The sequence below is a fragment of the Pseudomonas taiwanensis genome (assembly GCF_013393345.1).
Taxonomy (GTDB): Bacteria; Pseudomonadota; Gammaproteobacteria; order Pseudomonadales; family Pseudomonadaceae; genus Metapseudomonas; species Metapseudomonas resinovorans_C.
Map to the genome: position 1 here is coordinate 1 of NZ_QJRF01000052.1, position 41169 is coordinate 41169.

General features: G+C 63.8%; 43 protein-coding genes. 25 read left to right on the forward strand and 18 right to left on the reverse strand.

Annotated elements, in window-relative coordinates; genetic code table 11:
• The 12 genes from DM872_RS11435 to madM form a co-directional block, all read left to right on the forward strand.
• Positions 1-367 (forward strand): energy transducer TonB (locus DM872_RS11435; RefSeq protein ID WP_179059559.1); only part of this gene is annotated, 367 nt, incomplete at its 5' end.
• A 15-nt stretch (positions 368-382) separates the two neighbouring features.
• A complete protein-coding gene (locus DM872_RS11440) occupies positions 383-1090 on the forward strand; it encodes a MotA/TolQ/ExbB proton channel family protein (protein ID WP_179059515.1) in 708 nt (235 codons plus the stop codon).
• Between the two features lies 1 nt (position 1091).
• Positions 1092-1493: an ExbD/TolR family protein gene (locus DM872_RS11445; protein WP_077521618.1), complete on the forward strand. Its 402-nt coding sequence runs from the start codon at positions 1092-1094 to the stop codon at positions 1491-1493.
• 315 nt (positions 1494-1808) lie between these two features.
• Complete coding sequence (gene mdcA, locus DM872_RS11450; protein ID WP_179059606.1) at positions 1809-3470, forward strand: malonate decarboxylase subunit alpha; 1662 nt, start codon at positions 1809-1811, stop codon at positions 3468-3470.
• Entirely contained in the window at positions 3470-4321 is an 852-nt protein-coding gene (locus DM872_RS11455) for a triphosphoribosyl-dephospho-CoA synthase (protein WP_179059607.1), read from the forward strand. Before mdcA ends, DM872_RS11455 begins: the two co-directional genes overlap by 1 nt.
• Before the next feature lie 2 nt (positions 4322-4323).
• A complete protein-coding gene (locus DM872_RS11460) occupies positions 4324-4623 on the forward strand; it encodes a malonate decarboxylase subunit delta (RefSeq protein ID WP_179059608.1) in 300 nt (99 codons plus the stop codon).
• The gene (locus DM872_RS11465) at positions 4616-5470 is read left to right on the forward strand and encodes a biotin-independent malonate decarboxylase subunit beta (RefSeq protein ID WP_179059609.1); all 855 of its coding nucleotides are present in this window, start codon (positions 4616-4618) and stop codon (positions 5468-5470) included. Before DM872_RS11460 ends, DM872_RS11465 begins: the two co-directional genes overlap by 8 nt.
• The gene (gene mdcE, locus DM872_RS11470) at positions 5467-6249 is read left to right on the forward strand and encodes a biotin-independent malonate decarboxylase subunit gamma (protein ID WP_179059610.1); all 783 of its coding nucleotides are present in this window, start codon (positions 5467-5469) and stop codon (positions 6247-6249) included. Before DM872_RS11465 ends, mdcE begins: the two co-directional genes overlap by 4 nt.
• Positions 6250-6360: 111 nt before the next feature.
• Positions 6361-6978: a malonate decarboxylase holo-ACP synthase gene (locus DM872_RS11475; RefSeq protein ID WP_179059611.1), complete on the forward strand. Its 618-nt coding sequence runs from the start codon at positions 6361-6363 to the stop codon at positions 6976-6978.
• Positions 6975-7895 (forward strand): malonate decarboxylase subunit epsilon, encoded by a 921-nt coding sequence (gene mdcH / locus DM872_RS11480; RefSeq protein WP_179059612.1) that lies wholly within the window; start codon positions 6975-6977, stop codon positions 7893-7895. The genes DM872_RS11475 and mdcH overlap by 4 nt, the downstream gene beginning before the upstream one ends.
• A gap of 60 nt (positions 7896-7955) precedes the next feature.
• Positions 7956-8372, forward strand: coding sequence for a malonate transporter subunit MadL (gene madL, locus DM872_RS11485; protein ID WP_179059613.1), 417 nt, complete (start codon positions 7956-7958; stop codon positions 8370-8372).
• Position 8373: 1 nt separating this feature from the next.
• The gene (gene madM, locus DM872_RS11490) at positions 8374-9138 is read left to right on the forward strand and encodes a malonate transporter subunit MadM (protein ID WP_179059614.1); all 765 of its coding nucleotides are present in this window, start codon (positions 8374-8376) and stop codon (positions 9136-9138) included.
• Between the two features lie 390 nt (positions 9139-9528).
• Here madM and traD read toward each other — a convergent pair whose 3' ends face one another.
• The 7 genes from traD to DM872_RS11525 form a co-directional block, all read right to left on the reverse strand.
• Positions 9529-11439, reverse strand: a complete 1911-nt coding sequence (gene traD / locus DM872_RS11495; protein ID WP_179059615.1) for a type IV conjugative transfer system coupling protein TraD — start codon at positions 11437-11439, stop codon at positions 9529-9531.
• 409 nt (positions 11440-11848) lie between these two features.
• The gene (locus DM872_RS11500) at positions 11849-12622 is read right to left on the reverse strand and encodes a hypothetical protein (RefSeq protein ID WP_179059616.1); all 774 of its coding nucleotides are present in this window, start codon (positions 12620-12622) and stop codon (positions 11849-11851) included.
• 40 nt (positions 12623-12662) lie between these two features.
• Entirely contained in the window at positions 12663-13118 is a 456-nt protein-coding gene (locus DM872_RS11505) for a hypothetical protein (RefSeq protein WP_179059617.1), read from the reverse strand.
• Positions 13115-13420 (reverse strand): hypothetical protein, encoded by a 306-nt coding sequence (locus DM872_RS11510; protein WP_179059618.1) that lies wholly within the window; start codon positions 13418-13420, stop codon positions 13115-13117. The genes DM872_RS11505 and DM872_RS11510 overlap by 4 nt, the downstream gene beginning before the upstream one ends.
• A 1-nt stretch (position 13421) precedes the next feature.
• Positions 13422-14183 (reverse strand): hypothetical protein, encoded by a 762-nt coding sequence (locus DM872_RS11515; protein WP_179059619.1) that lies wholly within the window; start codon positions 14181-14183, stop codon positions 13422-13424.
• Between the two features lie 161 nt (positions 14184-14344).
• Complete coding sequence (locus DM872_RS11520; protein ID WP_179059620.1) at positions 14345-14662, reverse strand: hypothetical protein; 318 nt, start codon at positions 14660-14662, stop codon at positions 14345-14347.
• A gap of 481 nt (positions 14663-15143) precedes the next feature.
• Complete coding sequence (locus tag DM872_RS11525) at positions 15144-16061, reverse strand: LysR family transcriptional regulator (RefSeq protein WP_179059621.1); 918 nt, start codon at positions 16059-16061, stop codon at positions 15144-15146.
• Between the two features lie 226 nt (positions 16062-16287).
• On the opposite strand from DM872_RS11525, the gene DM872_RS11530 reads away from it, so the two are divergent.
• Positions 16288-16869: an RBBP9/YdeN family alpha/beta hydrolase gene (locus DM872_RS11530; protein WP_179059622.1), complete on the forward strand. Its 582-nt coding sequence runs from the start codon at positions 16288-16290 to the stop codon at positions 16867-16869.
• Between the two features lie 159 nt (positions 16870-17028).
• On the forward strand, positions 17029-17949 hold the full coding sequence (locus DM872_RS11535; protein ID WP_179059623.1) for a sigma 54-interacting transcriptional regulator: 921 nt from the start codon (positions 17029-17031) through the stop codon (positions 17947-17949).
• A 122-nt stretch (positions 17950-18071) separates the two neighbouring features.
• Here the strand turns inward: DM872_RS11535 and DM872_RS11540 are convergent, their stop codons facing one another.
• The 6 genes from DM872_RS11540 to DM872_RS11565 form a co-directional block, all read right to left on the reverse strand.
• On the reverse strand, positions 18072-18446 hold the full coding sequence (locus DM872_RS11540; RefSeq protein ID WP_179059624.1) for a nuclear transport factor 2 family protein: 375 nt from the start codon (positions 18444-18446) through the stop codon (positions 18072-18074).
• Positions 18447-18583: 137 nt separating this feature from the next.
• Entirely contained in the window at positions 18584-19774 is a 1191-nt protein-coding gene (locus DM872_RS11545) for an MFS transporter (RefSeq protein WP_179059625.1), read from the reverse strand.
• 224 nt (positions 19775-19998) lie between these two features.
• The gene (tcyN, locus tag DM872_RS11550; protein WP_179059626.1) at positions 19999-20745 is read right to left on the reverse strand and encodes an L-cystine ABC transporter ATP-binding protein TcyN; all 747 of its coding nucleotides are present in this window, start codon (positions 20743-20745) and stop codon (positions 19999-20001) included.
• Positions 20745-21413, reverse strand: a complete 669-nt coding sequence (tcyL, locus tag DM872_RS11555; protein WP_179059627.1) for a cystine ABC transporter permease — start codon at positions 21411-21413, stop codon at positions 20745-20747. Before tcyL ends, tcyN begins: the two co-directional genes overlap by 1 nt.
• Entirely contained in the window at positions 21410-22207 is a 798-nt protein-coding gene (tcyJ, locus tag DM872_RS11560) for a cystine ABC transporter substrate-binding protein (RefSeq protein WP_179059628.1), read from the reverse strand. The genes tcyL and tcyJ overlap by 4 nt, the downstream gene beginning before the upstream one ends.
• A 111-nt stretch (positions 22208-22318) precedes the next feature.
• On the reverse strand, positions 22319-23320 hold the full coding sequence (locus DM872_RS11565; RefSeq protein WP_179059629.1) for a D-cysteine desulfhydrase: 1002 nt from the start codon (positions 23318-23320) through the stop codon (positions 22319-22321).
• Positions 23321-23606: 286 nt separating this feature from the next.
• Here DM872_RS11565 and DM872_RS11570 point away from each other — a divergent pair, with 286 nt between their 5' ends.
• The 10 genes from DM872_RS11570 (at position 23607) to DM872_RS11615 (ending at position 33530) form a co-directional block, all read left to right on the forward strand.
• Entirely contained in the window at positions 23607-24389 is a 783-nt protein-coding gene (locus DM872_RS11570) for a MetQ/NlpA family ABC transporter substrate-binding protein (protein ID WP_179059630.1), read from the forward strand.
• Between the two features lie 239 nt (positions 24390-24628).
• Positions 24629-25819: a trans-sulfuration enzyme family protein gene (locus DM872_RS11575; protein ID WP_179059631.1), complete on the forward strand. Its 1191-nt coding sequence runs from the start codon at positions 24629-24631 to the stop codon at positions 25817-25819.
• Between the two features lie 233 nt (positions 25820-26052).
• Entirely contained in the window at positions 26053-26802 is a 750-nt protein-coding gene (locus DM872_RS11580) for a GntR family transcriptional regulator (protein WP_179059632.1), read from the forward strand.
• On the forward strand, positions 26799-28526 hold the full coding sequence (locus DM872_RS11585; RefSeq protein WP_179059633.1) for a fumarate reductase/succinate dehydrogenase flavoprotein subunit: 1728 nt from the start codon (positions 26799-26801) through the stop codon (positions 28524-28526). The genes DM872_RS11580 and DM872_RS11585 overlap by 4 nt, the downstream gene beginning before the upstream one ends.
• Positions 28527-28686: 160 nt before the next feature.
• Positions 28687-28932, forward strand: a complete 246-nt coding sequence (locus DM872_RS11590) for a 4Fe-4S dicluster domain-containing protein (protein ID WP_028629110.1) — start codon at positions 28687-28689, stop codon at positions 28930-28932.
• Positions 28933-29133: 201 nt separating this feature from the next.
• Positions 29134-30543, forward strand: a complete 1410-nt coding sequence (locus DM872_RS11595; protein ID WP_179059634.1) for an ABC transporter substrate-binding protein — start codon at positions 29134-29136, stop codon at positions 30541-30543.
• A gap of 107 nt (positions 30544-30650) precedes the next feature.
• Entirely contained in the window at positions 30651-31430 is a 780-nt protein-coding gene (locus DM872_RS11600) for an ABC transporter permease (protein WP_179059635.1), read from the forward strand.
• Positions 31430-32284: an ABC transporter ATP-binding protein gene (locus DM872_RS11605; RefSeq protein WP_179059636.1), complete on the forward strand. Its 855-nt coding sequence runs from the start codon at positions 31430-31432 to the stop codon at positions 32282-32284. Before DM872_RS11600 ends, DM872_RS11605 begins: the two co-directional genes overlap by 1 nt.
• Complete coding sequence (locus DM872_RS11610; RefSeq protein WP_179059637.1) at positions 32281-33246, forward strand: HEAT repeat domain-containing protein; 966 nt, start codon at positions 32281-32283, stop codon at positions 33244-33246. Before DM872_RS11605 ends, DM872_RS11610 begins: the two co-directional genes overlap by 4 nt.
• The gene (locus DM872_RS11615; RefSeq protein ID WP_179059638.1) at positions 33246-33530 is read left to right on the forward strand and encodes a DUF971 domain-containing protein; all 285 of its coding nucleotides are present in this window, start codon (positions 33246-33248) and stop codon (positions 33528-33530) included. The genes DM872_RS11610 and DM872_RS11615 overlap by 1 nt, the downstream gene beginning before the upstream one ends.
• A 171-nt stretch (positions 33531-33701) precedes the next feature.
• Here DM872_RS11615 and DM872_RS11620 read toward each other — a convergent pair whose 3' ends face one another.
• The 5 genes from DM872_RS11620 to tauA form a co-directional block, all read right to left on the reverse strand.
• A complete protein-coding gene (locus DM872_RS11620; protein ID WP_179059639.1) occupies positions 33702-35756 on the reverse strand; it encodes an OPT family oligopeptide transporter in 2055 nt (684 codons plus the stop codon).
• 71 nt (positions 35757-35827) lie between these two features.
• On the reverse strand, positions 35828-36661 hold the full coding sequence (gene tauD / locus DM872_RS11625) for a taurine dioxygenase (RefSeq protein WP_179059640.1): 834 nt from the start codon (positions 36659-36661) through the stop codon (positions 35828-35830).
• A gap of 119 nt (positions 36662-36780) precedes the next feature.
• A complete protein-coding gene (gene tauC / locus DM872_RS11630; protein ID WP_179059641.1) occupies positions 36781-37614 on the reverse strand; it encodes a taurine ABC transporter permease TauC in 834 nt (277 codons plus the stop codon).
• A complete protein-coding gene (tauB, locus tag DM872_RS11635; RefSeq protein WP_179059642.1) occupies positions 37611-38393 on the reverse strand; it encodes a taurine ABC transporter ATP-binding subunit in 783 nt (260 codons plus the stop codon). The genes tauC and tauB overlap by 4 nt, the downstream gene beginning before the upstream one ends.
• 148 nt (positions 38394-38541) lie before the next feature.
• Positions 38542-39522 carry a taurine ABC transporter substrate-binding protein gene (tauA, locus tag DM872_RS11640; RefSeq protein ID WP_218649242.1) on the reverse strand — a complete coding sequence of 327 codons (981 nt, stop codon included), beginning with the start codon at positions 39520-39522 and terminating at the stop codon, positions 38542-38544.
• Positions 39523-39919: 397 nt separating this feature from the next.
• Here tauA and DM872_RS11645 point away from each other — a divergent pair.
• Positions 39920-41169: OprD family porin (locus DM872_RS11645; protein ID WP_179059643.1), on the forward strand; the 1250-nt coding region annotated here is incomplete at its 3' end.

A 41169-nucleotide genomic window follows, 5' to 3' on the forward strand; every position in this document is an offset into this window, starting at 1 on the left:
GGCTCCCAAGCCGGTGGAACCGCCGCCCGCGCCGCCCAAGGCCGAAGCCCCGCCCGCGCCGCCGGTACCACCTGCGCCGGCGCCGGTGACGCCGCCCTCGGCTAATGCCGGCTACCTGAAGAACCCGGCGCCCGAGTACCCCGCCTTCGCCCAGCGGCGCGGCTGGGAGGGCACCGTGCTGCTGCGCGTGCATGTGCTGGCCAGCGGCTTGCCGAGCGAGGTCCAGGTGCAAACGAGCAGCGGCCGCGAGCTGCTCGACGAGGCTGCGGTGCGCGCGGTCAAGCGCTGGACCTTCGTGCCGGCGAAACAGGGCGAGGTCGCCCGCGACGGCTGGGTCAGCGTGCCCATCGATTTCAAATTGAACTGATCAGAGGAAGACTCCATGGACCTGTTAACCAATCCCTTCGCCTCCATCGAGCACCTGGTGATCTGGCTGCTCATCGGCTTCTCCGTCGTCACCTGGGGCCTGGCCCTGGTCAAGGGCATCCAGTTCGCCCGCCTGAAGCGCCGCGACCGCCAGTTCCAGAAGCGCTTCTGGAGCGCCACCAGCCTGGACAGCGCCGCCGAGCAACTGCAGCAACATGCCGGGGCCGCCGCCCACGTGGCCCACGCCGGCTTCGCCGCGATCCAGGTGCAGGGCGGCCAGCCCGGCGACCTGAGCCAGGCGATCAACCACCAGGACCGCCTGGAGCGCGCCCTGCGCCAGCAGATCCAGCGCGAACGGCGTTCCCTGGAATCGGGCCTGGCGGTGCTCGCCTCGATTGGTTCCACCTCGCCCTTCATCGGCCTGTTCGGCACCGTCTGGGGGATCATGGAAGCCTTGAAGGGTATCAGTGCGGCCGGCTCGGCCAGCCTGGAAACCGTCGCCGGCCCCATCGGCGCAGCGCTGGTCGCCACCGGCGTGGGCATCGCCGTCGCGGTGCCGGCGGTGCTGGTTTACAACTACTTCCTGCGCAGCCTGAAGCTCACTGCCGCCGACCTCGACGACTTCGCCCACGACTTCTACCTGCTGGCGCAGAAGAGCGCCTTCAAGCTGCTCGTCAATCCGGCCCCGGCGCGTGCCGCCGGGGCCGTGAAGGAGGCCTCCTGACATGGCCTTCTCCACCCAGGACAACGACGAAGTCCTTTCCGAGATCAACGTCACCCCGCTGGTGGACGTGATGCTGGTGCTGCTGGTGGTGTTCATCGTCACCGCGCCGCTCTTGACCAACGCCATCCCGATCAACCTGCCAAAGACCGAGGCCGTGGCCCCGCCGGAGCAGAAGGACCCGCTGGTGGTGAGCATCGACGGCGCCGGCAAGCTGTTCATCAACAAGGACGAAATCCAGCCCGACCTGCTGCAGACCAGCCTGGAAGCCGCCAAGGCGAAGGACCCGGAACTGCGCGTGCAACTGCAGGCCGACGACCAGGTGGACTACGGCGCCGTGGCCCGCGCCATGGCCTCTATCGAGCGGGCGGGGATCACCAAGCTCGCGGTGATTACCGCGCGCTGACAGGGTTGGCTTTTTGTAGGTTGGTCTGAGCTACGCGAAGCCCAACGAGCGAACCTGATGCCCTGCAACGTTGGGCCTCGCTGCGCTCGGACCAACCTACGGTGCTCACCTCGCGCTAATCGTTGCGCTGACAGGCTTTGGTCGCCTCTCTTCAGGCAGGGGAGAGGCGGCCTTTTTATTCGGTGCGCCACTGCTCTGCGCATTGCGGGCTGCATCGTTAACCTGATCGTAACGATCGGTCCTCGGGCTTGATTGATGCCCCACCGGTCACGCTCCTAATGTGCGTTCCACGACAGCGGAACTCGTGGAGCCACCATGACAACAAGACCCTCTCCCCCGCCGCAGTGGTCGCGTCGGCGCGCCGAAAAGCAGCGCCGTCTCGACCAGGTACGCAACCTCGCCGATGGCGTCGTGCTGCCCAGCGAACGGATCGTCGAAGCCCTTGAAGCCCTGATCGCCCCCGGCGACCGTGTGGTGCTCGAAGGCAACAACCAGAAGCAGGCGGACTTCCTCTCCCGCTCCCTGGCCAAGGCCGATCCCGGCCGCCTGCACGACCTGCACATGATCATGCCCAGCGTCAGCCGCGCCGAGCACCTCGATCTCTATGAACGCGGCATCGCCCGCAAGCTCGACTTCTCCTTCGCCGGCCCGCAAAGCCTGCGCATCGGCCAGTTGCTGGAAGACGGCCTGCTGGAAGTGGGCGCCATCCACACCTACATCGAGCTCTACTCGCGCCTGCTGGTGGACCTAATCCCCAACGTTGCCCTGGTGGCCGGCTTCATGGCCGACCGCGACGGCAACATCTACACCGGCCCCAGCACCGAAGACACGCCGGCGCTGGTGGAACCCACCGCGTTCAGCGACGGCATCGTCATCGTCCAGGTCAACGAGCTGGTGGACGATGTGCACGACCTGCCACGCGTGGACATCCCCGCGTCCTGGGTCGACTTCGTGGTGGTCGCCGACAAGCCGTTCTACATCGAGCCGCTGTTCACCCGCGACCCGCGCCACATCAAGCCGGTGCACGTGCTGATGGCGATGATGGCGATCCGTGGCATCTACGAGAAACACAAGGTCCAGTCGCTCAACCACGGCATCGGTTTCAACACGGCGGCCATCGAACTGATCCTGCCCACCTACGGCGAATCCCTCGGCCTCAAGGGCAAGATCTGCCGCAACTGGACGCTCAATCCGCACCCCACGCTGATCCCCGCCATCGAGACGGGTTGGGTGGAAAGCGTGCACTGCTTCGGCACCGAGCTGGGCATGGAGGACTACATCGCCCAGCGTCCGGACGTGTTCTTCACCGGCCGCGACGGCTCGCTGCGCTCCAACCGGATGATGTGCCAGCTCGCCGGGCAATACGCGGTGGACCTGTTCATCGGCGCCACCCTGCAGGTCGACGGTGACGGCCATTCCTCCACCGTTACCCGTGGCCGCCTGGCAGGTTTCGGCGGTGCGCCGAACATGGGTCACGACCCGCGCGGTCGTCGCCACGCAACGCCCGCGTGGCTCGATATGACCGAGCCGGTGACCATGCTCGAACGTGGCAAGAAGCTGGTGGTGCAGATGGTCGAGACCTACCAGGAAGGTGGCAAACCCACCTTCGTCGAGACCCTCGATGCAGTCGACGTGGCGAAGAAGGCCGGCATGCCGCTGGCGCCGGTGATGATCTACGGCGACGACGTCACCCACCTGCTCACCGAGGAAGGCATCGCCTACCTCTACAAGGCGCGCAGCCTCGAAGAGCGCCGCGCGATGATCGCCGCGGTCGCCGGCGTTACCGCCATCGGCCTGCGCCACGACCCGAAAGAGACCCTGCGCATGCGTCGCGAAGGGCTGATCGCATTGCCGGAAGATCTCGGCATCCGCCGTACACAAGCCACGCGGGAACTGCTGGCGGCGAAAAGCATCGCCGAACTGGTGGAGTGGTCCGGCGGCCTTTACAACCCCCCGGCCAAGTTCAGGAGTTGGTGATGAGCGCACTGATTGCACGCAATGCCGACCTGCCCCTGGCCGACTGGCTGGCGGACCTGGCGGTGGACGCCCTGATCGACGAGGCCGACCTCTCGCCCAAGCCCGCGTTGGTGGACCGTCGCGGCAGCGGCGCCCACCGCGATTTGCACCTGGGCCTGATGCACGCCTCGGCGCTGTCCCTCTGGCCTTGCTTCAAGCAGATGGCCGAAGCGGCGCTTGCGCATGGCGAAGTCGGCCAACCGCTGCGCGAAGCCCTCGGCCGTATCGGCCGTGAGGGTGAGGCGGCGATGCTCGTCACCACGGGTGGGGTGAATACCCATCGTGGCGCCATCTGGGCCCTCGGCCTGCTGGTGGCAGCGATGGCCTTGAAACCCGAGAGCCGCGATGCCCATGCCATTGCCCTGCGCGCCGCGCGCATCGCCCTGATCGACGACCGCGCGGCGCCCCACAGCGACAGCCACGGCGCCCAGGTCGCCCGTCGCTACGGTGCCCGTGGCGCGCGGGAAGAAGCCCAGCTCGGCTTCCCCGCCGTGATCGAACAGGGCCTGCCGCAGCTGGCGCGTAGCCGGGCAGCGGGTGCCGGTGAACAGAACGCCCGCCTCGATGCGCTGCTGGCGATCATGACTACTCTGGCCGACACCTGCGTGCTCTGGCGCGCCGGCCTCGAAGGCCTCGATGCCATGCAGCAGGGTGCCCGTGCGGTGCTCGATGCGGGTGGCAGTGCCAGCCTCGCTGGCCGCCGCCAACTGCGCGCACTGGATGCCCGCCTGCTGCAACTCAACGCCTCGCCGGGCGGTGCCGCCGACCTGTTGGCCGCCTGCCTGTTCCTCGATAAAGCCGGGAGCCTGTGACCATGGAAACCCTGACCTTCCAATTCCCCGCCGGGCAGCCGGCCCGTGGCCGCGCCCTGGTCGGTTGCGTCGGCTCCGGCGACCTCGAAGTGCTGCTGGAACCCGGTAGCGCCGGCACCCTGTCGATCCAGGTGGTGACCTCGGTGAACGGCAGCGGGCCGCGCTGGCAGCAACTGTTCCAGCGCCTGTTCGACGGCCAGTCGCTGCCGGCCCTGAACATCGACATCCACGACTTCGGTGCCACCCCCGGCGTGGTGCGCCTGCGCCTGGAGCAGGGCCTGGAGGAACTTGCATATGACTGATACCGCACGCCTGCTCGAAGCCCGCAGCTTCGTCGAACTCGGTGCCCGCCAGCGCGCCCGCGCGCTGCTGGATGCCGGTAGCTTCCGCGAGCTCATCGGTCCCTTCGACCGGGTCATTTCTCCCTGGCTGCCGCAGCAGGGCATCGTGCCCCAGGCCGACGACGGCGTCGTGGTCGCCAAGGGCACCATCAACGGCCAGCCCGCAGTGATCGCCGCCATCGAAGGCGCCTTCCAGGGCGGCAGCATGGGCGAGGTTGGCGGCGCCAAGATCGCCGGGGCGCTGGAGTTGGCGGCCGAAGATAACCGCCAGGGCATTCCTACCTGTGCCGTGCTGCTGCTGGAAACGGGTGGCGTACGTTTGCAGGAGGCCAACCTGGGTCTGGCCGCGATTGCGGAAATCCAGGCGGCCATCGTCGAGCTGCGCCAATACCAGCCGGTGATCGGCATGGTCGCCGGTCCGGTCGGCTGCTTCGGCGGCATGTCCATCGCAGCCGGGCTGTGCAGCCACCTGATCGTCACCCGCGAAGCACGCCTGGGCCTCAACGGCCCGCAGGTGATCGAGCAGGAAGCCGGCATCGAAGAATACGACTCCCGCGACCGACCCTTCATCTGGAGCCTCACCGGTGGCGAGCAGCGCATGGCCAGCGGACTGGTGGACGCCTACGTCGCCGATGACATCGAGGCGATCCGCGAAACCCTGCAAACGTTGCTCGCGCAACCGGAACAGGGCCTGCCGCGCAGTCGACGGCACGCCTGGTTCATCGAACGTCTGGCGCAACTCGGGGATGACTGCGAACAACTGGACGCCGCCGCCGTGCGTGCCCTCTACCAAGGAGACCGGACATGAGCCGTGGACTGAACTGGCTGCAAGGCCTTGCCAGCGGCGACACCCTGCAAGGATTCCCGGCCTCGGTGAAGGTGGTCGACGGTGAGCTGGGTAATCGCGCCGCGCGCTTCATCACCGTAGTGCCCGATTCGCAGAACCCATTCCCCCGCGCCCGCAATGGAGAGGTCGGCCTCCTTGAAGGCTGGGGCCTGGCCAAGGCGGTGGATGAGGCCATCGAAGCTGATCGCGACGGTGCCAAGCGCGTCCTCGTGGCGTTAGTGGATGTCCCCAGCCAGGCCTACGGCCGCCGCGAGGAAGCGCTGGGTATTCACCAGGCGCTGGCGGGAGCGGTGGACGCCTACGCCCGCGCCCGTCTCGCCGGCCACCCGGTGATCGGCCTGCTGGTAGGCAAGGCCATGTCCGGCGCCTTCCTCGCCCACGGCTATCAGGCCCAACGCCTGATCGCTCTGGATGACGGTGGTGTGATGGTCCACGCCATGGGCAAGGCCGCCGCCGCGCGCATCACCCTGCGCAGCGTGGAAGAGCTGGAAGTGCTGGCCGCCAAGGTGCCGCCGATGGCCTACGACCTGGAGAACTACGCCTCTCTGGGATTGCTGTGGAAGCGGGTTGCCGTGGGCGATGCGCAGCAGCCGAACGAAGACGATATAGGTCGCGTGCGTGAGTGCCTGCTGCGGGCGGTGGAAGACATTGGTTCGAGTACCGATCTTGCCGGTCGGCTGGGCGCGGAGAATCGCGCGGCGTCGTTGAAGGTGCGGGAGATGCTGCGGGCGCAGTGGTAGCAAATCGTTGGGCTTCGCATCGCTCAGCCACAACCTACGGGGTCTGCGTAGGTTGGGCAGAGCTACGCGAAGCCCAACATCCCGCCGCATAGAAACACCAAGGAGCCACGAATGAACAAGACTCCAAAACCCCACGACCTGCTCTGGGGCATGACCATCGACCAGCTGCCCGCCGACGCCCCTGTCTGGGCGCAGCAGGCTCTGGCCGCTGGCCATCCCGTGGTGGTGCGCCGTGCGCTTTGCGAACCCGGCCTTGTTGCCGTCGGCATTCGTGGCGCCACTCGCGACCAGCGCTTGGCCGCCTTCATGCCGATCCATTCCATCCAGCGTGCGCTCAGCCCCGAGCAATTGCGGTCTCGTGCCAGCGCCGATTTTCCTGCGCTTCGGGCGCTGGAAACCGTTGCGCCGATACTGGCCGCCACCGGCCTGCCCTGGGGCCCGACCGGCAGTGTTGGCTTTCAACTGGCCACCGGCGTCCCCGTGCTGCATCGGGCCAGCGACCTCGACCTGATCCTGCGCACTCCGAGTAATTTCAATCGTCAGCAAGCGCGCCTGCTGCTGGCGACATTGGACGACGCCCCCTGCCGCATCGACCTGCAATTGGAAACACCGAATGGCGCGGTGGCCTTGCGTGAGTGGGCCAGCGAGGCGCGTCGGGTGCTGTTGAAATGCGCCGAAAGGGCCCGTCTTGTGGATAACCCCTGGCTGCCCATGGAGTGCGCCGCGTGAGCAGCCTGTTCGCCTTCCCCGGCCAGGGCGCGCAACAGGTGGGCATGCTCCATCAGTTGCCACCGGAGGTCGCCGCCAGCCTGGTCGAGGCCAGCGATGTGCTGGGAGAGGACGTGCTGGCGCTGGATTCGGAAGAAGCCCTGCAATCCACCCGCGCGGTGCAACTCTGCCTGCTGGTGGCCGGTGTTTCCTGCGCACGCTTGCTGCTCCAGCGCAGCCCGGCACCGGACTACGTGGCGGGTCTTTCCATCGGCGCTTACACCGCAGCGGTGATCGCCGGTTCGCTGGACTTTGCCGATGCCCTGCGCCTGGTGGCGCTGCGTGGCGAGCTGATGCAGCGCGCCTATCCACAGGGCTTCGGCATGACCGCCATTCTCGGTCTCGATCAGGCGACCGTGGAGCGGCTGCTGGCCGAGTCTGAAGGGCCGGTCCATCTCGCCAACATCAACGCCGAGAACCAGTTGGTGATTGCCGGCAGCGAGACGGCCATGGCTGCGGTCGCCGAACGCGCCCGCGGGCTTGGCGCCGGTGCGGCGAAGCGCCTGGCGATGAGCGTGCCATCCCACTGCGCACTGCTGAATGAACCCGCCCGCGAACTGGCCGCCGCCTTTGCCGGTGTGGAATTGCACCGCCCGGCCATTCGCTACCTCAGCGGCACGACAGCGCGGCCGGTGTTCGACCCTGAGCGCCTGCGCGACGACCTCGCCTTCAACATGTGCCGCGTCATCGACTGGCACGGCACGCTGCGCACCGCCTATGAACGCGGGGTGCGCCTGCACATCGAACTACCGCCCGGTGCCGTGCTCAGCGGCCTGGCGCGGCGGGTGTTCGACCAAGGTACGGTGATCGCCTTCCAGGGCGCCCGTCTGGATACGCTGGACGCCCTGCTGCGTGAGGAGGTAAGCCGGACCCGATAACGCCGTGCGCTTCGAAGGACAAGAACAATCAACTTCGACCCCAATACGAGGGCAGCAATAATGATCGTCTACGGTGTGGCCTTGCTGGCCGTCTGCACACTTGCCGGTGTCGTCATCGGCGATTTCCTCGGCGTCCTGCTGGGCGTCAAATCCAATGTCGGCGGCGTCGGCATCGCCATGATCCTGCTGATCTGCGCGCGTCTCTACATGCATCGCCACGGCGGCATGACCAAGGAGTGCGAGTTCGGCGTGGGCTTCTGGGGCGCGATGTACATCCCCGTGGTGGTGGCCATGGCCGCGCAACAGAACGTCGTCACCGCGCTGCACGGCGGCCCGGTGGCGCTGATCGCAGCGGTAGGTTCGGTGCTGCTCTGCGGCGCGACCATCGCCCTGATCAGCCGCACCAACAAGGGTGAACCCTTGGCAAAGGAGTCTCTTGATCCCGGTGTGAATGCCGCCCCGGCAGGAGGTCGCTGACATGTGGGACATCATCGAAAAAGCCCTGGAACACAACGGCCTGATCACCGCCTTTGCCGTGGTCGGCGGGATCATGTGGGTGTCGGTCCTGCTGTCGAAGTACCTCACGTTCGGCCGTGTCCACGGCTCGGCGATCGCCATCGTCATTGGCCTGGTACTGGCCTGGGTGGGCGGCACCATTACCGGCGGGCAGAAGGGTCTGGCCGACCTCGCCCTGTTCTCCGGCATCGGCCTGATGGGTGGCGCCATGCTGCGTGACTTCGCTATCGTCGCCACGGCCTTCGAGGTACAGGCCACCGAAGCGCGCAAGGCCGGGATGATCGGTGCCGTATCGCTGCTGCTGGGTACGGTGCTGCCTTTCATCGTCGGAGCATCGGTGGCGTGGATGTTCGGCTACCGCGATGCGGTGAGCATGACCACCATCGGCGCCGGCGCGGTGACCTACATCGTCGGTCCGGTGACCGGTGCGGCCATCGGCGCCAGCTCGGAAGTGATGGCGCTATCCATCGCGACCGGCCTGATCAAGGCGATCATCGTGATGGTCTTCACCCCGGTCTCGGCGCGCTTGCTCGGCCTGGACAACCCGCGCTCGGCGATGGTCTTCGGCGGTCTCGCCGGCACCGTTTCCGGAGTGACCGCAGGGCTTGCCGCGACCGACCGGCGCCTGGTGCCCTACGGTGCGCTGACTGCGACATTCCACACCGGCCTGGGTTGCCTGATGGGGCCGTCGATCCTCTACTTCTGCGTGCGCGGCCTGGTGGGCTGAATCCCGCCTGCCGTACTTCTCGCCCCGGCCATGTGCCGGGGCGTTTTATTGCGTGGGAGATCAGCCGGCTCCGATAACCACCCTGTACTTCGATGGACAATAAGGCTATGTACCGCAAGAGCCTGGGCGCACCCGGTCGGCGACGGGGCAGTACTAATAGAACGTCAATTCTATTTCGTTCCTGTACACCGCGAAGGTCGTCACCATGCAGGCCTGGCCGTTTAGCCTAGTGGTGCCGTTTGAGAGTTTTCCGGTCACGTCCCCGAGTGCTTCCCTCAGCCATTTGCGATGAGCCCCGATGGCGGCGCCAGCAGCCAGGCCCGACAAAAGACCCAGCATCTCACCATTGCATGCCTTATTGCTTTCGATTGCTTGTTGCACCACATAGCATTAGCGTTCTCCCAGCTCAGGACCGGAGTCATGTGTGGGCGCGGCGTTGATGTTCATTTCTTCGTAGAGGAAGCGGTCCAGCTCTTCGAGGATCTCGCCGCTCGTGGTGTCGACCAGGTGCTCGCCAACATGGGCAACGTTGGTGCTGGACGCGGGGGGCATTTCGATTTCGGTGCCCTCGCCCTCGCCCTCTTCCGCAGCTGCAGCGGTCGCCGCATTCGCTTTCTTAGGTTTTGCCTCTGGGCCTGCAGGGCGAGCTGCGCTAGAGGTGGACGAAGGAGTAGCGGTATCTGGTGCGGCGGATGCCTCGGGTGCCTGTTCGGCCAGGCCAACCGAAGCCAGTACATTCAGGACCTCGGGGGCGGCCTCGCGGGCGGTCAATGTTTCTTCGACGAGGGGATCTAGCGCTTCCACAATGGAGCGCCCAACGAAAGGTTCCGCGACGCTCCTGTACTTCTTGTGCTTCATTTCAAGGCGGGTGATCGGGTATCCGCCCGGCATGGTGATGTAGCAATTGAGGTCGGGCAGGTTCTGGATGTCGGAATAGCTAACGATTCGTTCGTTTTCCTGCTTCTTGTTGAAGGTCACGCCATCGCGCACCGACTCCAAGCCGTAGCTGTACTGGTCGGAGAATCGCATCAGGCGAGTTTCGCCCAGTTCCTTGGAGACGAACTCCGCCATCTCGGCAGACGGTGGGCGGAAGAAAAAGCGAGTGTTAAGCAGGTCGACCATCGCGGCGGCCGACTTCGGCCCCCATATCTCCTGCAGCTGCGCATTGCTCTGGAATCCCAGCAGGAAGCAGCCGCCGAGTTTCCGAGCCTCCGCCAGGATCTCTGGCAGGCCGGGCAGCTTGTGCAGACTGGGTAGCTCATCGAACAGGAACCAGATGCGCCGGTACCGGTTCTCTGGCATGGACAGCAGCATGGCAGCAGCTACGTACAGCCACATCGAGATGACCGGCTTGAGCGAGGCGTGCAGCGCGCCGTTGCTGGTGACGAACAACCAGCCGTTATTGCTGGGGGATACGTTGTGCATCCACTCGCGGATGGAAAGTGGCGGCCTATCCTCGGTGTCGAGCCCTTGCAGGTAGCGCATCGACTTGACGTAGTTGGTCAGTACCGAGCGTATCGAGATAGCGGTTTTCTCGATTTTCTCCTCGACCAGGGCCGCCGCCTCGGTCCCTTTAAGGAATTGGCGCAGGGCCGGCAGATCGATCGCCAAGAGGGTGCGCAATAGCTTGTTGACGCTACGTTCGGGGTCCTTTCGCATCTGATAGGCAACCGCGGCGAAGATGGTTCGTGCGGACCCCTGCCAGAATGGGTCGTCATTCGCTCCCATCGGAATCAGTGTGTTGGCGACGTTATCGAAGTCAGCCAACGTCCTGCACTCATCCCACAGATCCCAGTTTGCGCAGCGTACGTCGACTGGGTTCAGCACGCGGTCGCGCGATGGGTCATAGAACTTCTCGATGAAGGTCTGGCCCTTGTCGTAAATGATCACGCGCTCCCCTCGCGCGCGGATCTGCACCAGAAACTGGTTGAGGGCTGTGGTTTTTCCAGTACCCACGGTGCCGTGAAATGCTGCGTTCTGGACCTCGAAGTTTTTCTTCATCGGTAGGCCACTGATGACGATATCCGAGGCATCGTCCTTGGCCTTCATCATCTTGGTCACTTGCTTCGGAGTGACCAGGGTTCGGCCGCCCAGGAACTCATCTTGGCTCTGTTCCCGCCCACGGTTGCCGAGCCACCAGAAGGCATAGGCGCCTAGGGCAACGACAAGCGCCCCACCGATCACGAGACCGATAACTGTCTCCTGCCGCAGACTCAGCCCGGCAGCAATGAAATATGGATCGTTCAGAAGCCGCTGGGCGGGTGAACTTAGTCGTGGTGGCGGCGCCTTGGACGTCTTCATAGGTGAATTCGTATATCGCCTTGCCGGGTCGCAATGCCTCAAACGAGTGTCGCGATTCGACCCACCAATACAGAGCACCGTGCTTGATCGCCTGCCATTCGCAGCGAACTACAACCCATCCGAACGTGAAAACTCCCCACACAATGAGTAGGTAGTAAGCCAGCATGTTGTTCATCTGAACAAACATGCGAACCATATAGGCCGTAACCTGCCCGCCTTGCGTGAAGTTCTTCGATGTTATTGATTTACGTTTGTAGTCCATATTGATGATTCCAATGTTCAGGCAAAGCAACGCCAAACGGACGAATTTGTCTGATAGCGAATTGGTGCGTGGATTATGGAGCTGTTAAAGTTTGTTATATTTCTGCGGTGGAACGGTGCTGCTGATTTTTAGTGATATTATTGAGAGTTACCAGAACTCAAGAATTTCAGGGTATTCAGGGCAGGATGAGTATTTTTTGTAGTAGGCAATATGCCTATCGGCAATGACTTTTTTGAAAAAATCCTGTTGATAATGAAGGAGGCTAGTATTTGATGTGGTGTAATTTATTGTTTTAGTTTCATGCCCGCTGAGTCTGTTAATTATGCTGGGCGCCTCCCAAGAGTATTCTTTGAGTATAAAGCTTATGAATGCATTTGAAATGTATTCTTTGGGGTATGCGACTTCTGGGCAATGATAAAGCTTGATTAATTCATTGGCTTGTTTATTTTCTTGTTTCAGTCTGTCTCGGATTTCTTCGGCTTCTTTTGCAGATTTTTTTATCTCAATAAGCGATTGATCTAGAGGGGAAATGAAGCCTTCCTTTTTAGAATATTCGAGCCATTTAGGGTCTAGCATGTTATTTGATGGCTCTACTATATGTCCAGGTTTTGCATAAAATGCTGGAAGGTTGTTGACGGAACACCAGTAATTTATTTTAACTCCATTGATTTTTTTACAATGACTCCAAATTAAATCTGTAGATTGGGAATATTTATCTTTTGAGCACAGTTCCTGAGCGGACCCCCGAAATGTGCTGTATGAGAGGGCTACTCCGTCAGTCGACGCGCTCCCAGGGTTTATCGTATGGCATTCGGATCTATAGAAATTGTCTGCAATGCTGGCAATCGAGTTTTTTGGTGGAGGAGTTGAGCAGGCGATAAGCAGGCTTGCACAAAGTAGTATTAAGATATTGCTTTTCATGTCGAAACCTTTAGGGGATTTGCCCCTTCTGCTTTTAATTTTAAGAACGGTTTGGCTCCAGGCGCACTGCGTCCCCGTAAGCAATGACATAACATGCTCCGAATCCCGATCCATTTTGCTGGTAGCTCCCAGTAATAAATCGAAAATTCACTAGCTCCGGGTTGAACTTTTTAAGCCAGCGTGATGCTAGCCCTTCGCTAGCCATGAACAGCAGGAAGTTCCCGGGGAGCATGAGGGCGGCTATGGGGAGAAATACAGAAAGCCATTTTTCGTCACGAATAGAAGGGAATTTTGCTAGAGAGTTTACTAAGAAATAAAACCCCACGATGAGTATCGTGATAAGTAATGAAAATCCACTAGCCTGGTTAACTCTTCTCTTTGCATCGAAAATCTGCTTTTCCTTGGCGCTGAGGCGTGCTTTTCGGAAAAAATAAAAATAGATTGCTAATATTATGCATAGATAAAACAGGGTAATTATACCGGTTGGATTTATCATTTATGCTCCCCTTTGTCATTTTTATTATTCTCGGCACTGAGTAACTGGGCTTTGTCTTTTATATCGTTGATATTATTAAATATTACGTGGTTATCGTCGATGTTCTCTTGGGTTTCTCTAACTTCAGTCCGTGTGCCAGCCGTATTCTTATCGTGTGTTGCCTTTTGTGCGGTGTAGTTGCTCTGCAACTGAGCGCGTTGCCGTTCCATCTCTTCCTGTCTGCTGTCGTGATCAAAGAGGATGCCGGTCATTGTGGAGCCATCTCTCTTGATTTCCTCCGCATCGGCTAAGCCCTGGGCCATCTCACGTCCGCGCTCGAAGTGCTCGGTTGGACTTGCGGCCTCGGGCTGGCCGGACAGCTCCGGCAGGTCCGCCCACCTTGGCGGTATTCGCCTGGTTGAAGGCCGCCAGCTCCTTCTCGATTCGTAGCCCGATGAACTTCTCAGCCAACTGCTCGCGCTCTTGGCGGGCACCGGCGCTTTCGGTATCCGTCAGAAGCTCGGTAGCTCGCTCTGGCGCTTTGTCCTGCACATAGCGGACGAATTCCTGATTCACGTTGCTGTGCTGGTTGACGTTCATCGATGCGCTGGAGCGGGCCAGCTCTTCCAGGCCATGCGTGCGGGATTCATTCGCGCGGAACTCATCGAACTTGTTATGTGCCTCGGCGAGCGAGGTGCTGGCCTGCAGCAGGCTGGCGTTTTCGGAGCTGCCTAGATTGTTGGTATGGCTAAGCCGGGTGGATTTAACGATTTCTTGGTTTTCGCGGAAATCCCGGACGGCACTGGTGGCCTCTTCGAGGTTCTTGCGCTCTTCGGCGGTGAGACTTTGGGTCTTCTCGTCGGTCGAGCGATACCCAGCATCGCCGCCGGCAGAAGCTGACACGTAACCCTTTGCCTTAAACAACAGTCCCAAGGGCACTTCTCTGGTAGAGACTTGCCCGCCGATCCTCGCACTGGCACTTGCCCCCCAGTGAGAGCTTTGCAGCTCCCTGAACGCATCCTGGGTTGAAAGGCCGGTTGCCTTGGCGAAGCGCTCAGCCGCACTCACCATTTTGGCTTGGGCCATCAAGTGGCTGCTGGACTCGGAATTCTCACCGGCAATTGAGCGGATCCGCAGTCATCTCATTGAACATATGTGTGCGGCTTGAAAAAATATCGGCATATCGCCCCCATAGCGACTTCATGATTAGATAAAGAGCATCCTGCTCGGCAGTTTCGAGATACATTTCATTTTTCCGGAGGTAACTTGTTCAGATATAGGTTGTCCAGTATCAGATCTTGAAGTTGTTTTTCACTGATGCCGTAAGCCGAAATGAAGTTGAGTTCGTGGGGATAGTCGTCAGCTGTCAGATAGGCAATTGTTCGTCGCCTTTTGTCGTCTATTGCTAGGTATGCATGGCCCCCGGTTATTTTTATGATTTTCGTGCGGCGCCCTCTTACAAAGTTTTCCCAGACATTGTGGATATCGTCGATGGCCGTATTGCTCAATCCGAGATCGGGCGTCGGTTCCTCAAGCCTTAGTACGAGTCGTGGGAACTTGCGCATATCTATCTCGTAACCGAGTTGGGATTGGTGAAAGACAGATATGGAGATTGTCCGCTGCGAATCCCTGTTCTTCCTATCAATGGCCAGTGCTAGACCACGGTTTTCGGAACCTATTATCGATACACCCCGTAGTGCGTCGGTAGGTAGCATTATTGAATAGGGGCCTATCAATAGGTCGGCATATTCAGCTTTATTAGACCCCGTCGAGCTTATTTTGCATCCACTTATTAAAAGGAAAAGCGCCAGGATAACTGTTTGGCGTATTGGTTTCATGTATTTATTCGAATGGCTGGTGCGAAGTTAAGTTTAACTATTCGGTGCAAGGGTAAGTTGAAAGAACGTTCAGACTAATTGCCAGGGAAAGTTCGAGGGGTTCTGCGGGATCAACCGAAAAGAGCTCGCGGAAAATTCCCACGATTGCCGCTCGGGAGCCAGGGCTAGGGTAACGAGGTGGGCGCGCCTGTAGCCCGCAGCATCCCGCTCAGCCTTCGTTGCGCAGGCTGTACATCCGGCACTCGGCGACCAGTGCCAGCAGGTTCGGATCACGCTCGCGGGCCTTCAGGAATACGACGCCTATGTGCTGTTGCACGCGATAGCGTTCGCGCAGGCGGATCAGCTTCACGCGGTTCTCGTAGACCGCCGCGATGCGCCCCGGCAGCAGCGCGTAGCCGACGCCCGAGCTGACCATGCTGAGCAGGGTGAAGATGTCGTTCACCTGCATCGCTACCTTGGGCTCGAAGCCGGCCTGCTGGAACACCCGCGCGCCGTCGCGGTGGGTGGCGAAGCCCTGGGTCAGGGTGATGAAGGTGGAGTCGGCGAGGTCAGCAAGGTCGACTTCTTCCTGGTCGGCGAAGGGCGAATCGGTGGGAACGGCGAGGAAGATGTCGTCGGAGAACAGCGGCAGACGTTCGCAATCCGGATCGCTCACGCTCTCATCCAGGGACACGAGGATGGCGTCCAACTCCAGGTTCTTCAGGCGATAGAGCAGGTCGACGTTGGAGCCCAGGGTCAGGTCGATGTTCAGCTCGCTGCGCCGCAGTTTCAGGCCCATCACCAGTTGCGGCACCGTCTTCACCGTCAGTGAATAGAGCGCGCCCAGCTTGAAGCGCTCGGCGGAAAAACCGGCCGCCTCGCGGGTCAGGCGCACCATGTCGACGGCGTCCTGGATCAGCTTCTGCGCTTTCTCTTCCAGCACAAAGGCACTTTCCAGCGGCGTCAGGTTGCGGCCTTCATGCTTGAACAACGGGCAGCGCAGGGCGCTTTCCAGGGAATGGATGGCGCGGTGCACGCTGACGTTGCTGGTGTTCAATTCGGCCGCTGCGCGGGACAGGTTCCCGCTGCGCATGAAGGCGAGGAAGGTCTCCAGCTTCTTCAGGGTCAGTTCTTCGTCGATCTGCATGGGCGCTCGGATGCCTTCCGTAGGATGGGTGGAGCTTGCGATACCCATCAACCCGCCGATGGGTATCGCTCCGCTCCACCCATCCTACAGGGCAGCCTTCTCGGCGCGGAGGCGACCTTTAGTGAATAAGCTAATAATGCATAAGCAAATAAATTCTTATTCCTTAGCAGATATATGAAGAGCACCTAGACTGCCCAACATCGAAATTCAGCAAGGAGGGCTCGCCATGCGCAGCCAGGCCATTCGCTACCTGATCCTGCCGGGATGGCAGGGCTCCCCCGACGAGCATTGGCAAAGCCATTGGCAACGCAGCCTGCCCAATGCCAGCCGGGTCGAGCAGGCCGACTGGAGCAACCCGGACCGCGCGTCCTGGGTGGAGGCGCTGGAGCGCGCCATCGATGCCGAACGCACTCCGGTGATTCTCATCGCCCACAGCCTGGGCTGCGTGACCGTCGCCCACTGGGCGGCACAGTCCGACCCGGATGTGCTGCGCCGCGTGCGTGGCGCGCTGCTGGTCGCCCCGGCGGACGTGCAGCGCCCCGGTTGCCCGGAGCCGCTCAAGGGCTTCGCGCCCATTCCGAAGGATCTGCTGCCGTTCCCGACGCTGTTGGTGGGGTCGGACAACGACCACGCCGCCAGTCCCCAGCGGGCGTTGGAAATGGCCCGCACCTGGGGCGCCGAAGCGGCGATCCTCACCGGTGCCGGGCATATCAACGTGAAGTCCGGTCACAGCACCTGGGAGCAGGGCTTCGCCCACCTGTATCGCTTGCAGGCACGGGTCGAACAGCTTGCTCGCCGCCGCGCCTGAGAACCTGTCCAGGATCGGCTGCGCGTTGGAATAACTGTGTTGAAAACGGCTTCTGGCTTGCTCATTACAGCTCCGCCGCGCCTGATCTGATTCACCACCTATTCAGCAATACGCCAGGGTCCGCTGCTTTGCAGCCAGGGCCCGGCGGGAGATTTCGTCATGAGCAAGGAAACCCCCGGCCAGCCACTGCTGACCTTCGCCGACGCCGACCGCAGCCCCCTGAGTATCCGGGCCCGTGCCCTGGTATTCGTCGATGCGCGCTCGCGCCAGTTGCGCGAAGAGGTCGACCAGCTGGCGCCCAGTGCGCTGCCGGTGCTGATCCAGGGCGAAACCGGTACCGGCAAGGAGTTGTTGGCCCGGCAGATCCACCGTTCCAGCGACCGCCCCGGCCTGTTCGTGGCGGTGAGTTGCAGCGCGATCAGCAAGGCTTATGCCGAGGCCGAACTGTTCGGCCACGCCCCTGGCGCCTACAGCGGTTCGGCCAGCAGCCGCGCCGGCTGGTTCGGTTCGGCCAACGGCGGGACGCTCTACCTTGATGAGATCGGCGACCTGCCGTTGCCCTTGCAGGCCAAGTTGCTGTCCGCCCTGGAGAGCCGCGAGGTGATCCGCGTCGGCGCCCATCAGCCGACCCCGGTGGACGTGCGCCTGGTGGCGGCCACCAGCATCGACCTGGCCAAGGCGGTGAACGCCGGCAAGTTCAACGCACGGCTGTATCAGTATCTCGATGAAGGCCGAGTGGAGCTGCCGCCGCTGCGCGAACGTCCGGACGACATTCTGCCGCTGGCCGAGTACTTCCTCGGCATCTACGCCCAGCGGCTGGATTTGCCGCTGCCGCTGATCAGCGCATCCGCCCAGGCTGCGCTTGAGGCCTACCCCTGGCCGGGCAATACACGAGAACTGGAGAACAGTGTGCACTTCGCGCTGCTGGTCAGCGCGGGCGACGAGATTTTGCCCGAGCACCTCAACCTGCCGCCGTTGCCGGGCTATGCGCAGCTCGCGGTGCAACTGCGCCGGCTGGCGGCAAACGATGCCGAGCGCGATCACCTGCGGCAGCTGCTGACCGAAGTGCTGGCAGGTTAGTGAGGTTTCACGGTAGCCACCGCTGGTGGATGTGAAAAGCGACATCCACCCTACACATGGATCGAGCCCTGCGTAGGGTGGACCACGCTTCACCGGTCCATCATGCGGAATCTCGGAGGGCGCTATTCGTGCAGGTAGTAGAGCTTGTTGATGATGGTCCAGCGGCCGCCGATCTTCAGCAGTGACAGGTAGTCCGTGAAGCGCATGTCGGCGTAGTCATCGACCACCTTGGCCGAGGCGCTGTCGCCGGTGATGTCCAGCGACTGGACTTCCCAGACGGGCGTTTCGCCTTCTGCCAGCACCGGCCCGGCATCGCCCAGGGCACCTGCGAAATCATCCACCGAGAGCCATTCGAGGTCGCCATGATAGTGGCCGATGATGCGGCAGTCCGGGTGAAAGGCGCTGCGCAGGCGGTCCAGATCCGCGAAGACCATGCCCTCGACGTAGTTACGCAGGACCTGGTGAATGCTGTCCCGATCGGTTTGCTGGGTGGTCATTTCACGCGCTCCTCCGCTGCCGCCAAGTCAGGCAAATCGAAAGGTTAGCCGTCCCGCTGCGGGGCGAGCGATCCGTTCGGCATAAGGGCTAGTCGCGCCCGGAAGCACAGGGCTCCACCCATCCTCAGAAGCATCTGTCAGTGGAGCTGCCCGGTGGCTTTCAGGTGATCCTTCACCGAGCGCAGACGCGGCAGGGGCAGGCAGACGAGGATGGTCAGCGCCAGTACACCCACGCCCATCAACGGCAGGTTGGACAGTCCCATGTTGGTGCTCAGCCACAGTCCGCCGACGAAGGCGCCGCTGGCATTGCCCAGGTTGAAGGCAGCGTGGCTGAGGGTGGCAGCGAGGCTCGCCGATTCGCCGGCCTGTTCCACCAGCAGCAATTGCAGCGGCGAGGAAATGGCGAAGCTGGCCACGCCCCAGAGGAACAGACAGCCCAGTGCCAGGACCGGAATCTGTGCGAAGGCGTAGAGGCCCAGCAGGCACAGAGTGCTCACGGTGAAGGCCAGCGGCAGCGCGTAGCGGAAACCCCTGTCGGCCAAACGGCCACCCAGCAGGTTACCCACGGTGAGACCGATGCCGAACAGCAGCAGGGCGAAGTTGGCGTGTTCCGGTTTGAATCCGGATACGTCGCGCAGCAACGGGCTGATATAGGTGAACACACCGAACAGCGCCACCGACGACAGGCTGCAGACGAACAGCGCGTGCAGTACCGGGCGCCGCAGGATGCCGTCCCAGGCACCGGCGGCATTGGCTTGCGGCTTCGGCGTGGCGGGCAGCCAGAGCGCTTGCGCCAGCAGGGTGAGGAAGCCGAGCGCTGCTACCACCATGAACGTCACCCGCCAGCTGGTGGCCTGGCCCAACCAGGCGCCAGCCGGAACGCCGAGGACGTTGGCGATGGTCAGGCCGCTGAGCACCAGGGCCATGGCCGAAGCGCGGCGGTGCGGAGGGGCCAGTTCAGCGGCCAGCAGGGTGGCGCAGCCGAAGAAGCCGGCATGGCTGAAGGCGGTGAACATGCGCATAGCCATCAGCCATTCGTAGTTCGGTGCCAGGGCGCAGCCGAGGTTGCCCAGGGCATAGGCGCCCATTAGCCAGAGCAGTGCCTGGCGGCGCGGCAGGCGACCGAGCAGTGGACCCAGCAGCGGCGCGCCGATCACCACGCCCATGGCGTAGGCGCTGACCAGCAGGCCGGCGTCGGACAGGCTGACCTGGAGGTCTTTGGCCACTTCGGGCAGCAGGCCCATGATGATGAATTCGCTGCTGCCGACGACGAAGCCGCCCAGGGCGAGGGCCAGCAGTGGCAGAGAGAGGAGGGTGCTCGGGTTCATGCGGGTTCCGGTGGCGGGGCTTTTTTGCGAGGGGCGCGGATTCTACGCGCATTTCCTTGCAGGGGGCTTACCGAGTGGCAGCCGGAGGGAATAGACACTGTGGGGGCGAATTCATTCGCTATGCAGACCGCGGGTCTGCCCCTGGGATGTCCAGGGGGCAGCTGCGCTGCCCATTGCGAATGAATTCGCCCCCACAAGGAACGGCAAGGACCGCCGCAGGGCGATCAGCCGTTGATGAACTTGCTCAGGAATTGCTTGGTGCGCTCTTCCTTCGGCGTGCTGAACAGCGCCTTGGCGTCTCCCTGTTCGACGATCACACCCTTGTCGATGAAGATCGCGCGGTTGGCCACGTCACGGGCGAAGGTCATTTCGTGGGTGACGATCACCATGGTGCGATTCTCTTCGGCCAGGCCGCGAATGGTGGCGAGCACTTCACCCACCAGCTCCGGGTCGAGCGCCGAGGTGGGCTCGTCGAAGAGGATCACGTCGGGCTCCATGGCCAGGGCGCGGGCGATGGCCACGCGTTGTTGCTGGCCGCCGGAGAGGCGCTTGGGATAGGCGTCTTCCTTGCCCGCCAGGCCGACCTTGGCCAGCAGCTTGCGGGCCTTTTCGACGGCGCGCTCGCGGGGTTCCTTCTTCACCACCACCGGGCCTTCGATGACGTTCTCCAGCGCGGTGCGATGGGGGAAGAGGTTGAAGTTCTGGAACACGAAGCCGACGTGCTGGCGCAGCTTGCGGATCAGCCCTTGCTGCTGCTTCAGCGGCTTGCTCGCGTCGATCTCGATCTGGCCCACTTTGATGAGCCCGCCGCTGGGCACTTCCAGCAGGTTGAGGCAGCGCAGCAGGGTGGTCTTGCCCGAGCCGCTGGGGCCGATGATGGCCACCACTTCGCCCGGCTCGATGGTCAGGTCGATGCCCTTGAGCACCTCCTGGCCTTTGAAGGATTTGGTCAGGTTACGGACGGTGATCATCAGCTGTCCTGCTCATGCTGGTTGACCCGCGCCTCGAGGCGGCCCTGGAAGTGCGACAGCACGGTGGCCAGCACCCAGTAGATCAGCGCGGCGGCCAGGTACATGGTGAAGATTTCGAAAGTGCGTGCGGTGATCAGCTGCGCCTGGCGGAACAGTTCCGGCACCTGGATGGTGGCGGCCAGGGCGGTGTCCTTGACCAGCGAGATGAAGCTGTTGCCCAGCGGCGGCAGGGCGGTGCGCGCAGCCTGCGGGAGGATGGCGCGGACCAGCGTCTGGGTACGGCTCATGCCGATGCTGGCGGCCGCTTCCCATTGCCCCTTGTCGATGGAGGCGATGGCGGCGCGGAGGATTTCCGAGGTGTAGGCGGCCATGTTCAGCGAGAAGCCGATCAGCGCAGCCGGCAGCGGTTCGAGCTGGATACCCAGCTGCGGCAAGCCGTAATAGATCATGAACAACTGCACCAGCAGCGGCGTGCCACGGAAGAAGGACACGTAGATCCGCGACAGCCATTGCAGGGCGGTGAAACCGTAGAGGCGCATCAGGGCGAGGACGAACCCCAGCAGCAGTCCGAAGAACATGCCGCCGAGGCTCAGTACTACCGTAAAAACCGCGCCCTTCAACAGGAAGGGCGCGGAATCCAGCGCAAGTTGAAGGCTTGCGTCGATCATTGGGTCACGTCAGCCTTGAACCATTTCTCGGAGAGTTTTTTCAGGGTGCCGTCGGCTTTCAGCTTGGCCAGTGCCTTGTCGATGGCGGCCAGCAGTTCCGGGTTGCCCTTGCGCAGGGCGATGCCGGCTTCCTGGCGGGAGAACGGTTCGCCGGTCACAGCGAGCTTGCCGCCGGTTTTCTCGACCATTTCGAAGGCGGCCAGGCGGTCCACAAGGATGGCGTCGATGCGGCCGACGTTGAGGTCCTGGAACTTGGTGGGGTCGTCGTCGTAGGTACGGATGTCGGCCTGCGGGACGTTTTCCTTCAGCCACTGCTCGTAGTTGGTGCCCAGGCCCACGCCGACTTTCTTGCCGGCCAGGTCGGCTGCGGTCTTGATGCCGCCCTCGGTGCCCTTGCGCACCAGCGCCTGGATGCCTGAGACGGTGTAGGGGGTGGAGAAGTCGTACTTCTTCTTGCGCTCGTCGGAGATGGTCACCTGGTTGATCACCACATCCAGACGCTTGGATTCCAGCGCCGCCAGGATGCCGTCCCACTTGGTCGGCTGGAACTCGGCCTTCACGCCCAGCTCCTTGGCCAGTGCCTCGGCCAGTTCCACTTCGAAGCCAGTCAGCTTGCCGCTCTCGTCCTGGTAGTTGAAGGGCGGGTAGGTGCCTTCCAGGCCGACCTTGATGGCGCCTTTCTGCTGGATGTCCTGGAGCAGGTCGGCGGCGGAGCTGGTGCCGACGAAACCGGCGCCGAGCACCAGGCTCAGGCTGCCGAGGATGAACTGGCGACGCAGGGTTGCAAATGTCATATGAGCCTCACGGGGCAGGGTGGCTAAAGGTGTCGCAACTCTAGGGATTTGGTTATATGCAATAAAATAATTAAAAATTATCTATTGCTGCAATCAGGGAATAAGCGGGTGTCACGGGGTACCCGCAGGATGATAGGCGAACAACGCGGGGGAGCCACCGGTGTGCAGGAACAGCACCGGCCCGTCACCTTCGAAAGCACCCTTTCCGAGGCCATCGAGCAGGCCGGCGAAGGCCTTGCCGGTGTACACCGGGTCCAGCAGCAGGCCTTCAAGGCTGGCGGCCTGGCGCACGGCGTCCAGGGTTCCGGCGTTCGGCTCGCCATAGCGCGGGAAGAAATACTCGTCCCACAGCTCCACCTTGAGCCCGGCCGGTACCGGCACGCCGAGCAGGTCGGCGGTGCGTTGCAGCAGACCTTCCACTTTCGGGCGCTGGGTGGCGTCGGGTCGCGAGACGGTGACGCCGACTACGCGCGTGCCGGGAAGGGCGGATTCCAGCGCCAGGGCGAGGCCGGCATGGGTCCCGGCGCTGCCGGAGGCCAACACCACGGCGGAGAAGTGTTCGCCGCTGGCCTTGATCTGCTCGGCCAGTTCCAGGCCGGCGCGCACATAGCCGAGCGCACCCAGGGCGTTGGAGCCACCGATGGGGACCAGATACGGTTTCTTGCCGGCGGCGCGCAGGCGTTCGCCGGTGGCCGCGAGAAGCTCGTCGGCGTTGTCCAGGTTGGGCACGAGTTCGACCTCGGTGCCGAACAGGTCCAGCAGTAGGCGGTTGCCGTTCTCCAGGTAGTTGCGGTCGGCGGTGCCGATGGGGTTTTCCAGCAAGGCGACGCAGCCAAGGCCCAAGCGCGCGGCGAGAGCGGCCGTCTGGCGCACGTGGTTGGACTGGATGGCGCCGGCGGTGACCAGGGTGTCCGCGCCCTGGGCCAGGGCCTCGGCGGCGAGGAACTCCAGCTTGCGCACCTTGTTGCCGCCCAGGGCGAAGGGGGTGAGGTCGTCGCGCTTCACATAGACGTCGCGGCCGAGCTTCTGCGACAGGTGCGCAAGCTTCTCCAGCGGGGTGGGCGAGGGAACCAGTTCCAGGCGGGAAAAGCGGGCGAGGGCGGCGTTGAGCATGACAGCGGCTCACTGGGCAGTTACGAAGCCTGCCACTCTAGTGAGCCGGGGGCTCGCAGGCAATTCGCAGACGCGACATGAAAGTACTGGTCAGTCAGGTTGTGGGCGCTACTCGGGCGGCTCGTTTATATGTCAGATGTGGAATATAAAAATAAGAAAACGATATTTGTTAGTTATAAAAAATCTTCGTAGTGTCGGCCTCAACCCGGCGCACCCAGACCGGGCATCCCAACACTTGCTCGCGGCTGAAGATCCAGCCGGAGCCGCAGAATCGAAAAGGATCATCATGAAGAAGACCCTGCTGTTGACCGCTCTGGCTGCCGCCCTGTCCGTCACCTTCGCCCAGGCTGGCGAGAAGCTCGTAGTAGCCGCCACCCCGGTACCGCACGCCGAAATCCTCGAGCTGATCAAACCTCAGCTGGCCAAGGAAGGCGTGGACCTGGAAGTGAAGGTCTTCACCGACTACGTGCAACCCAACGTGCAGGTCGACCAGAAACGCCTGGACGCCAACTACTTCCAGACCAAGCCCTACCTGGACAACTTCAACAGCGGTAAAGGCACCCACCTGGTGATCGTCAAGGGTGTGCACGTCGAGCCCTTCGGCGGCTACTCCAGCAAGTACAAATCCCTGAAGGAACTGCCGGACGGCGCCACCATCGCCCTCCCCAACGAAGGCAGCAACAGCGGCCGCGCCCTGATCCTGCTGCAGAAAGCCGGCGTGATTAAGCTGAAGGACCCGAAGAACGCCCTGGCCACCCCGAAGGACATCGCCGAGAACCCGCACAACTTCAAGTTCAAGGAATTGGAATCGGCCCTGCTGCCGCGCGTGCTGGACCAGGTCGACCTGGCCCTGATCAATACCAACTACGCGCTGGAAGCCAAGCTTAACCCGACCAAGGACGCGCTGGTGCTGGAAGACCGCACCTCGCCCTACGTGAACTACCTGGTAGCCCGTCCGGACAACAAGGACAGCGACGCCATCAAGAAACTCTCCGCCGCGCTGACCAGCCCGGAAGTGAAAGCCTTCATCGAGCAGAAGTACTCCGGCGCGGTCGTGCCGGCGTTCTGATCACCTGCTAGCCACGGTGGCGGGAGCATGACCCGCCCCTCCTCACGCCGACGAGTCTCGACTATCGTCGGCGTTCTTTTTTTCTGCTGCACTTGCAGGGGCGATTCCTTGTGGGGGCGAATTCATTCGCTGAGGACCGCGCAGCGGTCCCCGACCATGTAGGGCAGTCCTGCGGACTGCATAGCGAATGAATTCGCCCCCACAATGGCAAGTGCCAGCCTGCCTTTCCGGAGCTCCCCATGCCCACCCCCAAACCCGGCCTGTCCACCCGTTCCGTCCACAGTGGTAACGACGTCGACCGCAGGATGGTCACCCGGCCCAAGAGCCTGCCCATCTACGAATCTTCAGTGTTCGTCTATGACTCGCTGGAGCAGGTGGACGACTTCCTCGCCGGCAACCCCGACAACTACATGTACACCCGCATCGCCAACCCCAATCAGGCGGCGCTGGAGGAGTTGGTGTGTGCACTGGAAGGTGGCGAAGCGGCGCTGTTCTCCGCGTCCGGCATGGCCTCGGTGAGTGCGGCGTTGCTGGGCCGGTTGAATGCTGGCGACCACCTGATCGCCAGCCGCGAGCTCTACGGCACCACCCAGAGCCTGATCGAGAAGGAGCTGGCGCGCTTCGGCATCACCGCCACCCTGGTGGAGATCAACGACCTGGCGGCGGTGGAAGCAGCCATCACCCCGGCGACGAAACTCATCTACACCGAAACCGCCTCCAATCCCCTGGTGCGGGTCAGCGATGTTCCGGCGCTGGCGACGCTCGCCAAGGCCCGTGGCCTGAAGCTGCTGGTGGACAACACCTTCCTCTCGCCGGCGCTCTACAACCCGCTGGCCGCGGGCGCCGACCTGGTGCTGCACAGCACCACCAAGTACCTCAACGGCCACAGCGATGCCACCGGCGGCATCCTGGTCGGCGATGCCGAATGGATCGCCCAGGCGCGGCGCTTCCAGATCAACGCCGGTGGTAGCGCCAGCCCGTTCGAGGCCTGGCTGACCTTCCGTGGCGCCAAGACCCTCGCCCTGCGCATGAAAGCGCACTCGGCCAATGCCCAGGCCCTGGCCGAAGCCCTGGAGGCCCATCCGAAAGTGGCCCAGGTGTTCTACCCGGGTCTGCCTTCGCACCCGGATCACGCGCTGGCCCAGCGGCTGTTCCCCAAGGGCGCCTCGGGGATGCTCAGCTTCACCCTGCACGGCGGCCTGGCTGAAGTGGACGCGCTGATCCGTGCCCTGAAGAACACCGCTTTCGCACCGTCCCTCGCGGGCGTCGCCAGCAGCATCACCCACCCCGGCAAGACTTCTCACCGCGCCCTGTCGCCGGAAGCCCTGGCCGAGCTGGATATCCATGACGGCACCATCCGTGTATCGGTGGGCATTGAGGACGCGGCCGATATCGTTCAGGACTTCGTGCAGGCGTTGGATAGCCTCTGATAGCTCTCCTTGTGGGGGCGAATTCATTCGCTAAGGACCGCGCAGCGGTCCCCTTCGGAACGGCAGGTCTGCGACCTGCATAGCGAATGAATTCGCCCCCACAAAACAGCAAAAGCTCCGTACCTCGACCTTCTATCCTTATTCAATAAAAGTATTTCACGGCGCGTTCTTATGCTCGCTATTCTCTCGCCACAACTTGTTATAACAAGTCAGGATCACGAGCGAACAACGACATGGCCGAACTGCTTCCCCTCTCCCCGGTACCGCTCTACAGCCAGCTCAAGGAGCTGCTGCGCGGGCGCATCCTCGACGGCACCTACCCGCCCCACAGCCGCATGCCCTCGGAAAGCGAGCTGGGCAAAGCGTTTGGTGTCAGCCGCATCACCGTGCGCCAGGCGCTGGGCGACCTGCAGAAGGAAGGGCTGATCTTCAAGATCCACGGCAAGGGCACTTTCGTCGCCAAGCCCAAGGCCTTCCAGAACGTCACCACCCTCCAGGGCCTGGCCGAGTCCATGACCCAGATGGGCTACGAGGTACTGAACCGACTGCGCAGCTTCAAGCACGTGCCGGCCAGCGCCCTGGTGGCCGCGCGACTGCAGGTGGAGGAAGGCAGCCCGGTGACCGAAATTCGCCGCGTGCGCCTGATCAATCGTGAGCCGGTCTCCCTGGAAATCACCTGGTTGCCGAAGGCGGTGGGCGAGAAGCTGGAGAAGGCCGACCTCGCCACCCGCGACATCTTCCTCATCCTCGAAAACGACTGCGGCATTCCCCTCGGCCATGCCGATCTGGCCATCGATGCAGTGCTCGCCGACGGCGACCTGACCCAGGCGCTGGAAGTGGAAGAAGGCTCGCCGATCATGCGCATCGAGCGCCTGACCCACGCTGCCGACGGCACGCCGCTGGACTTCGAACACCTTTACTACCGCGGCGATGCCTTCCAGTACCGCCTGCGCATCGACCGTCAGAAGGGGCCCCAGGTATGAGCACCCGAGAACAGGAATACGACATCGTCGTCATCGGCGGTGGCACCGCCGGCCCGATGGCCGCCATCAAGGCCAAGGAAAAGAACCGCGAGCTGCGCGTGCTCTTGCTGGACAAGGCCAACGTCAAGCGCAGCGGCGCCATCAGCATGGGCATGGACGGCTTGAACAACGCCATCATCCCCGGCCACGCGACGCCTGAGCAGTACACCAAGGAAATCACCATCGCCAACGACGGCATCGTCAATCAGGCGACCGTGCATGCCTACGCCACCCACAGCTTCGAGACCATCGAGCAACTGGACCGTTGGGGTGTGAAGTTCGAGAAGGACGAGACCGGCGACTACGCGGTGAAAAAGGTCCATCACATGGGCGCCTACGTGCTGCCGATGCCCGAGGGCCACGACATCAAGAAAGTGCTCTACCGCCAGCTCAAGCGCGCGCGGGTGGAAATCAGCAACCGCATCGTCTGCACCCGCCTGCTGCTGGATGGCGAGGGCGCGGCGAGCGGGGTGATGGGCTTCGATTGCCGCAGCGGCGAATTCCGGGTGATCCGCGCCAAGGCGGTGATCCTTGCCTGCGGCGCCGCCGGCCGCCTCGGCCTGCCGTCTTCCGGCTACCTGATGGGCACCTACGAGAACCCGACCAATGCCGGTGATGGTTACGCCATGGCCTATCACGCCGGGGCGGAGCTTTCGAACCTGGAGTGCTTCCAGATCAACCCGCTGATCAAGGACTACAACGGCCCGGCCTGCGCCTACGTCACCGGCCCCCTGGGCGGCTACACCGCAAACAGCAAGGGCGAGCGCTTCATCGAGTGCGATTACTGGAGCGGCCAGATGATGTGGGAGTTCCACCAGGAACTCGAAGGTGGCAACGGCCCGGTGTTCCTCAAGCTCGATCACCTGGCCGAAGAAACCATCCAGACGATCGAGGAAATCCTCCACAGCAACGAGCGTCCGAGCCGTGGTCAGTTCCACGCCAACCGGGGTACCGACTACCGCTCGCAGATGGTCGAGATGCACATCTCCGAGATCGGCTTCTGCTCCGGCCATTCGGCCTCGGGCGTGTGGGTCAACGAGAAGGCCGAGACCTCGGTGAAAGGCTTGTATGCGGCGGGTGACATGGCCGCCGTGCCGCACAACTACATGCTCGGCGCCTTCACCTATGGCTGGTTCGCCGGGGTCAACGCGGCGGCCTACGTGGCCGGTCGCGACTTTGCCGAGGTCGATGCCGAGCAGGTGGCGCGCGAGCGGGCGCGGGTCTTCGCCCCGCTGGAGCGTGAGCACGGGCTGCCGCCGGCGCAGGTCGAGTACAAGCTGCGGCGCATGGTCAACGACTACCTGCAGCCGCCCAAGGTGACCAAGAAAATGGAGATCGGCCTTACGCGCTTCGCCGAGATCGAACGAGACCTGGCGCAGATGAAGGCCAACAACCCTCACGAGTTGATGCGCGCCATGGAAGTGGCGGTGATCCGCGACTGCGCCGAAATGGCCGCCCGTGCCTCGCTGTTCCGCGCCGAGAGCCGCTGGGGCCTGTACCACCACCGCGTGGACTTCCCCGAGCGCAACGACGCCGAGTGGTTCTGCCACTGCCACCTGAAGAAGGGCGAGGACGGCCGCATGACCAGCTTCAAGAAAGCCGTGGAGCCGTACCTGATCCCGCTGGATGCCGAAGAGCAGCAGGCCTATGACCGCCTGCGGGTGAAGACCGAAGCCGCCGCGTAGCAGGATGGTTTCGTAGGTTGGGTAGAGCGGAGCGAAACCCAACAACCGGTTCGCAGAACCGGCCACCGGACGAAAGCGGGAGCGCGTTGCGCTCTTCGCGGCTGAAGCCGCTCCCACAAAAGAGCAAGCCGAGAGCCCCAGGCTCCAAGGAAATCGTGAAATGGCCCATCAACCCCAGGAAATCTTCTTCCGCAGCAGCGCACCGGTGACCATCGACGAAGACAAGTGCATCGCCGAAAAGGGCTGCACCGTTTGCGTCGAGGTCTGCCCGATGGACCTCCTGGCCATCAACCCGGCCACCCAGAAGGCCTACATGGCCTTCGACGAATGCTGGTACTGCATGCCCTGCGAGAAGGACTGCCCGACCGGCGCGGTGAAGGTGGAGATTCCTTACCTGCTGCGCTGAGAAGCCTGTAGGAGCCAGCTTGCTGGCGAACAACGGACCTGCAGGCAAGAGCTTCGCCAGCAAGCTGGCTCCTACCGAAAACCACAAAGCAAATGCCATCCGGCCAACCCCCGGACGCCTCACCTGAAAGCCCCTCGTTTCCCACCACCCGACCACGTGGCGGAGACGATTCCAACACTCATGATTCGAGGGGAAAAACCCATGCGTCTTCGTGCAACCGTCGCCGGCCTCGCGCTGGCCATCTCCAGCCTGTCCGCCTCCGCGGAAACCATCCGTATCGCCATCGGCACCCAGGACACCACCATCAACTGCGCCACCGGCGGCCTGCTCATTCGCGAGCTGGGCCTGCTGGAGAAGTACCTGCCCCATGACGGCAAGTACAAGGACGCCGACTACCAGGTGGAGTGGAAGAACTTCACCAGCGGCGCGCCGCTGACCAACGAGATGGTCGCCGGCAAGCTGGACTTCGGCGCCATGGCCGACTTCCCCGGCTCCTTCAACGGCGTCGCCCACCTGGATGCCGGCAAGCAGAGCCTGTTCATCAGCGTGCTCTCGGGCAGCACTCGGGGCAGCGGTAACGGCATCGTGGTGCCGGCTTCGTCGCCGGTTCAATCGCTGGCCGAGCTCAAGGGCAAGACCATTTCCGTGCCCTTCGCCTCCACCGCCCACGGCATGCTGCTGCGCGCCGTCGCCGCCCAAGGCTGGGACCCGGAGAAGGACGTGCGGATCATCGCCCAGCCGCCGGAAATCGCCGGCTCGGCCCTGCGCAGCAACCGCATCGAGGCCCACGCCGACTTCGTGCCCTTCGCCGAGCTGTTCCCCAACCGTGGCTTCGCCCGCAAGATCTACGACGGCTCCCAGGCCGAGGCGCCCACCTTCCACGGAGCGCTAGTGGACGCGGCCTATGCGAAGAAATACCCGGAGATCGTCACCGCCTACCTGCGCGCCAGCCTGGAGGCCGACCGCCTGTTCGCTGCTGAACCGGAGAAGTACAGCGAGCTGATCGAGAAGGTCACCGGCATCGAAGCCGAGGTGAACTACCTGTTCCACGGTCCCCTTGGCCTGCAGACCCGCGACCTCACCTGGAAGCCCGAATACCGCAAGGCGGTGGCCACTTCCATCGACACCCTGAAGCTGCTGAAGAAGACCGACCGTGGCTTGGATACCGCCAAGTTCATCGACGACCAGTACATCCGCGCGGCGTTCAAGTCGGCGGGCCAGGACTACGACAAGGCGCTGAAAAACTACGAGCCGCTGCCGCTCAAGGCCAACGACGCCGCCACCGGCAAGCCGATCACCGACTTCAAGCGCCTGGCGCAGATCTGGGTGCGCGGTGAAGACAAGGTGCGCCACTACGCCTCGCCGGAAGCGGCACTGACCGCGCTGGCGCAGCTGGAGCAGGAGGGCAAGGACATCCGCGCCATCTACGCCCAGGCCACCGACAGCGGCATCAAGCTGCTGGCCAACCAGGCCTGGTTCGTGCGCAACGACAAGGGTGAGCTGAGTGCCTTCCTGCTCAAGTCCCAGGCCGAGCAGTACGCCCAGCAGAACGGTGGCACGGCGCTCGATTTCGTGAGTGCCAATCAGAAGCAGGCCGTCGCCAGCCGTTGATTGCCTTGCCCTCTCCCCCGGCCCCTCTCCCTGAAGGGAGAGGGGAGTCGCTCCCTCGCCCCTCGGGGAGAGGGCTGGGGAGAGGGGGTAGCAGCAGGAGAAAACCGATGACCAACCTCTACCGCTGGCCCCTGCGCCTCGCATCACTGGCCGCCTGCCTGCTGTTCTGGCAACTGGCCGCCAATGCGCGCCTGGACCTCGGGCTGTTCACCTTCACCTACGTGCCCACGCCGGCTGCCGTGCTCGACGCGGCCTGGCAGTTGGCGCACTCCAGCAAGCTGCTGCCGCACCTGGCCAGCAGCCTGTCGCGGGTGTTCGCCGGCTACCTCGCCGCCGCCCTGCTGGGTGTGCTGCTGGGGCTGCTCATCGGCCGCTCGAAATGGGCCGAGGACAGCCTCTTGCCGCCGCTGGAAGTGCTGCGGCCGATCCCCGCGGTGGCCTGGATTCCCCTCGCCATCCTGATGTTCCCCTCGTCCGAGCTGTCGATGGTGTTCATCACCTTCACCGGCGCGCTGTTCCCGATCCTGCTCAACACCGTGCACGGCGTGGAAGCGGTGGACCCGCGCCTGATCGCCTCGGCGCGCAGCCTGGGTGCGGGTCGGCTGGCAATCCTGCGTGAAGTGATCCTGCCAGGCGCGGCGCCGAGCATCGTCACTGGCCTCGCCATCGGCATGGGCACGTCGTGGTTCTGCCTGGTCACCGCCGAGATGATCTCCGGGCAGTTCGGCATCGGTTATTACACCTGGGAGTCCTACGTGGTGCAGAACTACGCCGACATCGTCGTCGGCATGCTGTTGATCGGTGTGCTCGGCATGGGCAGCAGCGCCCTGGTGAAGCGTCTGGGCGCGCTCGCCACGCCCTGGTACCACGCGCGGAGGAACGCTTGATGAGCAGCTTCGAACGCGCAGTGGAACCCGGCCGCATCGAGGCCAAGGGCGTCTCCATCCGCCTGGGACAGGGCCGCGATGCCTTCGAGGCGGTGCAGGCCCTGGACTTCGCCATCGCACCGGGGGAATTCGTCTGCATCCTCGGCCCTTCAGGCTGCGGCAAGTCCACCTTGCTTGGTGCCCTGGCCGGCCACCTCACGCCCAGCGCCGGCCGCCTGGAGGTGGACGGCCAGCTGGTCGCGGGACCTTCGCCCGAGCGCGGCATGGTGTTCCAGCACCACACGCTCCTGCCCTGGCGCAGCGTGCTCGACAACGTCGCCTTCGGCCTGAAGATGCAGGGCATCGGCAAGCTCGAACGTCAGCGTCGCGCCGCCGAATTCCTCGGCCTGGTCGGGCTCGGCGACTTCGCCGCACGCTGGCCCAGCCAGCTCTCCGGCGGCATGCAGCAGCGCGCCGAGATCGCTCGCGTGCTGATCAACCGTCCTCGGCTATTGCTCATGGACGAACCCTTCGGCGCGCTGGATGCGCAGACCCGTTCGCGCATGCAGGAACTGCTGCTGGATATCTGGACGCGCATCCGCACCACCGTGGTGTTCGTCACCCACGACATCGACGAGGCACTGTTCCTCGCCGACCGCATTCTGGTGATGAGCCCGCGTCCCGGTCGCTTCATCGAAGACCTGCGCCTGGACTTCCCGCGTCCGCGCCGCGCCAGCCTGCTCACCAGCCCCGGCTTCACCCACCTCAAGCGTCATTGCCTGGAACTGCTGCGCCATGAAGAAGGCCGCGAGCTGCCACGCCTGACACCGCTGGGACTGCCCACCGATCACCCGCCATTGCGAGTCGCCCTATGACCCACCGTGAAACCGACAACCCCGACATCCTGGACCTGTTGCCACGCCTCGCCGCTGACGACGCCGGCGTGCGCCGCATCGCCCTGATCGAACTGGCCGACCTGGAAGACCCGGAGGGCCTACCCTGGCTCACCGACGCGCTGGTGGTGGACCCGGCCGCCGAGGTGCGCGCCGAGGCTGCGCGCCTGCTGGAAGCCTGGGAGGAACCCGAGGTGGTGCAGGCACTTTGCGCGGCTCTGGTCGATGCCGCCGAGCCGGTGCGCCTGGCCGCCGCCCAGAGCCTGAGCGAACTGAAAAGCCTGGAAGCGGGGCAGTTGGTCCTGCCCTGGGTCACCCACGCCGACGCCTTCGTGCGCAGCAGTGCCTTGCGTGCCCTGCGCGAGTTGCGTCTTGAGGACGCCGCCGGTGCCGCGCTTCTGGCGCTGAGCGATAGCGAGGCTGCGGTGCGCCGTGAGGCGGTGGGCATTCTTGGCTGGCTCAAGCACGGCGAGGCATTGCCGGCGCTGGCGCGTCTGGCCAGCGACGATGCCGATACCGAAGTGCGCCGCGCCGCCACCGGCGCCCTTGGCCTGGCGCGCGATGCCGGTGTGTTGCCGGCCCTGTATGCGGCCCTGCGCGATACCACCTGGCAGGTCCGCGAGGAAGCCGCGACTACCCTCGGCAAGGTCGGGCTGAGCGAAGCCGGCCCCGCACTGGTGAAGGCCCTGGAAGACGATTACTGGCAGGTCCGCTTGCGCGCCGCCCGTGCCCTGGGCCGCCTGCGTTATCGGCAGGCCCTCGCCGAGCTGGCTACCCTGCTTGGCCATGGCATCGCCAACCTGCGCAAGGAAGCGGCGCTGGCACTGGGTGAACTGGGCGACGCCGCCGGGCTACCTGCTCTGCGTGCCGCGGAAGCCGACAGTGATCCGGAAGTCCGCAAGGCCGTACGCATCGCCCTGGCGCAACTGCAGGGAGCCGCCTGATGGACGCCCCCAGCGCGCTACGCAATTCCCGTAGCCAGGCGCGCCTGAGCCTGGAGTGGGCCGATGGCGAGCAACAGCAGATCAGCCACACCCGCCTGCGCGGCGCTTGCCCCTGCTCGCAGTGCAAGGCAGCGCGTCTGCGCGGGGCGATCACGCTGGTGGACGAAGGCGTGATCCTGGAGCGCATCGCGCTACAGGGTTATGGCGTGCAACTGGTGTTCAGCGATGGGCACGAGCGCGGGATTTATCCCTGGGAATACCTGCGGGAGTTGGGCGGCATGTAGGAGCGAGCTTGCTCGCGAAATGTTGTGCACGGACCGTTCGCGAGCAAGCTCGCTCCTACACGTTCTGCACCGAACCTGTGGGAGCGAATTCATTCGCGAAAGGGCCACGCACCCGGCCCTACAAGAGCCCCGTCCGCGCGGGGTCGATCCTGGCACTTTCCTGTAGCGAATTCATTCGCGAATAAATTCGCCCCCACGTTGTGTGCCCAGCACATGCCGGCAGAAGGCGATGCAAACCAGGGCGAAGACGATGAGTCCGAGCCACTCCGCCGTATCACTGAATCCGGGGCCGACCAGGGCCAGCGGGGCATCCTTGCCGGAAGTGCCAATCAGCCCGGCGAGCAGGATGCCCATCAGGCTCTCGCCGACGATCAACCCCGAGGCCAGCAGCACGCCACGGCGGCGGGGCACTTCGGCGTAGCGCTCCAGGTCCTGCCCGGCAGCCTGGGCGCGCCTGGCCAGGCGGCTGTCGATCAGCCAGCCCAGTGCAGCGCCAATCACCAGGGTCATGCCGATGGTCGGTGGCAGGTAGATGCCCAACCCCACCGCGAGTACCGGCAGGCTGGCCTTGCTGGTGCGGCGCAGGGCCAGGTCAACGAGGATCAGGGCGATCCCCAGCACAACGCCGATGAGGATCATGTTCCAGTTCAGCGCGTCCTTGAAAATGCCGCTGGCGATGGCGGTGAGCAGGGTCGCCTGGGGCGCCGCCAGGGCCTGCTGCGGGTCCATGCCCTCACGGGGCAGGGCGCCGGGGAAACCGTAGGCGTTGTAGAGCAGGTCGAGCACCGGCGGGATCACCAGTGCGCCCACCAGGCAGCCGACGATCAGCGCCACCTGCTGGCGCCAGGGTGTGGCGCCGACCAGATAGCCGGTCTTGAGGTCCTGCAGGTTGTCGTTGGAGATGGCCGCAATGGCCAGTACCACCGACGTGGTGAACAGCGCCAGGGCGATGGCGACCTTGCCGTCGGCCAGTTGCAGCAGACCGGACTCCAGGCTGCCCATGCCGAGGATCAGCAGCGACACCAGGATCACCGCGATGATGCCAATGCCGGAGATCGGGCTGCTGGACGAACCCACCAGGCCGGCCATGTAGCCGCAGGCGGCGGCGATCAGGAAGCCGAAGAAGAAGGCGAAGAACACGCAGCCGGCCACAAAGCCCCAGAACCCGAAGCCGGACAATTCCGGCGCGGCCTCGTGGAGGAAGTTGGCGAAGACGCCGAGCAGCGCGAGCAACAGCAGCCCGGCCAGCAGCAGGATCGCCTTGGGCGGCATGTCGCGCTCGGTGCGGGCGGTGCTCGTCTCGCCCTTGCCGCGAACGGCGCGCAGGGACGTCCACACACCTTGCGCCATGGGCTTGAACAGGGTGGCCAGGGTCCAGAGCGCGGCGATGCCGATGGTGCCGGCGCCGAGGAAGCGCACCTGCGAACTCCACAACTGAGTGGCCAGCTCACTCAATCCCTGGCCTGCGGCCGGCGTGGCATTGAAGGTCAGCAGTGGCACCGCCACGCCCCAGCAGATCAGCACGCCGATGAGGATGGCGATGCCGGCGGTGATACCCATCAGGTAACCCGCGCCGACCAGGGCGAAGGAGAACCCGGTGGAGAAGCGGAAGGCCGCCTGCCCGGCGCCCAGCCACAGGCTGATGCTCTCGCCGAGTACCTTGAAGCCGCTGCTGCAGAGGCTGAAGGCAGCAGCCACCAGACCGCCTCCAAGGATGTCGCGCAGACCGGGTTCACCGCGACGCTGGGCTGCGGTCTTGTCGTCGCCTTCGTCGCTGCTGCCGACCCGGAGGATCTCTGCCGCTGCCACGCCTTCGGGGTAGGGCAGCTCACTCTGCACCACCATCACGCGACGCAGGGGGATGGTGTAGAGCACGCCGAGGATGCCGCCGATGGCGCAGATCATCGCGGTCTGCCAGAAGGGAAAGCCTGCCCAGTAACCGATCATCAACAAGCCGGGAAGGATGAAGATGATCGAGGACAGGGTGCCGGCCGCCGACGCCTGGGTCTGCACCATGTTGTTCTCGAGGATGTTCGAGCCCTTGAAGTAGCGCAGCACCGCCATGGAGATCACGGCGGCGGGAATCGACGAGGCGAAGGTCAGGCCGACCTTGAGGCCGAGGTAGACGTTGGAGGCGGTGAACACCAGGGTGATCAGCGCGCCCAGGATCAACCCGCGCAGGGTGAGTTCGGGTAGGTCGAGGTGGTCAGGGACGCGGTCCGTCATGTCGCTCTCCAGGGGCATGCCTGCGGGGTTGCGCCGGCACGGGAAAGCCTAGACCACGGGGCGTAACCGGATCAGAACGGCTTGTCGCCCAGGATGGTCGCGCGGTGCATCACGCGGCGCTGCGGCCGGTAGTCGTCCACGGCGAAATGCTGGGTGATGCGGTTGTCCCAGAAGGCCACGTCGCCCACCTGCCAACGCCAGCGAATGGTGAACTCCGGGCGGGTGGAATGAGCGAAGAGCAGGCGCAGCAGCGCATCGCTTTCTGCTGCCGAGAGTTCGTTGATGCGGGTAGTGAAGCCCTCGTTGACGAACAGTCCTTTGCGTCCGGTAACCGGGTGAGTACGTACCACTGGATGGCTGCGCGGCGGGTGCTTGCGCTTGGCATCCTCCAGGCGCTCGTGCTCTTCGGCGGTGAGGCTGAACCGCTCCTCGGGGAATGAGCGGGACAGGTCGTGGGTCGCGGTCAGGCCTTCGAGCAATTGCTGGATGGGTTTTGACAGCGCGTCATAGGCCGCACTGCTGCTGGCCCAGAGCGTGTCGCCGCCATAGGGCGGGAGCTGCTTGGCGGCGAGCACCGCACCGAGTGCCGGGGTTTCCAGGAAGGTCACGTCGGTGTGCCAGAGAGCGTTGTCGCGCACGTCGGTGACGGCGGTATCCAGGACCAGCACTTCCGGCTGATCGGGAATGTTCGGATAGATCGGATGGATATGCAGGTCGCCGAAATTGCGAGCGAAGGCGGCCTGCTGCTGCGGGTTCAGCGGCTGGTCGCGGAAGAACAGTACCTGGTGGGTCAGCAGGGCTTGCTCCACCGCTTCACGCAGCGAGGCATCGAGCGGCTTGCTGAGGTCGAGGCCTTCGACCACGGCGCCAAGGGCGGGGGAGAGCGGGGTGATGTGCAGAGGCATGGCGGGTATCTCGATGTCTGGATGTGTTGGGCTTCGCTGCGCTCTGACCAACCTACGACGCCACCGTAGGTTGGGCCGGGCGGCGTTCCGCGAGCGCAGCGAAGCCCAACGAGGGATGTTCAGTGGCTCTGCCCATGCCAGGGCACGAGCTTGCGTTGCAGGGCGCGCAGGCCGAGTTCGAGGGCGAAGGCGATCAGGGCGATGACGAGGATGCCGAGGATCACCACATCGGTGACCAGGAACTGCGCCGCCGACTGCACCATGAAGCCCAGGCCGCGGGTGGCGGCCACCAGTTCGGCAGCCACCAGGGTGGACCAACCGACGCCAAGGCCGATGCGTACGCCGGTGAGGATGTCCGGCAGGGCGCTGGGCAGGATCACATGACGGACCAATTGCACTTGGGTGGCGCCGAGGGACTGCGCCGCGCGCAAGCGCGCCGGGTCGACATTGCGCACGCCGGTAGCGGTGGCGATGGCGATGGGGGCGAAGATCGCGAGGAAGATCAGCAGCACCTTGGACAGCTCACCGATGCCGCACCAGATCACGATCAGGGGCAGGTAGGCCAGCGGCGGAATGGGTCGGTAGAACTCGATCAGCGGGTCGAAGATGCCGCGGGCGATGCGATTGCGGCCAATGGCTATACCCAGCGGCACGGCAATCAGCACCGCCGCCAGCAGGGCCAGGCCAATGCGCCCGAGGCTCGCGCCCAGGTGCTGCGAGAGGCTGGCGTCCATGTAGCCCTGGGTCAGCAGCACCCAACCCTTGCGGGCGATGGCCTGCGGGCTGGGCAGGAACAGCGGTTCGATCAGGCCGGCGGTGGTCACGGCGCACCAGGCCAGCAGCAGGCTGCCGAGGGTCAGCAGGCTGATGGACAGGGTGCTCAGGGGGCGGCGCTGGCGCGGTTTCACGGACGGCGCGGACTTGCTGGCCAGGGTCAGGTCGAGGCTGCTCATGCGCTTCTCCTATGACGTTCGGCGAAAACCTGGGCGAGCACGTGCTCGCGCGTTTCGATGAACTGCGGGTCGGACTTGATCGCCCGTGCGCTTTCCCCGGCGGCGTAGCGTTGGCCGAAGTCCAGGCGCAGGCGCTCGGCGATGCGGCCCGGATTGGGCGACAGCAGAATGAGTTCGGTGGCGAGGAAGACCGCTTCCTCGATGTCGTGGGTGATCAGGAACACCGGTTTCGCCGCGCGCCGCCAGACCTGCAGCAACAGCTCCTGCATCTGCTCGCGGGTGAAGGCATCCAGCGCACCGAAGGGCTCATCCATCAACAGCACGCGAGGGTCGGCAGCCAGTGCGCGGGCGATGCCGACGCGCTGTTTCTGTCCACCGGAAAGCTCCCAGATGCGGCGCTTGTCGAAGCCGGCCAGGTCCACCAAGGCGAGCATTTCGCGAGCACGCGCCTCACGCTCGGTACGGGGTACGCCGGCCAGTTCGAGGCCGAAGGCGACATTGCCGAGCACGTCCTGCCAGGGCAGCAGGGCATCGTCCTGGAACACCACGCCACGTTCGGCGCTGGGGCCGCTGACGGGCACGCCGTCGAGGCTGATACGGCCGGCGCTGGGGCTGACGAAACCGGCGATGAGGTTGAGCAGGGTGGTCTTGCCGCTGCCGGAAGGGCCGAGGGCCACCAGCAGCTCTCCGGGGCCGAGGTCGAAGGAAATATCGGTCAGTACCGGCTCGGCCGCGCCTGGGTACTGTGCGCTGATGCGCTCCAGTTGGAGTAAGGCCATTTTGCGAATGCTCTTCAAGGTAGAGCTGATTGAGCGAGCTAGAGCATGGCTAGGCGAAAACGACCGAGGACGCGGAGCTTACTGTTGTAAGTGAGCAGTCCGAGGTCGTTTTCAACAACGCCACGCCGACGCGCAGCCGATCAGCCAATCAATTGGTGACGTATTTGGCGCTGACGTAGGGCGCGTAGTCAGGCAGTACGGCGTCGACCTTGCCTTGCTCCTTGAGGAAGGCGGCGGTCTCGCTGATGGCCTGCGTGGTCGGCGCGCCCAGGGCGGTGGCCTGGTCGGCGGCCAGCGGGAAGACGTTGCCCTGCAGCAGCAGCGGGATGTCTTCGGCCTTGGCGCCGGAGAGCTTCACCAGCTTGTCGATGTTGCCCTTGTCGGCCAGCCAGGCTTTCGGGTCCTTGCGGTAGTCGGCGTAGGCGTCGAGGGTCACCTTGGCGAAGGCGCGGACGACTTCAGGGTGTTTCTCGGCGAAGTCCTTGCGCACGATCCAGGCGTCGAAGGTAGGCGCGCCCAGCTTGCCCAGTTCGGCGGAGCTGATCAGTACCTTGCCATTGGATTTGGCCACGCCCAGGGCCGGGTCCCAGACGTAGGTGGCGTCGATGTCACCGCGCTGCCAGGCGGCGACGATGGCCGGCGGCGCGAGGTTGAGGATGGTCACCTTGGTGGGGTCGATCTGCCAGTGCTTGAGGGCTGCCAGCAGGCTGTAGTGGCCCGTGGAAACGAAGGGCACGGCGATCTTCTTGCCGATCAGGTCTTCGGGTTTGGTGATGCCGGCGCCGTTGCGCGCCACCAGGGCTTCGGCGTCACCGATCTGGGTGGCGATCAGGAAGGTCTGGATCGGCAGCTGGCGAGTGGCGGCGGCGGCCAGGGGGCTGGAGCCGACATAGCCGATCTGCACATCACCGGAGGCGACGGCGGTGATGACTTCAGCGCCGCTGTCGAACTTGCGCCAATCGATCTCGGATTTGCTGGCCTTTTCATAGGCGCCATCGGCCTGGGCCACTTTGGCCGGGTCGACGGTGGTCTGGTAGGCGACGGTGAAGTCCGCGGCCTGCGCGCTGAGGGCCAGGCTGCCAAGGGTCAGGGCCGCCAGCAGGCGACGGGGGAACAGGGACGGAATCATGGGGTGCTCCTCAACGGGCAAGGGCCGGTCTTGGAGGCCGGTCCACGGGACAGGGTGTGCTGCTTTCTGGGTTGTCCGGTGGTCCGGTGAAGAGAATTTAATTGATCTAAAAAACGCGAAATAAATAATTTTTTAGCATTAGCTTAGGTCAGACGGATTGCTGCCCTCCGTAGAATTGCTTATTGCTGAAAGTTATCTGCATCTAAAAAATAATTCTTTTTAGAAATTAGCATTCGCCTTCTAGAGTGGCGGCCTGCCGAAAGCGGACCGCCGCATCGCACTTGCACCGGAGCCTGTGAAAAAGACAGTGGCTTCGAAGGTCACGCAGCGGCGCGTCGCGTCAGCTCCTGCTCCGGGCATCCCAACACCCTTACAAGATCGCAATGGAGCATCGAGCATGAACAAGTCGTCCCTCGCCCTGGCCGTCGCCCTCGGCGTGCTGGCCCAGCAGGCCGCCGCCGGCGGTTTCATCGAAGACAGCAAGGCCAGCCTGACCCTGCGCAACTTCTACATCAACACGGACAACCGCCAGTTCGCCGACGCGCCGTCCAAGCAGGAAGAGTGGGGCCAGGGCTTCCTCTTCAACTACGCCTCTGGCTACACCGAAGGCACCGTCGGGGTCGGCGTCGATGCCCTCGGCCTGTTGGGCGTGAAGCTGGATTCCGGCAAGGGCCGCCACTACAACCCGACCAGCGCCAGCTACGGCGGCACCGTGTTCCCGACCGACAACGACGGCCGCGCCAAGGACGATTTCGGCAGCCTCGGCGTGACCGGCAAGGTGCGTATCTCCAAGACCGAAGCGCGCCTCGGCACCCTGCTGCCGAAGCTGCCGGTGGTGACCTACAACGACGGTCGCCTGCTGCCGCAGACCTTCGAGGGCGGGCAGGTCACCTCCAACGAAATCGCCGGCCTGACCCTGGTCGGCGGCCAGCTGGAACACGCCAAGGGGCGTAACTCCAGCGACGCCCGCGGCCTCTCCATCGCCGGCGCGAACAACGCCCGCACGGGTCAGTTCGTCAACAAGTTCTACTTCGCCGGTGGCGACTACAAGGTCAGCGACAACCTGCTCGCGCAGTACTACTACGGCAACCTGGAAGACTTCTACCAGCAGCACTTCGTCGGCCTGACCCACAACTGGGCGCTGCCGGTGGGCGCGCTGAAGTCCGACCTGCGCTACTTCTACAGCGACTCCGACGGCAAGAACGCCAGCGTCGAAGGCCGCCGCGAAGGCTTCCGCAGCTCGGGCAACTGGGCGACCAACGATCCGGACCGCTTCGAAGTGGACAACCGCACCTGGAGCGCCCTGTTCACCTACACCCTCGGCGGCCACGCGGCGAGCCTGGGCTACCAGCAGGTGTCCGGCGACAGCGCCTTCCCTTTCCTCAACCAGGGCGACGGCGCCACCGCCTACCTGATCACCGACCGCCAGATCGGCAAGTTCCTCAGCGCCGGCGAGCGCACCTGGGTGGCCGAGTACGGCTACGACTTCGCCAAGCTCGGCGTGCCGGGGCTGAAGGCCGTGGGCACCTACCTGAAGGGCAGCAACATCGAGACCCAGGGCAGCGACCAGGGCGAGTGGGAACGCGACTTCCGCCTCGACTACGTGCTGCAGGGCGGCCCGCTGAAAGGCCTCGGCGTGTCCTGGCG

Coding starts and splice junctions, on each gene's coding strand:
- tauA (WP_218649242.1), bottom strand. CDS start 39,522: ATGATTCCGTCCCTGTTCCCCCGTCGCCTGCTGGCGGCCCTGACCCTT.
- DM872_RS11595 (WP_179059634.1), top strand. CDS start 29,134: ATGCGTCTTCGTGCAACCGTCGCCGGCCTCGCGCTGGCCATCTCCAGC.
- DM872_RS11565 (WP_179059629.1), bottom strand. CDS start 23,320: ATGCTCAACGCCGCCCTCGCCCGCTTTTCCCGCCTGGAACTGGTTCCC.
- DM872_RS11510 (WP_179059618.1), bottom strand. CDS start 13,420: ATGGCCCAGGGCTTAGCCGATGCGGAGGAAATCAAGAGAGATGGCTCC.
- DM872_RS11590 (WP_028629110.1), top strand. CDS start 28,687: ATGGCCCATCAACCCCAGGAAATCTTCTTCCGCAGCAGCGCACCGGTG.
- DM872_RS11545 (WP_179059625.1), bottom strand. CDS start 19,774: ATGAACCCGAGCACCCTCCTCTCTCTGCCACTGCTGGCCCTCGCCCTG.
- DM872_RS11585 (WP_179059633.1), top strand. CDS start 26,799: ATGAGCACCCGAGAACAGGAATACGACATCGTCGTCATCGGCGGTGGC.
- tauC (WP_179059641.1), bottom strand. CDS start 37,614: ATGAGCAGCCTCGACCTGACCCTGGCCAGCAAGTCCGCGCCGTCCGTG.
- mdcA (WP_179059606.1), top strand. CDS start 1,809: ATGACAACAAGACCCTCTCCCCCGCCGCAGTGGTCGCGTCGGCGCGCC.
- tauB (WP_179059642.1), bottom strand. CDS start 38,393: ATGGCCTTACTCCAACTGGAGCGCATCAGCGCACAGTACCCAGGCGCG.
- mdcE (WP_179059610.1), top strand. CDS start 5,467: ATGAGCCGTGGACTGAACTGGCTGCAAGGCCTTGCCAGCGGCGACACC.
- DM872_RS11465 (WP_179059609.1), top strand. CDS start 4,616: ATGACTGATACCGCACGCCTGCTCGAAGCCCGCAGCTTCGTCGAACTC.
- traD (WP_179059615.1), bottom strand. CDS start 11,439: ATGAAGACGTCCAAGGCGCCGCCACCACGACTAAGTTCACCCGCCCAG.
- madM (WP_179059614.1), top strand. CDS start 8,374: ATGTGGGACATCATCGAAAAAGCCCTGGAACACAACGGCCTGATCACC.
- DM872_RS11540 (WP_179059624.1), bottom strand. CDS start 18,446: ATGACCACCCAGCAAACCGATCGGGACAGCATTCACCAGGTCCTGCGT.
- DM872_RS11605 (WP_179059636.1), top strand. CDS start 31,430: ATGAGCAGCTTCGAACGCGCAGTGGAACCCGGCCGCATCGAGGCCAAG.
- DM872_RS11570 (WP_179059630.1), top strand. CDS start 23,607: ATGAAGAAGACCCTGCTGTTGACCGCTCTGGCTGCCGCCCTGTCCGTC.
- DM872_RS11610 (WP_179059637.1), top strand. CDS start 32,281: ATGACCCACCGTGAAACCGACAACCCCGACATCCTGGACCTGTTGCCA.
- DM872_RS11475 (WP_179059611.1), top strand. CDS start 6,361: ATGAACAAGACTCCAAAACCCCACGACCTGCTCTGGGGCATGACCATC.
- DM872_RS11445 (WP_077521618.1), top strand. CDS start 1,092: ATGGCCTTCTCCACCCAGGACAACGACGAAGTCCTTTCCGAGATCAAC.
- DM872_RS11515 (WP_179059619.1), bottom strand. CDS start 14,183: ATGGCCCAAGCCAAAATGGTGAGTGCGGCTGAGCGCTTCGCCAAGGCA.
- DM872_RS11615 (WP_179059638.1), top strand. CDS start 33,246: ATGGACGCCCCCAGCGCGCTACGCAATTCCCGTAGCCAGGCGCGCCTG.
- DM872_RS11520 (WP_179059620.1), bottom strand. CDS start 14,662: ATGCGCAAGTTCCCACGACTCGTACTAAGGCTTGAGGAACCGACGCCC.
- DM872_RS11440 (WP_179059515.1), top strand. CDS start 383: ATGGACCTGTTAACCAATCCCTTCGCCTCCATCGAGCACCTGGTGATC.
- DM872_RS11530 (WP_179059622.1), top strand. CDS start 16,288: ATGCGCAGCCAGGCCATTCGCTACCTGATCCTGCCGGGATGGCAGGGC.
- DM872_RS11460 (WP_179059608.1), top strand. CDS start 4,324: ATGGAAACCCTGACCTTCCAATTCCCCGCCGGGCAGCCGGCCCGTGGC.
- DM872_RS11525 (WP_179059621.1), bottom strand. CDS start 16,061: ATGCAGATCGACGAAGAACTGACCCTGAAGAAGCTGGAGACCTTCCTC.
- madL (WP_179059613.1), top strand. CDS start 7,956: ATGATCGTCTACGGTGTGGCCTTGCTGGCCGTCTGCACACTTGCCGGT.
- tcyL (WP_179059627.1), bottom strand. CDS start 21,413: ATGATCGACGCAAGCCTTCAACTTGCGCTGGATTCCGCGCCCTTCCTG.
- DM872_RS11575 (WP_179059631.1), top strand. CDS start 24,629: ATGCCCACCCCCAAACCCGGCCTGTCCACCCGTTCCGTCCACAGTGGT.
- DM872_RS11580 (WP_179059632.1), top strand. CDS start 26,053: ATGGCCGAACTGCTTCCCCTCTCCCCGGTACCGCTCTACAGCCAGCTC.
- tcyN (WP_179059626.1), bottom strand. CDS start 20,745: ATGATCACCGTCCGTAACCTGACCAAATCCTTCAAAGGCCAGGAGGTG.
- tauD (WP_179059640.1), bottom strand. CDS start 36,661: ATGCCTCTGCACATCACCCCGCTCTCCCCCGCCCTTGGCGCCGTGGTC.
- DM872_RS11600 (WP_179059635.1), top strand. CDS start 30,651: ATGACCAACCTCTACCGCTGGCCCCTGCGCCTCGCATCACTGGCCGCC.
- DM872_RS11620 (WP_179059639.1), bottom strand. CDS start 35,756: ATGACGGACCGCGTCCCTGACCACCTCGACCTACCCGAACTCACCCTG.
- DM872_RS11500 (WP_179059616.1), bottom strand. CDS start 12,622: ATGAAAAGCAATATCTTAATACTACTTTGTGCAAGCCTGCTTATCGCC.
- DM872_RS11455 (WP_179059607.1), top strand. CDS start 3,470: ATGAGCGCACTGATTGCACGCAATGCCGACCTGCCCCTGGCCGACTGG.
- DM872_RS11505 (WP_179059617.1), bottom strand. CDS start 13,118: ATGATAAATCCAACCGGTATAATTACCCTGTTTTATCTATGCATAATA.
- tcyJ (WP_179059628.1), bottom strand. CDS start 22,207: ATGACATTTGCAACCCTGCGTCGCCAGTTCATCCTCGGCAGCCTGAGC.
- DM872_RS11535 (WP_179059623.1), top strand. CDS start 17,029: ATGAGCAAGGAAACCCCCGGCCAGCCACTGCTGACCTTCGCCGACGCC.